Raw genomic sequence first — 51,049 nt, 5'->3', positions numbered from 1 at the left:
GGGACTATTTTACGGAGTGGTTCTGTCTGGGGAAGACGGTCTAAATTGATCGCTTACGATGATCTGAGTTCAGGACGGCTGGATGGCAGTTATCAAAAACAGCTTCTGGCCTTATCAAAGAAACAGCTGCTGGTAATCGATGACTGGGGAATGGAAAAGATGAGCCAGGAGCAAGCCGGTCATCTGCTGGAGTTACTGGAGGATCGTTATCAAACAGCCAGTACCATCATGGTAAGCCAGCTCCCGGTTAAAGAATGGTACAACATGATAGGCAACGCCACGGTGGCAGATGCCTTGCTGGACAGGCTGATCCACAACAGTCATCGGATTGAGTTGGGAGGAGAATCAATGAGAAAACTGGCGCAATCCGGACAGATAGGATAAAAATAGGGTTAGAGAAAAGCGAGGAAAACAGGCGTCCGGATTAAACCGGTGCCGGTGTCCGGATTAGCCGGAATATGCAATGAATGCATAGAAAACAATTGATTTTTAATAGAGTCGTTAACTTTCAATTGATGCAACTGGTCGCCTGTACATTATCGAAACAATAAAGTTGTTAATTTTAGAGGCCACTACCAGCGCTGACGCTTTCACCATCTTTTGCTTTAGAAATAATTCTTACCACCAACCTCTGTCACGCAGGTCAGTGAAGATAACTCCACGTTCCGAAGATGGCAAAGGTTCATTTTTGTGCTGAACTGAAGTGTAGTCGCATTTACAACAATCACCACTTCCATCAGTATAAACATCAACCGCTAACTGTTTGCAAACAGGGCAATACTGATTGGATATTCGTAGCTCTCGAATGCCTTTTTCCTTTGCAGATTTAGCTTTTCGTTTTTTTTCCTCCTCGGCTGCTCTTTCTTTAGCTATTCGAATTCGCTCCTCTTCAGCAGCTTTTTCTTTAGCCATTCGAATTCGCTCCTCTTCAGCAGCTTTTTCTTTAGCCATTCGAATTCGCTCCTCTTCGGCAGCCTTTTCTTTCGCTATGCGAATTCGCTCCTCTTCTACAACTCTTGCCCTATTAACAATAATCGCAACGCCAACCATCCCTAACACTAGTACAACTAAAAGCACAATTTCCATGTAACCCTTCTTTATTTAATTTCAAAATATTCAACTTTTAAGACGTTAAGTTTTAAACAGCACGAGAATCAACCTTTGTTTAGAATTGAGCGATTACTTCTTTCACTGCAGTTCTTCTGCGACTAAGCTTGCTGAATAAGTCCATTCAAAATTTGAAACCAGATGAAGATAGAGCTTTTGCATATCTGTGTGCCTATTCTGAAATGCCCGACTACTATCTGAAATCTCGCGTAATGCTAGGAAGATGCCCCCAACCAGCAAACTGCAAATTTATATTACTTAATGACGCGATACCATCAGCCCAATATATAGGCGCAGGCAACGATGAAGGTTGAAATGACAATTTAGATGAAAAACAAAGAGCGGTTAGTATTTCACCGATTTGTTCTAAACTATATCCAAGATCATTTATTTTTGGCCGAAACCTCGTGGTGGCGGTTAGCATATTTTTCTGAGATGCTTTTGCAGTAAATAGGAATGCTTCCGCACTATATTTCGGAATTGCAATAGTACCAGGATCAGGTTGAACCTTTCCGTCAATCATCACTGGATTATGTGTCTTAGTGTATTCAAGAAAAAGGGAGCGTCCTGGAGGGAGGATTTTTTTATAGTTATCGATAGTCTCATGATGAGGGCATCTGCCATCCCTTATAACTACAAACTTCAATCCCGGCTTGAATGAATCTGCTTGACCAACAATCCATGTGATTGCTTCCTGCAGAATCTCTTGATTCAATGTTTCGTCTAAATTTTTTACAGCTCTCCAGAAACACTTAAGGACACCATTACTATCAGTTAAGGATACAACTACACATTTACCTTTGTATTGAGAGCCGTAACCTAAATCCAAACCAATAAACCAGTGATCCTGATAGTCGGGAATGCTCAATGCATTAACCTGAAAATGAAATCCGCCAACTTTAGTCAGTAAATGCATCGCATTGCCGTGCCGAGTATATATTGGATTAACTTCCGGAGCTGCGCTGAACAATGAATAGGGTATTTTCGCTTCTTCCATCGACCGCATCCATTCGATTGCGGCCTGTGGAGGCCTTTCACCTTTCTTTGTATCTAGTGCGAAAAACCCCACCCTTGCGCCGTTTTCAGAATTAATCCAAGCCTCAAAGTCATCTTTTGTACTGATTCTTTTTTTAGAGATTGAGCAATGCCAATCATTAACCAATACCTGGCTAGTTTTGGAAGCTACTTCAGTAGCTTTCTGTTTATTGTTTGTGAAAGCATCGATTAACACCATTTCAAAAGATATTGGATGCAGAGCGTGTTGTTTTCTAACTAAAGCTAAAATTGAACTTGCATATTGTTGTTCAGACAAATTATAGACATTCGTAGATTCTCTCGAAGCATCAATTGCTACATTCGGCGACACGCACTTCCAATCAATATCTTGCAAGGGTCTAAATAAGACTTCCAATTCATTTATTTTGATAATGAGCTTATCTAATAAAGCAAAGAGAGGTAATTGTCTCAATACAGCGGGAAATTCGTAATTCTTAAACAGTTCCTTCGCAGATTGATAAGCAGGGTGACTTTCTTTATCACAAAAATATAGTCTTGAAAAATTGAAACCTATAACGGGTCTTTCGTATTGCTTTGGCATTGAAACTTTGAAGATTTCAACCCCGTCTCGATACCCTACATCTGATCTAGCGGTTTTCTTCATTGCAACTCTGGAATCCCAAATTCGCAATCTGTTACCTATTCGCTCGTAGTCAAAACCAATAGCGTCTAACCGCTTTTCCAACATTTCTTTCCACATTCCAACATCTTCTGTGGCTTGCTCTGACAAGAATTCAAATAAGTAGATTGACGAATTCATTCGAAATCCTCTACCGGTTCTGCAGCCACAGCGCTCCATACTTGTGCTAGCCCCATTAAGTAGCTGATTGCCCTATTTTTCAATTCTGATTCCGGCATACCTCTGGAGTGAACTATCTGGTTACGATGTCCATTTAACATGAATAAAATTGCAGGAACATTTTTTTCCCTAGTATTTTCAACTAACCGATTGTCTTTAACGTAGTGGACATATTTTGAAAATGCAGATTCGGTTGGATCTCTATCCCCTGCTATTTCTGCTAATGCATGCAGTAAATGCTCATGCGTTCTCATGACAAATCGCTCAGGTTTACTCAAAGGGTTGTACTTTTGGAGATGTATCTTTAAGGATTCATCTTGCCCTGAAGATTCAAATGCGATTTGGTTTAATACTGACTCTAATTGCTCATCTAAGTTTAAAACTTCCTTTGAATTCTCAGCTGTTCCGTGCGAATTCAGATTGTCTTCAAGATTTTTAGCCAAGATCATACGTTCTACCGACGCAGTCGAATCCTCAAGGCTTTGCACTGTTTTCACGAGAAAATCAATTTTTCCCGCGACATCTGAAAAATTGGAATGAATATTAGATGTATTTTCAGAAAGTTCTTTCCACTCTCTTTCAAAGTCCTGGTCAGGCTCTTCATTTACATTAATTAGTTTCGCTTCAGGAACTGGTTTTCTTTTTGGCTTACGAATTTCAAAACTATCAGCATCTCTTTGAAATTCGTTCTTCAACGCCTCATAACTTTGCAGTGTTTTTGGATACACCCAAGCAACCTGTGAAGCATCCCAACGTCTGCCAGCGATACGACTAGCTCTTAATTTTTGACTTGCGGGAATTTCGACCAAAAAATGCTCGTCATTCTCATATACACGAATTGGTTTTAGCCCAGCATTATTTGGAAACATAGCTCACTCCTTAATCCTTTTTTCAACTACTGCGTATGTGACTGCTCAGGGTAATAGGGCGACGGCAATTTCGGGTAGGCACGATAAATATGCATAAAGACTCTATCAGTGATCTCAGCTATTTCTTCTTCTTCGTATTTCTCTACAGGTAGACCAGTTCGCTCATCGTATAAAAAATCAAAAATTTGCTGTTTTACGGCATCACGAGTTGATTCTTTCTGTTGCCAATTTGCTATTTTTAAACGCTCTGCTTTTAGCTCCGTAAGCAAACTAGATGCAACCTTTTTTATCTTCACAATTTCATTTTTCTGCAAGTCAGGCTTACTAAGCAGATCAAATAAAACGAGTGACTCTTCATCTAACCCTTCTCGAATGGCTCTCTTTTCTTCTTGGGAAAGCTCTTCGTTAAACTTTAAGAGAGCCTCAAAAGTTTTCTCTATTACAACTCTGTCTTTTTCTTGGTTGTATTCTTTGACAAGCTGCTCATAGTGCTGCTGATAATCCGTTCGTAATGGATTTTGCATCATTAGTCGGGCAAGCTTTTTTTCTACGGCATGTTTAAGGGATTGAACAGTTGTATTTTTACTTTCTGAGCGTGCAAATTCTTGGCGAAGTCGTTCAAAGTCAATTTTACTGATGTCGTAGATTCGGTCGCGGTCTTTTTTTGATTCATTAACCTTGCGAGAAGTGTCGATTGATGAGTCCACAATACTATAAAGTTGTTTCATGATATCTGAGATATCGGCTTTCTCCTTATCTGATTGTAAGCTCTTATAAACTACGTTTATCGCATCACGAAGGTCTCGAAATTGGTTGATGCCAGGCACATTAATACAAGCCTTAAACTTATTGAAAACCTCTCGGGACATGACTTCAAAGCGTTTCCGAGTTTCATCATTCTGATTAATAATTTCTTTGGCTTGCGCGATTGCTGCATTTTTAGCAAAACCGGTTTCGGTTACAATTAGTGAAAGGTTAAATTTATGCTTTTGCAAAAATTCAGTAATAAAACTTATAGACTCATTCAAGCTTTCAAGAAGTTCTTCATTGGGCTTGGCTGGCTCATTCTCACCACCCTCACCACCGTGCCCTTCATCACCTGCACCAGCGAATGTCGCTAACGCCTTACGTAAATTCTTCAGGATCCCACAATAGTCAACTATCAAACCATTATTTTTCCCTTCTGCCACTCGGTTTGCCCGAGCAATGGCTTGCATCAAAGTATGCGCTTTCAGAGGTTTGTCTAAATATAGGGTAGAAAGTGTGGGAACATCAAAACCTGTCAACCACATGGCGCAAACTACAGCCACTCTAAATGGGTGTTCATTATCTTTAAACGCCTCTTCCATATCCAGCCGAGAGCCATCAGCAAGCAAAAATCCCGTCTTGATTAGCTGTCGATGCGGTTTAATATCCAAATCCCACTTCTCAAACTTTGCAACTTCACCTTGTTCTTCACTGACTACAACCGCCATCAGCGTGTCTTTCATCCATGCTAACTGTCTTTCGCGCCAAGCTAGATCTTGTTCATCTGTTGCAGAGGAGAGTTCTTTTTCTTTGCTTTTAATCTCTTCCTTCCAATAAAAGTCGATAAGTTTATGCATACGGACACAAGTAATCTTATCAATACACACAAACATTGCTTTGCCAGTTTCCCATCCATTTGAATAGTGGCTCACAAAGTCACGGGCTATCTGATCTAATCTGCTGGTTGCGGTGATAATGTGATAATCACGTTTTAACTCTCGCTCCAACCTTTGTTGTACATCGACATCATCTATTTCTAATTCATCGAGCTTTTCTGCAATCCTTTCATTAATGCCTTTGGGATCCGCAACAGTATGCTCATTGCCATCGTCATCAGTAAATACAAGCTCTTCACCTCGAGCATCATAGTAAAGCGGCACCGTTGCGTTATCTTCTACAGCTCGCTGAAAGTCGTATGTGGAAATGTAATCACCAAAAACCTTTTTAGTGATTTCATCATCTTTGAACAAGGGAGTCCCGGTGAAGCCAATAAAATTGGCTTTTGGGAGTGCGTTTCGCATATTGAGTGAAAACGTTCCATATTGCGTGCGATGCGCTTCATCCGTGATAACTATGATGTCATCACGCTCCGAATATGGATTTTCGGGATCCACCTTTTCGTTAAATTTTTGAATTAAAGTAAAAACATACGCTTTCTGCGCACCAATCAGAGTTTTAAGATCTTTCCCACTTTCAGCTCGGCATGGGTCTTTATCGTTATCTACCAAGCCACAACCGGCGAAAGTTTTGTATATTTGAGTATCCAAATCTTCCCTGTCAGTCAGCACCACAAAGGTATAATTCCCTCCTAATTTGCGGTGAACCATTTGAGCAAAGAAAACAATTGAATAAGACTTACCTGAGCCTTGTGTATGCCAGAAAACCCCAAGTTTTCCCATTCGGGCATTTCGATTTATCACGGCGTCTATAGCACGATTTACCCCGAGGTATTGATGGTTACGGGCAACAATCTTTACTAATTTTCCTGAACTCTCGTCAAATAATGTAAAGTTTTCGAAGATATCCATGAGATTAGACTTTGAACAGGTCCCTTTTAACAAGGTTTCCATATCCACTACACCAGACTCATTTTCTTTCAGTCGCTTCCAGTCATTGAAATGTTCAAACTTACTAGAAATTGAACCTATCTTGGCGTCGATTCCATTTCCTAGAATAATAAACGCATTGTGATGAAACAGATGGGGGACGGTATCTTTGTAGTCAGCAAGGTTTTGTTCATAAGCAGCTCGAATATCTTTGTGGACGTTTTTGACCTCCATAAACACGAGTGGGATTCCATTTACAAATCCAACAAGATCAGCTCTGCGCCGATAGATATCCCCTTTTATCCAAAACTCTCGAACGAGTAAAAAGTGGTTATTCTCATAGTTTTCAAAATCAAATAGGCGAAGATGTTTCTCTACACGCTCGCCTTTTTCATTTTTAAAGGTAACCTTTACGCCTTTTTTATGGTCCGAATATTTATCTCTATTCGCCGACACTAAGTTAGAAGATGGCGATACTTCACAAACAATACGCAGTGCTTCTCTGTAGGCGATATCAGGTAAGCCCGGATTTAGCTCTATAAGTTTTTCACCCAAATAACGTGAAAGCACAGTTTCGCGCTCTGATAACCTGCCTAGATCTCCTTCCCTTCCAAGTTTTTCATGCATACCATAAACAGATTCGTCCCAGTGCAGTTTATTAAGCAAGTAGTCTGCGGTGACTTCCTGAACTAACGTTTCTTCTGTCATGGCCATGAATAAATCCCTCTAGTTTTTGGTCTCTACTTTAAAGCGTACTGGTCGGCTAAGCTTTTTCACAATTCCTTCGTTTTCAGCACGCTTCAACCAATCGGTCAATTGCGATTTATGTAGTTGAGTTTGTTCCATTAACTCTTCCATCGTAACAGGTTTTTGAGCCAACCTCTGAAGTTCCGAGATGAATAATTCATAAAAATCAACAGGAAAAGTTATTACAGCTGCACTACCATCAACCGACTCTTTGGGGAGATTATCTTGCTTTACTGGCATTTCATTATCTGAAATATCATCAACAGAGTGTTGAATTTTCTCTTTTACAGTCTTAACTTCAGGCTCTTCAATCAACTCATTTTGTACCGGCATAGAAAAAAGGTCAGCCTGTTCGATAGAAGCTTGCTCTACATGTGCTTTTGTAGTGTTAAATAAATCTGAAATAGTAAAGTCACTTGTATCTTCAGGTAACCAATGTCCACCTTTCACAACCAAATCAGTATTTGCCGCATCTTTGTCATTGGTTGTTTTTACCCATAGTGGTACCCATGCCTTTTTGAGATTCTCTTCCGCACCGTTAAGTGTGCCGCCTTTTTTACCTGAGTGTATAACCAGGGAGCTATCAGCCAAGCAATAGATATATTTGTTTCTTGCCATTGCATTGCCAGCACTAAATCCTGCTTCAGGGTAAAAGGGTGATACCAAAACAGCATGACCATCCATTAAACCTTTTCGCCATTTGCTGCTTGTAGCTGCTTTTAGAAGACTATCAGCCATAACACCTATTACAGCGCCGCCAGTTCGAATTGCGCCTAACATAGCGGTTTCGTCTACACCACGAGCTCCACCCGATACAATAGCAATATTTTCAATAGCTGCTTTTGCACCTATTTCATCGGTGAAGGCTAAGTCACTGTCACTCGCATTACGCGAACCGATAACGGCCAAACCACCCGTATTTAGTAAATCTTTATTACCGCACCCAAATAGGACTGGGGGAGAATCAGTCTTCAAGCGTTGCTTAAGTCGTCTTGGATACTCCGGATCAGAACGTGTAACGACCCACAAACCTGCACGCTGCCATTTTTCCATTGCAAGAGCCAAGCTGTGGCCACGATTTAACAGCTCAATTATGCGGTCTGCACTAATTCGAGAGTCAAACCAACCTTGTAACAACGGCGCAGGTTCTTGCACCAACAGATCAGCCGGGGTAATGGACTTTTCTTTCAACCATAAAGCAAATCGACCCCACTCAGCATTTGTTAGCGGTTTAGTTTTTTCACTGCTCGCTTTCGAGAAGTAGCTGGTCAATAACAGTGTTGCTTGCGCTGTTGATGACAACTTTGTGGGAATACTCATGAATCTTTTACCGATGAAGAAGCTAAAGCAATCGGATATACCAAACCACTGCCAGCTTGTTGTAATAATGCAGCTATCACTGTTAACGTCCAACCTGAGTCAACGATGTCATCCACTAACAACACAGGTTGACCTTGATAAAGTTGTGTCACTTGGAACGCACCATCTAAGTTACGGCATTGGTGGAACCGGTTTTGCTGCCCTTTTTGTTGTTGGTTGTCTTTAACTTTGCTAACCGCATCTACAAAAGGTAAACCTAATCTTGCGGCTAGTCGTTGAGCAAAGTCTGGTACCAATTCAGGATGGTTCCTAGAAGGTACGCAGCATACCCATTGAGGTGCAGGGTTAGGTTGCCAGCGTTGTTGTATCATTTCAGCCGTTGCTTCAACCAAATCATCGCAGAATCGACCATCATGCTTGTTATCTGCAACCGTTCGCCCCCATCCAGCATCTCCCCATCGTGATAGCACACGCCCTTCTTGTGCTCTAATTTGCTGTGGAAGGTTCCCTCTGAACCCATATTCTTCAAACGCATTTGCCGCCACCTGAACGTTTGGTTTAATGACCATTTCAGCATGTTCTAAAAATGTACCAGCTCGATGCACTAGAGCTGGCTCAACAGCAACATCGATAACAGCTTGTTCAAGACAAGTAGCACACTTACCGCAAGGAGTAGGGTCATGATCATCCAGTGCACGGCGTAAAAATGTCATCTTACAACCAGCATCTTGAATATACGATTGAACTTCTTGCCACTCTTGAACTCTTTGTCCTGTTAAATGAGCAATTCTGGCATGATCCATTTGGTAGTGCTCCGCAGTTCTTCTCCACTGGCTACCAATCTTTATAACAGGAGCCGGGTTTTCCACGCTCAGCAGTTTCAGTACTTTTTCAATCTGGCCATGGCGCAAATTAGTTTGCTCTTCAATATTACGAAGTGAAAGTCCATCACTCTGTTCAAGTACGTTTAATATTTCGTCAACCTGTTGGCCTGTAGGGAAGGCTGAATCTCTAAAGAATGCATGAATATCTTGGTCTTCAACTCCCGACATAAGCACGCCTAACGCGTGTTCTATACCACGACCAGCACGCCCAACTTGTTGATAATAAGCAACAATGGAGCCCGGTGCTTGATAATGAATAACAAAGCTTAAATCTGGCTTATCATAACCCATACCCAAAGCCGTCGTTGCAACAAGCACTTTTAGATCGTTATGTAAGAGTAACTCCTCAAGGTGCTGCCGGTACAAGTTACTATTTTCAAACCCTTCCGCTTCCACACTGCCATGGTAGGCTTTTGCATCTATACCATTCTCACATAGCCAATTAGCAACTTGCTCTGCGTCTCGCACCGTTAGGGTATAAACAATACCAGTCCCAGGTAAGGTAGGAATCACTTGTGCAAGCCATGCTAAACGAGATGCTTGATCAGGAAGTGTCATTGCTTGCAATGCTAGACTTTCTCGTATTAACGGTCCTCGGTGAATTTGAATATCACCAAGCTGCGTTTGTATATCTTCAACGACTCTATCATTTGCTGTAGCCGTAGTACCTAACACAGGGGTGTTGGCCGGTAGCTGGCGTAAAATATTAACAATACGCCTATAATCTGGGCGGAAATCGTGACCCCAATCCGATATACAGTGGGCTTCATCAATCACCATCAAGGCGATACGGTCAGCAATAGGCTGTAAGACAGTTTCAATGAAGTTATCGTTGGCTAATCGCTCGGGAGAAATCAGCAAGCAATCTATTTGATTATTAAGAATACGTTGAGTGACAGATCTCCACTCATCTGTATTAGTGGAGTTCATGGTTTCAGCGACAATACCCAATCGCTGCGCGGACTCTATCTGGTTACGCATTAAAGCCAGTAAGGGCGAGACAATAATCGTTGGCCCCATACCGCGATCACGAAAAATTTTGGTGCTGATAAAATAAACCGAGCTTTTACCCCAACCGGTTCGCTGGACGACTAAGAGTTTCTGACGATGGTTAACGAGTGCATCAATGGCTTCCCATTGTCCATCACGAAATTCTGCCGTTGGATTTGCTAACGCTGTTTTTAGTAATTGCTGTGCTTGTACTCGGTTCATTATCATTCCTTGATTTAAATAGTTAATTCGCCACTCATTAATTTAGGCAGTAGTAAGTCTCTCGCTTGGGCTAGTTTTTCGTTAAATTCTTTAAGTTTATCAATTTGCTTAAATATTCCCTCTACTTGAACTTCAAATTCACTCATTAATTTCGCATCAGGGCAAAGCACATCAACCTTATGAACATCATTACGATTTAAGGTAGGTACGGCAGCCCCACCGTTATAACCTTCAAGTTTCATTGCTCTAAGTAAGAATGTTGAAAAAATAGGTGACGACTTTTTAAACTCTTTAATCCAAAGCGTGGTGTTTAATGGCCAAAAGTCCTTAGCGACATACATCACTGTACCTAAGGAACCAGACCTTCCCGTCACAACTCCAGGACCTTTCACTTTTGCAGTAACATGAAAGCCATTAATACCTGTTGATGCATAAATGGGAACTTTTCCTTCTACTCGTTTTGAGATAGGTAAGTCAAAACCACGCTGTAGGACTAGTAAATTTTCTAATGGCTCTTTTGACCACCCCTCCGGTACACCATCGGTAACCTTTACTTGCTCATGGCCAGGGAAGCGCAGATGAACAAACCATTCCTGATACAGCAGACGAGCAGATTCTTCAAGCAACTGAATACGGCGGCGGTTGTTTTCGATGAGGTCGTCGTAGGTCGCGATAACATCCGCTATTCTTGTCTGCTCTGTTACATCATCTGGCACTAAGAATTTCAATGCGAGTAATTTTGCCTGACTAAGATTATCCTGTGCGGCACCTTGCGTGAATTGGCGATACTGCAACTTCAATACAGCATCAAAAAGGTATTTTACGAAACGGGCATCTGCTTTTTCTGGATCAGGGATAAACCCTATTACGCTATCAGGGAAACATGCATCAATAGCAAGAATTGATGTATCCGCTATATTTGCTGCAATAGTTATACATAGAGTTCCAGCCGGCCATAGTTTACTTTGAGCAAGGCCTTCTTCACTGTAAGTTTGTGAGTAATCTGTTAAATACAAACCAGCGTGCTTCACGTCGCCTGTTTGCACAAATGGATACGGTCCACCATATAAATGAGCAGCATCTCTAGGCCTGTGCCGTGACTTCCCTCTCGATACAAACCCAAGCTGATCTAATGATTTTTCAGACCAACTCATACCCCCAACTCCTCAAAGTTACGGGTTATCTTTTCGGCTAACTCTGCGGCTTCAGTATTTAAGCCTTGCAGCTCAATATGAATATCGCGTAAAGCTTCTTCAAAGTCGAACTCTTCATCCACTTCTTCTGGTGCCACACCGACATAACGGCCAGGCGTTAAGCTCCAATCTGCGGCTTCAATATCTTTTTTATCTACCAGTTTAACCAAGCCCTCAACATCGCGAAGTTTACCTTCAGGGAAGCGGCTTAATAACCAGTGCGCTTGCTTATAGAAATAACGTACTTGTTTGAGTTGCTCCACAGCTAGCTTGCGAGCTTCATCAGCGGTCTTCTTCAGATTAGTGCGACTACGGCCATTGAGTAATGCGTTATCCCAAAGTTCGCTTTCTTTCGCTTCATTGGCTTCCGCTAGCTCGATAACACGAGTTGCCAATTTATACGCTAAATCGACTTCTTTAATTAAGTTACGGCTTTGATCCGCCAGCTCTTTTAAGCAGGAGTCTTTGTCCGTAAAACTCAATAAGCTTGCAGCATCGTTGAACTCATTGCTTCCCCATGAGGTCTGTAATTCCTTCGTTAAAGTTTGGAATGCATTCCAGCCATGCTCTACAGAGTCTTTTGCATTAAGGAAGTCTTGATAAGGTTCGGTGTTTACCTTGTCTTGTTGCAGCTTTTCCATAAACGGTTTAAAGGCATCGTTTAGCTTACCTAATTGTTCAGTGAAATCTGGAAGTGGTTTACATTTTGGCTCTTCCACAATCTCACATTGAGCAGCCTCAAGTAGCGACCTTTTAATGTATTGTTGAACCAGTTCGATAAATCTTTGGCCTTCACCACGATAAAGCCAGATTATCGCGGTTAAGTTTTGCTGCTGCTCAGGGCTGAAGTCATAAATTTTTCGAGTGACTTTACGGTACACATTACGCGCGTCCAACATCAACACTTTGTCGTTTAAATGCTCTGGCTTATTTTTATTTAGAAACCAAAGCTGACAAGGCACCGTTCGGGTATAGAAAAAGTTACCGCGAATATCAACCATGATATCTACATGGCCGGTTTTCACTAGTTGCTCGCGTACCTTAGCTTCATCTCTCCCAGCACTGGATGCCTGAGAAGACATTACAAACCCTGCTTTGCCTGTAGCGTTTAAATAGCTGTAAAAATACTGGATCCAAAGATAGTTACCATTGCTGACTTTTTTGTTTTTATTTACACCAGGCAAGCCAAAAGGTAAGCGACGTTTATCGCCTTTGATCTTGTCGGCATCAACTTCGTCGACGTTAAATGGCGGGTTGGCCATCACATAATCGACGGTACCAAATAATCCTTCATGTGGGTCGTTGTAATAAGTAATTGCTGATTCGCCACCTTCTACATTCCCCTCTAACCCGTGTACCGCTAGATTCATTTTGGCCAGGCGTGTTGTCACACGGTTTTTTTCATGCCCAAAGAAGGTCAGTTCATGAGGATCTTGCGCATGGCGTTCCATAAAATGTGCACTTTGAACAAACATGCCGCCAGAGCCACAGGCAGGGTCGAATATCTTACCGTGATCAGGCTCAAGTGCGTTTACCAATAATTGAACTAATGAAACAGGAGTGAAGAACTCGCCTCCATCATGAGCCCCTTGATCAGCAAACTGGGTAAGGAAGTATTCATAAATACGACCAAAAATATCACCTGTCGCCTTTTTTAATTCTTCAGGGTTTAACGTACGCAAAAGCATGCCCAAAACATCATTTGGAATATTGTTATATTCCTGTTTGGGAAGCTGATTACGCAGATTGGAGTAGTCAGCTTCGATAGACTCCATGGCATGAATAATAGCTTCGGCGCGATTATCGGCATCCTTCAAAGCGATCAGGTAATCAAACTGTGCTTCTGTTTTAAGGTAAATCGCACTTTTTTTAGAAAAGTCTTCTTTCGTTAGAGCACGGGTTTTGCCGCCACGACTAGGCAAGGTTGCGACAATGTCATCTTTAACTGATAAATAACGGCTGTACGCGTGGCGTAAAAAAATCAGTCCCATTACTGGTAAAAAGTATTCGTTACTGGCCAACTCAGAGTTGGCGCGCAGGGTATCAGCCGATTTCCACAGGCGTTTTTCTATTGCTTCAATGTTTTCCAGTTGTGCCATGGATTCTGATTCCTAATTATTTTTTGATTTATTTGGGTCTTGTTCATTGGCTCGATTGTGTTGTTCGGCAATATATTGCTCTAACTCACTTTGCTTAAACCGCCAAGAGTTACCTACTTTAAAACCTGGTAGCTCACCGCTTGCAGCTAGCCGGTAAATGGTGCGCTCATTAACTTTTAGATAGTCAGCGACGTCTTTAATAGTCAGAATAGGGTCACTCATGACGAGAAATCTCACCAATGTCGAAAAAGTACAATTGAGTTCAGTTTACTCTTTTACGTATGTAGATCAATAAGTGAGGAGTTGAATGGGTAATTAGAGGTCGGGGAAGAACTTTTTTAAATCACGGTGCAAATTAGCGGGACAGTCACCAATAGCTCGCCAGTATTCAACAATACCTTTAATCTTTTTTAAATCAGCATGGTTACTGTCATGCATGATTTTTAGTAACTCTAATGTCGGCATAACTGGAACTTCAAATTCTTTTGCAAGCTCTGTCATATCTTGGTCGTCGGTGACAACAGGAACGCCTAGCTCTAAAGCGTAAGCTATATATAAAGCATCTACTCTCGATGGACCTGGTAGCTCGGTTTGAACAAAATCCCAAATAAAATCAAAGTTAGTGAGAATAGCTCTTTTTTGCTTACGGCCGACAGTTGGAAAGCTTTTGCGATTTTCTGAATATTCAGCTTCGTCAACCCAAGGGAATTTAGAGTTTAATCGTCTATTAGCTAGCTCATCATTCAATTCAGGCAGGATATATAAGCAATATTCATTGTCGCCGAAAGACACAAACAATAGTGGTCGTATTGTTTGTGCTAATCTTAGGTAAGAGTTGGTATCTACAAGTATCTTTGATTGAGGCATTAAGTTAACTCAGAGTGTATGCTCCGAGCATCGAGCAATGGCATGTCCATAACCACTTGTACATATCCAGGGCCCTTGTTTTGCTCTTTTAGGTATTTTCTAAGTAACTCGAAGAAAGGTGTCTCAAACGCGTTCTCTGTTTTATTTATAAAATTTCGTGCATCGAGCTTCTGAATATCACCTAATAACGCATCACTTAAGTTATGAAAGCGCTTGTTAAAATTAGTGACCGCACCAAAGAACGCCTTACTTAACTCAATTTCTGGTAAACCTTTATAAGCCGCGTATTTATTGGTTTGCCCTAAAACGGTATAAGGCGATATGGTTTGATCGTCAGCCAACTCAATTACTTTCTGTATTTTTGCAGCGCTAGTTCTTTGCTGGTTTAACTCTGTATATGCTTTTTCAGCAAGAGCAGATGGAAATAACAAAGCGCCAGCAAAATCATCCGCAAAATCTTCTGCATCATCACCAGACAGAGAAGGAGACAAACAGTGGCCAAGTTCATGTGCCATCCAAAACTTAAAATCATGGATGTTTGTGTCTAAATTTAGATAAACCCAAGTTGTTTGAGAGTCAGGTAAGTGGATATGTATAGCATTCTCATGTCGCTGCTTTGTACCCCACAAAGCTGGAACCACTACTGCTTGGAGCTCAGTAAATCGTCGAATTAAATGGACGAAATCGACAGTTTCAATTTCACCTAAATTAATGTCAGCACGAACTTTAGACGTTACTTGACGTAAATATTCATAATCACGGTTTGGTGATTTTAGCACTGGTGGCATTTCCAGTGTTTGAAAAGGTAGGTAAGGTACTAGGTGACGTAAAAAGCGACCTATTTCTTGCGCTTTTTCTATATGATGATCTTTAGTCTTAGTGCCTGCTTTTTTGCGAAAAGCAATCAATGGAGCGTTCGGCTCATCGTTTATTACAAGCTCTCCAAAACTTAATTGTAAGAGCTTTGCAAGCTTCAACAGTTTATTAGGTCTTGGGAAAGATTTGGCATTTAGCCATTGTGAAACTGCTTCTTTTGTTACGCCCAAAGACTCAGCGACTGCGGTTTGATTCAACCCAGCTTGTTCCATTGCATCTTGTGCGCTTTTGATATTAAGTCTCTTTTGCATGGCGAGCAGTATATGGTGAAGTCAAGTTTTGTCAAGTTTAAAGTAAGTATACATTGTGAACAAAAAACGGCCACATCCCGTGACCGTTTTTGTTTCGTACTTTGTATCAGTAGCGAACTTATAAGTTGCGTACTTTCAAATTAGTTGCGCACATTAAATACTGTTGCGATCATTATTTAACGTGCACAACATAAAGCAAGTCTATCGGTTACTCAACAGTAACCGATTTAGCCAGGTTCCTTGGTTGGTCTACGTCTGTGCCTTTTATCAGTGCCACGTAATACGAAAGCAACTGCAGCGGGATGGTGTAGATAATTGGAGCGATCGGGCCGTCGCAGTGTGGAACATTGATAACCCGCATGGTTTCGTCACTGGCGAATGACGCGTCTTTATCGGCAAACACGTACATGATTCCGCCACGGGCACGCACTTCCTCAACGTTAGATTTGAGCTTTTCCAGTAGCTCGTTGTTTGGCGCAACCACAATAACCGGCATTTCTTCATCGATCAGTGCCAGTGGGCCATGCTTCAGCTCACCTGATGCATAGGCTTCGGCGTGTATATAAGAAATCTCTTTGAGCTTTAACGCGCCTTCCATTGCAATGGGGTACTGGTCGCCGCGGCCAAGGAATAAGGAGTGATTCTTATCGGCAAATTCCTCAGCTAAATCTTCAATGCCCTGGGTTATAGCCAAAGTTTCTTCCAGCTTGGCTGGCAGACTGTGCAGCCCCTGCACAATGGCTTGTTTATCGGCTGCGGCCATGCCGTTGTGCTCACCTAAGGCAAGGGTCAGAATTAAAAACGCCGTAAGCTGGGTGGTAAAGGCTTTGGTGGAAGCCACGCCAATTTCGGCGCCAGCGCGGGTCATAAACGCCATGTCAGACTCGCGTACCAAGGATGAGCCCGGCACGTTACAAATGGTCAGGCTGGCGGTATAACCCAGCTCTTTGGCTAACCGCAGTGCAGCGAGGGTATCGGCGGTTTCGCCTGACTGAGAAATCGTCACCAGCAGGCTGTTTTCCTGCACCACTGATTTGCGATAGCGGAATTCGGACGCAATTTCCACGTTACAGGACACATTGGCAAACTGTTCCAGCCAGTAACGTGCGGTCATGCCCGCATGGTAGCTGGTACCACAGGCCACAATTTGAACATGTTTAATCTTAGCGAGCAGCTCATCGGCTCCCTTGCCAAAGATATCCGGCAGCAATCCCTCGTCGCTCACACGTTCTTTTAAAGTGTTACGCACAACCACTGGCTGTTCGTGGATTTCTTTGAGCATGTAATGGCGATAACCGCCTTTATCGCCAGCATCATGTTCGATATTCGATTCGATAATCTCGCGTTTAACCGGCTTACCGTCTTTATCGAACACCAATACACTGCGACGGGTGATCTCGGCTACATCGCCTTCTTCAAGAAACATAAAACGGCGGGTTACAGGTAGCAGCGCCATCTGATCAGAGGCAATGAAGTTTTCGCCCAGACCAAGACCAATCACCAGCGGACTGCCCGAGCGGGCAACCACCACTTTAGACGGGTCGGTGCGATCCATAATAACAGTGCCGTAAGCGCCGTGGAATTGTCTTACTGAAGCCTGCACGGCAGCCAGTAAAGAATCAGTATTCTTTAATTCTTCATTCACCGTGTGGGCAATGGTTTCGGTGTCTGTATCGCTGGTAAAGGTGTAACCTTTGCTGGTGAGTTGCTCACGCAGAGACTGATAGTTCTCAATGATACCGTTGTGCACTACGGCAATTCGATCGTCGGAAAAATGCGGATGCGCATTGGCTTCTGTTACACCGCCATGAGTCGCCCAGCGCGTATGTGCAATACCAGTAGAACCAAGCGCTTCCTGATCGCTTAGCGCATCCACCAGTTCCTGTACCTTACCGGTACGGCGTACGCGGCTAAGAATGCCATTGGGTTGTAACAACGCTACCCCGGCCGAATCATACCCCCGGTACTCAAGCCGCTTGAGGCCCTCAAGCAATATCTCAACCACATTTCGCTCTGCAACCGCACCGACGATCCCACACATAGCTATTCTCCATTGAGTGAGGCTTTCATTACCTTCACACCTTGTTGATTTAATTGTTGTTCTGCACTGAATGGTAAACCGTCATCGGTTACCAGCACTGCTACCTGTTGCCAGGCCAATTCGATATTCGGCATTTTATGCCTGAGTTTGGTTGATTCCGCTAATACCACCACGTTGCCGGCTACCCGGGCCATTTCCTGGCTCAGCAGGGTCAGTTCATTATAGGTGGTGGTGCCGCGCTCCACATCCAGTCCGGCTGCGCCCACAAAGGCCAGATCAAAACTATAGGACTGTAGCATCTTACCCGCCATGTTGCCCTGAAACGACTGCGACTGTTTATCCCAGGTACCGCCAGTCATCAGCACGGTAGGTTCATTATCAAAGGTCACTAACTGGTTGGCGACATTCAGCGAATTAGTCATTACCACCAGTTGCGAAGGCTGTTTAAGGTGCTCCACCATAGTGGCGGTGGTACTGCCGCTGTCGATAACGATTTTGTGGCTGTCATTTACCAACGAGGCAGCGAGCTGCCCAATCGCCTGTTTAAGCGATAACTGCGTATTGGTAGCAGGTTGTGGCTTGTTAAGAGGCGCCGCACCGCCATGCTGGCGGATCAGACGGCCTTGCTCGGCGAGCAGGGTCAGATCTTTACGAATAGTGACTTCAGAAGTCGAAAACTCACGGGCGAGTGTTTCCACCGGGGTTTGTCCGTGCTGAACAACCCAGTTAACAATACTTTCATGACGCGCGTGGAGGTTTCTTTTTTGTTTCATTCGAAAGTTATATATTTCATTTGAAAACAAATATAGCACTAAACTTTCAAATGTTACGAATTAATTTTTATACATAGGTAAATGTAACTGCTCGAGCAAGTCGATAAGAAACACTATCTTAGCATTCGAAAGTTGGCGGTAATCAAAGTAGGGGCACACCACAATGTTGCGTTGCTTATTTATCGCAAATTCAGGTGTTTCCCAGTACAGGGAGGAAGCCACAGTAAGGGAGTTTGCGTAGGTCTTACCGGTAATAATGTGCAACACGTCGGGCGAAAACTCTTCGGGTTCGTTGAAATACAACGCGGTGCCAGAGCCTGCTTGCAATAAGCGGCTATCACGAAAGTCCTGCCAGCGGGATGTGGTGTCTCTGAATCCCAGAGTGGATGGCAGGGCAAAGATCAGCTTGGCATAAACATTAAACACTTTTCGCCAACCGTTCCCGCAAGCCTGGCCGATATTGAATATATCCTGAGCCATCAGCGGGGATACGCCGGGCTGGGCGTGCTCAATCAGCGTATTGGGGCGATTGCCAATATACACACGAATTCGCGCGTTACTATCGCCCAGCGCGTTAATATCCGGATCGGTTAAATGCATTCCACGCTTAATGTTTGCTGTTGCTCACTGGCAAGCCTGGCCAGTTCGATCAACCGGATTACCGCCACTACGCTCTGCCCGCTTGCAGGTAACGCCTCAGCGTTGTTGGTGATTAAAGCCGTTGCCAACTGCCGGTAAAAGGTGGTGTAGCCGCCGTTGATCGTCGCCACCAATTTACTTTCATCTTCAAGGTAGAGTGTACCGTGCTGCGGCGCGGGTGCTACAGACCACTCGGGATCGTTAAAGGACATGCCGGCTTTGAGCTGGTCTTCCTGCGGATCGAGGTGGTACTTGCGGTAACTGCCTTTGGTGCCCTGCAGCGCATATCGTAGTGTAGGGCCTGCTTCGAATGGCGAACTGCCCACCTTCACGGTGATAGCAGCGTAATGCAGCGTTACCTCAAAGGCGTCGTCGGATTCACCGCCGTCTCGCAGAATGCGGATATCGGCCGATACCTGCTGCGGCATCCCGAATAACTGCACAACCTGGTCGATGAGGTGAGGGCCGAGATCCCAGAATATGCCGCTGCCCGGCCCGGCATTTTCCCGCCAGCGCTTGCGCGGCGTGGGTCTGAACCGGTCAAAACGACTTTCTAGCCGCTTTATATCGCCCACCGCCTGCTCAGCGATTAGCTGTTTAAGGGTAAGGAAATCGCCGTCGAAGCGACGATTATGAAACACGCAAAGCTGTTTATTAAGCTGAGCAGCGAGCGCTACCAGTTGCTCTGCCCGCTCACTACTGAGAGTAAAAGGTTTCTCCACCAGCACATGACACCCGGCACGCAGCACTGCTTCGGCCTGTTCGGCATGCAGATGATTAGGTGTGGTGATCACTACCAAATCAAAGTTATCGTCAGCGATTGCCTGCTCAAAACTGTTATACACGCTAACGCCCGGCAGCACTCCTTGCACCTTGGCCGGAACTGATGACACCACGCCAGCAATGCTATAGGCATCCATCGCCTGTAAAAACGGTACGTGAAAGGTTTTGGCGGCGTAGCCAAAACCCATAACCAATACTGAAAGGGCCATTATTTTTTCTTAGGACGCTGCCAGCCAGCAATGTTGCGCTGCTTGCTGCGTGCCACGGCCAGTGCGTCGTCCGGCACTTTAGCGGTAATAATAGAGCCTGCTGCCACCGTTGCCCCTGCGCCTATCTCTACCGGAGCAACCAGCGCAGAATTAGAGCCAATAAACGCATTTTCTCCAATTAGGGTCTTAGACTTATTTACACCGTCATAGTTACAGGTAATGGTACCTGCGCCAATATTACTGCCGGCGCCGATGTCGGCGTCACCCAGGTAGGTAAGGTGATTGGCTTTGGCGCCTTCGCCTAAACGGGCTTTTTTCATTTCGACGAAGTTGCCCACTTTGGCACCGCGTTCCATTACTGCGCCCGGGCGTAACCGTCCGTAAGGACCTACGGTACAGGATTCACCAACGCTGGCTTGTTCCACAATACTGTTTGCTTCGATTACGGCATTATCTGCCACTTCGCAATCAATCAGCACGCAGTTGGGGCCGATCACCACGTTATTACCCAGCGTTACTTTGCCTTTAAATACCGTATTGATGTCAATAAACACATCCTGTCCGGTAGTTAACTCACCACGCACATCCACACGCAGCGGGTCAGCCAGAGTGGCACCGTTGGTCATCAGTTCTTCTGCCTGCCATAGCTGCAGGGTTCGCTCCAGGCGGGCCAGCTGAATGCGGTTATTAACACCTTCAACCTCCAGCGGCGAGTCTGGCTGGGCAGCTTTGATCACTTTGCCTTCGTTGGCGGCCATGGCAATAACGTCGGTAAGATAATACTCGCCCTGGGCGTTGTCGTTATTCAGCTCGCTGAGCCAGCGCTTTAAGTCTTTACCGGGCATCATCATCATGCCGGTATTAATTTCGGTAATAGCACGCTGCGCCTCGGTAGCATCTTTATGTTCTACAATGGCCACAATGTTATCGTCGTTACGAATAATGCGCCCCATGCCAGTTGGGTCGTCGAGGTTTACGGTGAGAAGCGCTAAGTCGCAACTGGCTTTTACATCGATGAGTCGCTGCAGGGTATCGGCTTTAATCAGCGGCGCGTCCCCTACCAGGATCATCACGTCTTCTTCGTCGCTGATATGTTCAACCGTTTGCATTACGGCATGGCCGGTGCCTAATTGCTCGGCTTGCAGGCACCAGTTAATTTGTTGCCCGCTAACATTGGCCTGTAGCTGGTCGGCACCATGGCCATAAACCAGATGCACGGCCGTGGCCGTTAAGGATTCTGCGGTATTGATAATCCGTTGAACCATCGCCACACCGCCAACCGGGTGCAACACTTTGGGTAACGCCGACTTCATTCTGGTGCCCTTACCGGCTGCCAGAACCACTACAGAAAACGCCATAACTCATCCTTTTAACTGATATTTGGCCAATAGTGTAACCAAGCCGGCACAACAAGTCAGCGCTCATTTTCAGGCAACGGATTATTTAGGTGTGTGAGGTTATACGTCAGTGTTTGGCGACAGTAGCATGCAAAGCGTTCTGTCTGTATTATACTCAGTTTCGGGCCAAAACACCGCTTACAGGGAGAAACAGAAAGCAAGTGAATGCGTTCAGGACATTACATCGAAGTATATTACTGCTGTTTGCAGTAGTAGTGATTGCCATTGTCACTCTGGTACACTTCAGCATCTCAAAAATCGTCGCCGAGCAAAGCCGGGCTCAACAACAGTCGTTGTCGCCAGCGGTCTCGCTTATTGTGTCGCAAATATTAAAACCGCTGCATGTTTCTGAAGCCCTTGGGAAATCCCGGGAGCTGGTAGAATTAATGGAGCATGAAAATATCAACGAACCCGAGGTATTTTCTGCCCTGGACCGGCTGGAACAGGAGTTTGGGTTAACCTTCTTTATTGCCAGCGATCTGGCCCGCATGCAATACAATTCTGATGGTAGCAAGCTCGCGCTGATTGAAGGCGAGGTATCGTGGTATTTTAAATATCGTGACAGAGAAGCCGATGCAGTAGCCGATATTGGTAAATGGGAAAACCCACATTTTTATATCGATATAAAGATTTATGACGATGCCGGTAAGTTTTTAGGCTTTTTTGGCGTAGGAAAAAGCTTAAAAAGCTTCGTTTCGGTTTTCGAAACCTACAAACGCCAGTATGGCTACGACTTTTTGTTCGTGGATGGTGCTGGTGACATTATGCTGTCATCGGATCAAACGCTGGTCGCCACCTATTCTGAGTTTACCAACTTATCTGAATTACCCTGGTACGCCAGCTTGCCGGAGCCTATCCGCGCCAAAAACGCCCTTAACAATCAACTGATCACCATTGATGGTAAAGACCACCTCATTGCTGAAGTGAGCCTGCCTCAGTTTGGCTGGACGGTTTACCTGTTGAGCCCGCTGGACGCCAGACAAGCAGAAATTTCTCAGGGCTTTATTTTCAGTGTGGTTACCATACTGGTGATTATTTTTGCGCTGTTCCTGCTTATCTATAATTTGCTGTATTACTTCCGCCGCGATATGCAGCCGGAGTTGATTATTCGTAATACTCACCGCCTGCCGGATCGCAATCAGTTGGAAGAAACCTACCAGTCGCTTACAGAACAAAACGCGTCACTGAGTATCATTATGGTCGACATCGATCACTTTATGGATATCAACGACCAGTTTGGCCGCAATGCCGGTGATGACGTGCTCGACAAGGTCTCTGGTTTTATTTCCAGTCACCTGCGGGAACAGGACGTACTGGGGCGTTGGAGCAGCGAGGAGTTTATTATTCTGCTCCCCGAAATGGGGCCTCGTGAAGCGCAGGAGCTGGCGCAGACTCTGCGCCACGGCATTGCTATTCTGCCGCCGCCAAGCGACTATCCGGAAATGCACTTAACCGCCAGCTTTGGTGTGTCGTTTACTGCCTCTAAGCGTAACCTCAATGAGCTGACCGCCCACGCTGAGGATGCTTTATATCAGGCTCGCCGGGACGGCCGGAATTTGGTGCGTGTGCAGTTAATTGACGACTAACCGCTGTTTTGCCCAGTGCGCAATGCGCTGGGCAAAACCTGTAGTAAAACTTATCCCCAGCAATATCAGTAGTCCGCCACAGAAGTCCCACACACTTAACATCTCATTAAGAAAAATAACGCCCCACGCAATGCCAAATAACGGCACCAGATAACCCACCATCACCGCTTTGGCCGGGCCGGCAGCAGCTATCAGATAGAAATACAGCAAATAAGCCAGACCTGTGCCTACCAGAGCCAGCGCCAGAGCGTTCATCCACGCCAGCGACGAAGGCCAGGCCTGGGGCAGCTGCATTAATGCAAATGGAGTAATTAACAGCGACGCCCAGAACTGACTGCCCGCAGCCACCGCCACTGGTTTTACCCCCGCCAGCGATTTTTTCATCATACAAGCGCCCCAACCGTAACAACCGGCAGCACCTAACACAGCCAGTACCGGCACAATACTGAGCTGACTGCCCAGAGTTTTATCAAGGCTAATCACCACTACGCCAACAAACCCGCACATCAGGCCGACGATAGCGAGCTTACTGAGGCGTTCCCGCAACCAGATAAAGGCAAACATGGCAGCAAACATCGGCGCGGTAGCATTTAGAATAGCCAGTACCCCGCTTTGTAATTGCAGGCTGGCAAAGTTGAATAACGCAAAAGGCACCGCGGTATTTATTGCCCCTAGCAGACACATTGGCTTCCACAGTTTAACCATCTGCCGGCCACCGCCGGTGAGAAATAAAAAGGGTAGAAACACCAGGGTTGCCAGTGACGTTCTAAGGACCACCAGCGGCACTATGCCAAATTCAGGCGCTGCCACGCGCATAAAAATAAACGAGGCTCCCCAAATAGCGCCAAGGAGTAATAATGCGCCCAGTTCTCGCGGTGTCACCTAAATTGCTCCTTCTAATGCCAATAAAAACTGCTTTCTGGTTAACCCGCCCGCATAACCGGTTAATTTGCCATTGCTGCCAATCACCCGATGGCACGGCACAATTATGGTTAACGGGTTTTTGCCGTTTGCCATGCCCACTGCGCGCGAGGCCGTAGGCTTACCAATGCCATCGGCAATATCGCCGTAACTTACTGTGTGGCCATAGGGTATTGTCTGCAACTGGCGCCATACCTGCTGCTGAAACGCCGTGCCAGATGGATTTAGCGGCACGCTAAAAGTGGTCAGACGGCCTTCGAAGTAAGCTTCGAGCTGCTCGCAACATGCCTGAGTAAGGTCGGAGGGGCTTGCCTCAGCAGTCGACTCTGACACAAACCGAATGCTGGTGATGCCCTCTTCATCCGCGCTGATTGCCATAAGTCCGCAAGGGCTTTGCCAGTAACTGAGTGCCATTAGGTTTCTCCGGTGTGTTGATTGGCCAGTAGCCATAGCTGGATGGTGAGGTAACTGCGCCATGGTGCCCCCAGCGATGCCTTAATGGCAAAGCGTTGTGCCTGACGGGCAACGATAAGATCTTTTTCCAGATAGATATCCGGCTCACTGCTGCCTCGCAGTTTAATATATTGTAAGGTCCAGGGGCCAATCCCTTTGATGGCCAGAATGTCACTGTCGCTGATTTCCTGCCCCGGATTTGCTGCCACCAATGCGGCAAAATCGCGAATAGCCTGCTTTCTGGCTCCCGGCATTTTTAGCATATCCAGCGACGACGATGCCACTCGCTGGGGAGTGGGAAAAGTATGGCCATACGGCTGTTTTTCACCCAGTTCATCGCTCAAACGCTGCAACTGCGTAATTGCCGCTTTGATACTGATTTGCTGGCCTATAATTGCCCGGCAGCCGGCTTCAAATACACTCCACACACCGGGTAAACGTACGCCGGTGGTCTGCAGTTCAGGCGTTACGCCTGCATTGCTTAATGCCTGCGCAACACTATGTGGATCAGTATCCATATCCAGTACCCGGCGCAATGTGCTAAGCAACGGCTGCAAGTGTTGCGGTCGGGTAAGCTGAGCTTTTATCTGGAAGCCACCTTGTTGCTCATCAAACGTAGCGCAAACAAAACCCGGCTCATTATCAATGTTAAAGGCGCGGCTATAACTATGCTCATCCACACTCTCGATATCCGCCAGCGCTCTTAATTGCAGAAAGTCCCGGATCTGTGGCCAGTTATAGGGTAAACGTACGGGCATAAAAAGCGTCAGTTCCGATGCCATGGCCTGCCGCCCATCAGCCTTGCGTATATCACCGGCGGTTAAGGCAAAATCCTTTTTTAAGTGGCTTTGCAGGCTGCGGCTCGATTGAAACCCGCTGGCCAGTGCCACATCTTCAACAGGCATAGACGTTTGCTGCAGCAGGCGTTTTGCCAGCAATAACCGACTGTGGAGCTGAAACCGTTTGGGTGACATGCCTACCTCCCGGTTGATCAACTGCCCAAGGTAACGCTCGCTGATCCCTAACCGCTCTGCGATAGCCTGCACCGTTTGATCAAGCGCTTCACTCAATAAACGCATGGCACGCTGGGTGGTGGTACTTACGCCGCGCCAGGCAAATGATCCCGGAACGCTGTCTGGCCGACACCGCAAACAAGGGCGATAGCCTTCTTCAATAGCCTGCTGCGCATAATGATAGTAATCGACGTTTTGTTCATCTGGCAGGCGGGCAGGACAAACCGGTCGGCAGAAAATACCGGTGGTCTTCACTGCCACAAAAAACCGCCCGTCAAACCGGCGATCCCTGGATTTTCGGGCCTCAGAGTACTGTTGTTGCAGAGCAGGGTCGAGCATCGGAGTCTCGCGGTTGATTCACATATGGCCATTGTAGCCTGCTTTGCTAAACAGGTTGCGAAGAAATCGGAACTGACAGTCAGCGCTCGATTAATCAGCTGTTACTTTCAATAAGTTGATCACTGTGCGGCCACCCCGCATAATAGCGACGATTATTTGACACAACATGATTCACCCCTCACTCCGGAGTTTTTGTTTGCTTTATTTGGACTTGCTGCGTCGGTACTGTTTTATCGCGCTGTGTGTGATGCCTGGATGCATTGTTAGTAACACCACGATCGCCGCCGACCAGTGGTTTGAAGACTATGCTGCCCAGGTAAAGCGCGACGCACGCAAATACAATGTGCCCGGTTACGCCATGGTGTTTTATCAGCAGGGCAAGTCGCCGGTTATCAAAGTTTATGGCAGAACTCACAGTGGCGGGAAGCCTGTCGACGAGAATACGGTGTTCCGCCTGGCATCGGTATCGAAAACCTTTACCGCTGTGCTGATGGCCAAGCTGGTGCGTCAGAATCAACTCGACTGGACTACCCCGGTAACCGAAATGAGCCCTACGCTGGGCGCCGCAGGCACATTGAATCCGGGGATGACACTGGGCCATATTGTTGGCCAGTCCAGTGGCTTTATGCCTAACGCCTACGACAATCTTATTGAAGCAAATTACCCGTTAAAGCGGGTGCTCAACCAACTCGCCGGACTCGAACCCTTATGCCAGCCAGGCGAGTGTTACACCTATCAAAACGCGCTGTTTGGCGTGATCCAGGAATACTTTGTCAGTCGCAATACCTCTTATCAGCGCCAGTTGCAGGAACAACTACTCACGCCGCTGGGGATGGATACTGCCAGTGCCGGCAAAGGCGGCTTGCTGGCTTCCGGGCAGTGGGCCCGCCCGCATATAGCTATTGCGCGAAATCGCTGGCGCGAAGGCCAGGTGGAAAGTAATTACTACCGGTTTACGCCCGCGGCCGGTGTGAATGCCAGCATCAACGACATGACCCGCTGGCTGCAGGCGATGTTATTAGAGTTTCCCACTGTTGTGCCGGAAGATGTTGTGGCCGCAGTAACCACCCCGCGGGTACGCACCACCCGTGAAGTTTACCGCCGCGGCTGGCGTGACGATCTTAGCGATGCCCATTATGGTCTTGGCTGGCGAATTTATGATTATGCCGGCGAAGTGCTTAACTATCATGGCGGCTGGGTAAAGGGCTATCGTGCTGATGTGTCGTTTTCGCCGAAATACAAAGCCGGCTATGTGATGCTGATGAACGCTGAGTCTAATCTCATAAACACCACCACGGCGGAATTCTGGGAAGCTTATTTTGAGCAGGCAAAGCGTCGCTCGCCCAAGTAGTTTCCCGCCCACAGAATTGCGGGCGGGGCTGGTGTTATTTGCCGGTTTTTAAATAGGTATAACCGCTCAGACAGGCCTCATAAAAGTCTGTCCAACGCACACCCTCGCGGGGTTTGATATTGCCCGCCGACACCTGCTTGTCGATTAACCGTTTAACATCGTAAGCCATGGCTTTAGGGTTGTACTGCATAATGCTCAGTACATCTTCTACCGATGATCCTTTCACCACTTCTTCGATGTAGAAATCTTCCGGATCGTCGTCGTAACTAAAGATATGCACTTCGTTCAGACGACCAAACAGATTATGCATATCACCCATTACGTCCTGATAAGCGCCGGTCAGGAACAGCCCGATATAGTATGGCTCGTTAGGCTGAAGTTTATGCATGGGTAACACATCGGTGATCTCACGACCAACAGTGAACTGGTCGATTTTTCCGTCGCTGTCGCAGGTAATATCTACCAGCGAGCAGTTTACGTCCGGCCGCTCGTTCATCCGCGAGATAGGCACAACCGGCAACAGCTGGTCGATGGCCCAGGTATCAGCAGCCGACTGAAACACTGAGAAATTACACAGATACTGTGATGACAAGCTGTAATCAAGCTCCTGCAGCTCTTCGGGTACGTAGTCAGCGTGGGCGTAGTACTCCTGCAAACGCTCCATGATCTCCCAGTACAGGGTTTCGATTTTTGCCAGTTCTTCCAGAGAAAGAACGCGCAGCTTGAACGCATCCAGCGCCTGCTCCTTGTATTGAGAGGCGTCGTTATACAATTCCTGCATATTGGTCTGCTGGTCGAAGGTGCTGGCCATTTCACGCATGTTCTTTACGAAATAATGCTCACCTTCTGCTTCGCTGGTGTCGACGCCTGCGCTGTTGGAACGGATTTCGCCCATAATCTGAGTGATTACGCAGCTGTGGTGGGCGGTAATCGCCCGGCCACTTTCGCTCACCAGATTAGGATGCGGCACGCCTTCCAGATCACACACTTCTTTCATACCATAAACCACGTCGGCCACGTACTCCTGCATGGAGTAGTTCCGCGAGGACTCACTGGTTGAAGCAGTACCATCGTAGTCAATACCCAGTCCACCACCTACATCAACGTAGTCGAGCGGGAAACCCATTTTATGCATTTCGGCATAAATGCGACCGCCTTCAGAAATCGCCTCTTTTACCGAGCGGATGTCGGTAAGCTGGCTGCCAATATGAAAATGCAGTAGCTTCAGGCAGTGAGCCATTCCCTGTTCTTTGAGGTAACGGGCGGTATTGATGATTTCGGCAAAACTCAAACCAAATTTGGCACGTTCGCCACCGGAGCTTTCCCATTTGCCACGGCCCTTCACTGTCATTTTGGCGCGTACACCAATTAACGGTTCAATGCCCAGTTCTTTGGAGATTTTAACCAGTAACAGTAGCTCTGAGTATTTCTCAACGACCACAACCATGCGCCGACCGAGTTTGCGACCGAGCAACGCCAGGCGCATAAACTCTTCGTCTTTATAGCCATTAAGAATGGTTAAGGAGTCTTCATTGGTGTTAAGCGCTAACACGGTAATCAGCTCGGCCTTAGAACCGGCCTCAAGACCATAGTTGTAGTGTTCGCCCACATCAACGATCTCTTCCACCACTTCACGCATCTGGTTAACTTTTACCGGATACACACCCTGATATTCGCCGCTGTATTCAGCCTCAGCAATGGTATTGCGGAAGATAGTATTAAGATTAGCAACCTGAGAACGCAAAATATCATGAAACCGCACTACAACTGGCAGTTGCACGCCTTCCTGATGAATTTCATCAATGACCGCTTTGAAATCGATTTGAATTGATGGATCTGAAGGGTTGGGGGTAACCTTAATATTGCCGTTTTCACCAATGTGAAAATAGCCACCGCCCCAGCGGGAAACGCCGTATACGCGTTCCGCCTCTTCAACAGACCACTCCTGAGAAGTTCCATCCATCGCTAACACCTTAAATATTTTGCGTGCTGGTAAAAATGATTTGCAGCTGACATACACATGGCGCGTATTATAACGGTCTTTACAGTCAGCGCTATGACAATTTACGCATCTAAAACTGACCCGGATTACTGCTTTTTTACGTATTAAGTCAATATGATAGAAATTTGTTGGCTATTTTTTACCCACCACAGTACTATAAAGTAGTACAAATTCATGACGTTAACATATTATCTGTGAGCATTTCATGGTGCCGGGATAAGTCCACGGAAAGGAGTATGAGGGAATGCAACGCGTATTAGGAGAATTTGCCGTTGAGTTAACCCCACAGCAGGACGAGCTGGACATGGGCAGAATGCTATTCACAAAATCCTTTACCGGCGAGCTTGCCGGCACTTCCAGTGGCCAGATGCTCAGTAAACACAGCACAGTACAGGGGTCGGCAGGTTACGTAGCCATCGAATCCTTTGCAGGCGAACTACAGGGCAAAAAAGGCAGTTTCTCCCTGCAACACCTGGGCATCATGAGCCGGGGCGAGCAACAACTAACCATCGTAGTGGTACCAGACTCAGCCACAGAAGGCCTCGAAGGCTTATACGGAAATATGCAAATTCAGATAGTCGATGGTAAACACTACTACGACTTTGAGTTTGATTTTACCTGAATACACCCTGTAATAAGCCACATCACAGCTGATTCATCATGGCAGGAATAGTTCCTGCATAGATCTCCCGTAAAGTTTAAAACACCCTCTATTTTACCGTGCTGAGCTGCAGTTATTGCAGGTTGGTTGCGCTGGGTGTGAATAATTTTCATTGTGGAGGACGTTATGAGTAAAACAGCCAGGCTATATCGCATGGTGACATCACAACATATCTGCCCTTTTGGCCTGCGTTTTAAGGATTTACTGGAGCGGAAAGGGTTTGAGGTGGAGGATCATCAGTTATCTTCACGCGAAGAAACCGATGCGTTTAAACAGCAATACGATGTAGAAACCACCCCGCAAACCTTCATTGATGGCAAGCGGGTTGGCGGTTACGATGACCTGCGCGAGTATTTTGGTAAAGACGAGGCGGGCCAGACAGGTACTACCTACACGCCGGTCATTACCATTTTTTCGGTAGCAGCATTAATGACCGTCGGTTGGCAGTTTGCCATGGGCAGCAGCCTGCTGAGTTTATCGTCATTACTACTGTTTATTGCTGTCAGCATGTGTTTTCTTGCAGTGCAAAAACTGCAGGATTTATACAGCTTTACCCAATCTTTTATTACCTATGATCTGCTTGCCATGCGCTGGCTGCGCTATGGTTACTGTTACCCATTTCTGGAGGCCTACGCAGGCATCGGCATGATAGCTGGTTTGCCGGCCCTGTGGGTTGCTCCGGTGTCGCTGTTTATCGGTACCGTTGGTGCCCTATCAGTATTTAAAGCGGTATATATAGACAAGCGAGAACTCAAATGCGCCTGCGTCGGCGGCGACAGCAATGTGCCGCTGGGCTTTGTTTCGCTGTCGGAAAACCTGTTTATGATTGGCGGTGGTTTGCTGATGCTGGGCATGACCTAGAATCATAACTCGGCGGATAATTGAGGCCACCAGTGTAGGCAGCCTGACTTATCGTTAGCGGGATGTAACCCTCCTTTTTGTTTTCGGCGTACACAGCCACAGCGACTGGCTAAATCGTGCAATACCTTTACACTAAGCAAAGAAAGTTGCCTAACCTATAAGAATATTATGAACCGTCACGCTACTTCTTCTGCCTACCTGGCCATTGACCAGGGAACCACTTCTTCCAGGGCCATTTTATTTAACCACCAGTTTGAAATTCTCTACACCGCGCAGCGGGAGTTTCCACAGTATTACCCCAAAAACGGCTGGGTAGAGCAGGATCCGGAGGAACTCTGGCTGTCGGTACTGAATGTGGCCCGTGAAGCGCTGACCGTTGCCAGCGATCTCAAGCTTTCCGTTAAACATGTGGGGATCACCAACCAACGGGAAACCACTCTGGTCTGGAACAAAGAATCCGGCCTGCCTGTGTATAACGCTATCGTCTGGCAGGACCGGCGCACCAGCGGCTATTGCAGCAGCTTGTCTGTGCATGAAAACCTGGTACAACAAAAAACCGGCCTTAAACTGGACCCGTATTTTTCGGCCAGCAAGATTCGCTGGATCCTCGACAATGTGCAAAGCGCGGCTGAGCTGGCAGCAAATAACAAGCTGCTTTTCGGGACTGTTGATACGTTCTTAATCTGGCGTTTAACCAACGGTAATGTGCACGCCACCGATGTGACCAATGCCAGTCGCACCAGTTTGTTTAATATTCACAGCCAGCAATGGGATGAGGAACTCCTAGCGCTGTTTGATATTCCAGCCGGCCTGCTGCCAGAGGTTAAAGATTGCGCCGCCGACTTTGGCCGAACACAGCCAGGCTTATTGCCGTTAGTGCTAAACATCAGCGGTGTTGCCGGCGACCAGCAGGCTGCTATGGTTGGCCAGGGCTGTGTTACTCAGGGCAGCGTTAAAGCCACTTATGGCACGGGCTGCTTTGCTCTGGTCAATACCGGCAGCCAGTGTGACATCAACCAAACGGGCCTGCTTACCACCATTGCGTATCGACTCAATGGCATAACCCATTATGCGGTAGAAGGTTCCATTTTTGTTGCCGGAGCGGCCGTTCAGTGGCTGCGCGACGGGCTGGGTTTAATTGAAAAAGCCGCCGATTCCGAAGCCATTGCCGGACAGGTGGGTAACGAACACGGCCTTGTGGTAGTGCCTGCTTTTACCGGCCTTGGCGCGCCGCACTGGGACCCCGATGCTCGCGGGGCAGTCTTTGGCATTACCCGCGCCACCACAGCCAATGACATTGTGCGCGCTACGCTCGAATCGATTTGTTTTCAAACCCACGATTTAGTCACCGCCATGAGCAGCGGCGGTAATCCGCCAACTATTTTAAAGGTGGATGGCGGCATGGTGGCTAATGAATGGTTTTGCCAGTATCTGGCCGATACGCTGGATGTGCCGGTAGTAAGGCCAAAAGTGATGGAAACCACTGCACTGGGCGCGGCATTGCTGGCCGCTTTTCAGGCCACAGATATCACCGAATTAAACCAACTGGCCGAAGCGAATCCCTGCCAACGTGAATTTGAAGCCAATGCTACCGATAGCGACCGCGAGCAGCGGTTAACCCAGTGGCATAAAGCAGTTCAGGCCACTTTGCATATGGCAAAGTAGCCTGACTGAACAGCCCTGCTCAGGCTTAGCAGTGCTAAGCCTACAGGTTGTCTGCAAAGAAGCCGTCGATCTTATCGAAAGGGATTTTATCAAGCTGATCGTATAAATCGACATGCACCATGCCGTCGAGAATGACCTTATCTTTAGGCTCCGCAGCGGCGTTATACACATCATCGGTAAAGTATTTTGAGTGCGCGTTTTCACCGGCTATCAGCAAAATAGGCCGCGGTGCAATTTCGTCGATGTAAGTCAGCAGTGGCATATTCATAAACGACAACGCAGTCGTAGCTGTCCACTGGCCGTTCGAGTTGATCGAACGAGGGTGGAAACCGCGGGGCGTTTTGTAGAAATCGAAGTAATTGGCGACAAATTCTGGCTCGTCACCGTTCAGCTCACTGGGTAATCCCTGCGGTGCCAGCGTTGGCTCACCTTTAGCTGCATCTTCCCAACGTTGCTCACCCATTTGCGCTAACGCACCGGAGCGTTCTTCGGCGGTCATAGAATCAAAGTAGCCCTTGGCCATTACCCGCGACATATCATACTTGCTGGTTATAACTACGGCTTTGATACGCTTATCGGCCTGCTGCGGCCTTTATGATCCAGAACAAACATTTGTGTGATTACCTTGCCGGTGTATTGCGCCCCACTTTTTAGTGCCGTAAGGTAAAATAAACACCGCATGGTTTGTGCCGTCGTCTTATGCAATCCCAACCAGCCATGTCATAACAAAGTAAAACGTAACCTTTACATTCAATCACTCAGGCCATCTTTCCCTGCCCGCAGGGAACCCGACTTTCAGGGAGAAAGTGCTGTGTTGTTCAAGAACCCGCTATCCAGCCCCCGCGGCCCCGCTGTAATGGACATGCTGCAAAGTGTCAGCGGACTCATTCTGGCCCTGTTCATGTGGGCGCACATGTTTATGGTGTCGAGCATTCTGCTGGGCAATGATGCCATGTACTGGGTGACCAAGATGTTTGAGGGCGAGCCAATCTTTGGTAAGGGCTACCCCATTCTGGTGAGCCTGTTTGCGCTGTTTATTCTGTCGTTAGTTGTGCTTCACGCGTTTCTGGCGATGCGTAAGTTTCCGGCCACTCACCGCCAGTACCGTACCCTGCACAATCATCTTGGCGGTATACGCCATACCGACAGTTACCTGTGGTATGTGCAGGTGATCACCGGTTTCGCCTTATTCTTTCTGGCCTCTGTTCATTTATACCAGTTAATCATGCATCCAGCGGATATCGGCCCGTACGCCTCATCCGACAGAGTATGGACTGGGCGCATGTGGCCGCTGTATTTAATGCTGCTGTTTGTGGTTGAGCTCCACGGCGGCATTGGCCTGTACCGGGTGCTCGTCAAGTGGGGCTGGTTTATGGGCAAGGATCCAAAAGTTGGCCGCAAACGCCTGACCATAGCCAAATGGGTACTCACTTTATTCTTTCTGGTACTGGGATCACTGACGCTCGCCGCCTATATGAAAGTAGGCTACGAGCATCAGGACCGCGCCGGAGAGCGTTATCATCCCGCCGAATATTCGCAGCTGCACAGCGCCTCGCAAGGAGAGAATGACTAATGCAAACGATTGTAACCGATGCGCTGATTATTGGTGGTGGTCTGGCCGGTTTACGAGCCGCTATTGGGGTTAAGCGCCGTGGCTTTACGCCACTTATTTTAAGCCTTGTGCCGCCCAAACGCTCGCACAGTGCGGCAGCACAAGGGGGTATGCAGGCCAGTTTAGGCAACAGTGCCAAGGGCTGGGGCGATAACGAAGACGTGCATTTTGCCGACACTATTCGCGGCAGTGACTGGGGCGCCGATCAGGTAGTTGCCCGCATGTTTGTGCATACCGCCCCGAAAGCGGTGCGCGAACTGGCTGCCTGGGGTGTCCCCTGGAACCGGGTACAAAAAGGCGATCATAAAAGTGTGATCAACGGCGAAGAAGTAACGATTACAGAAAGGGATGAGTCACACGGCCTGATTACCGCACGCAACTTTGGTGGCACGGCCAAATGGCGCACTAACTATGTGGCCGACGGCACCGGCCACTCCATGCTGTATACCATGAGTAATCAGGCCATTGCCGAGGGCATTGAAGTCCACGAGCGCATGGAGGCCATTGCTCTGCTCCATGATAACGGCCGCTGTCAGGGTGCGATTGTACGAAACCTCATTACCGGTGAACTCATGGTTTACCTGGCTAAAGTCACCTGTATTGCTACCGGCGGCTTCGGCCGTATTTACCGGGTATCCACCAACGCCGTAATTAATCAGGGCATTGGTACTGCTATCGCACTTGAAACCGGCATTGCCAAACTGGGCAATATGGAAGCGGTGCAGTTTCATCCCACCGGAATTTTCCCGGCGGGTATACTGGTTACTGAGGGCTGTCGCGGCGATGGCGGCCTGTTGCTGGATGCAAAAGAGCACCGCTTTATGCCGGATTATGAACCCGAGAAGCGCGAGCTTGCCTCCCGCGATGTGGTGTCGCGCTGGATGGAAACGCACATTCGTAACGGCCACGGCGTACAGTCCCGTTTTGGTGAACATTTGTGGCTGGATATCCGTTTGCTGGGCAAAAAGCATATCAACAGCAAACTGCGCGAGGTGAAGGAAATCTGCCAGTATTTCTTAGGTGTCGATCCTACCGAGTCGCTTATTCCGGTGCGCCCGGCTCAGCATTATTCTATGGGTGGTATCCGTACCGATTACCGCGGCGAATCACCAACGCTAAAAGGCTTATTTGCAGCCGGCGAGGCAGCCTGCTGGGATATGCACGGTTTTAATCGCCTTGGCGGTAACTCGGTGGCTGAAACCGTGGTAGCCGGCATGATTGTAGGCGAGTTTATGGCCGACAGCCTGACCACAGAGGCTACCCTGGCAATCAGTTCTACGGCCATTGATAGCCAGGTGAATGAGGTTCGTGATGAACTGGCGTCGTTCCAGCGCAGCGAGAATAACGAAAACGCCTGGCAAATTATTGAAGCCATGCAATCAGTGATGACCGACAAAGTGGGGATTTTCCGCCACGGTGAGCAGTTGGCTGAGGCGGTTACTGAATTGCAATCTCTGTATGAGCGTGCCGGACGAATAAAAGTCAGCGACACCAGCCGTGGTGTAAACCCGGAACTCTGCGCGGCTTATCGCGCCAAAAAGATGCTTAAACTCAGCCTGTGTGTGGCCAGTGGTGCCCTGGCCCGGGAAGAAAGCCGCGGCGCTCATTCCCGCGAGGACTTTCCGCTTCGCGATGATAAACACTGGCTTAAGCGCACGCTATCCAGCTGGCCAACTGATGCTTCCTCGCCGTCAATTGACTATGAACCACTGGATGTAAAAGCCATGGAATTACCTCCGGGCTGGCGGGGCTACGGCGGCAAAGAACGCATTGATCACCCTGACACACCGGCGCGTCAGGCCGAAGTTGATAATGTCCAGGCCTCAGCGGAGGACCGTTTCGCCAAGCAACAGCAATTAATGCCATTTACCGAGTGTTTACCGGCGCCTTTCAGAGGCCGCAATGGTCGTTTATCAGAGGAACTTGAATCATGAATGCCGCTAACCAACAAAGCATCCCGGTAAAAGTAAGTACGGCGCGCACCATCGAGTTTGCCATTTTTCGGCACAATCCTTATGACGACACCAGCGAGCCGCATTTTGAACACTATGAGCTGGAAGAAGCCGACAGCATGACACTGTTTATTGCTCTCAATGAAATACGCGCTAAGCAAGCGCCTTCACTGCAGTTTGATTTTGTCTGCCGCGCCGGTATTTGTGGCAGCTGCGCCATGCTTATAAACGGTCGCCCGGGCCTCGCCTGCCGAACACTGGTTAGCCAGCTTCCGGCTAAAGTGACCTTAATGCCACTGCCCGGTTTTGAGCTTATTGGCGACTTATCGGTGAATACCGGCAAGTGGATGCACGGCATGAGTGAGCGCTTGCAAACCTGGATCCACAGCAGTGAAGATACCAATATTGATGCCATTGAAGCGAAGATGGCACCCGAGAAAGCCGAGCAGATTTACGAACTGGAGCGCTGTATTGAATGCGGATGCTGTATTGCCGGCTGCGGTACAGCGCAGATGCGTCCGGAATTTGTTGGCGCAGTAGGCCTTAATCAACTGGCGCGCTTTAAAATAGACCCTCGCGATAATCGTACTGATGCGCAGTTTTATGAAGTGGTAGGCAACGAAGACGGTGTTTTTGGCTGTATGACCATGCTGGGATGCGAGGACTTCTGCCCCAAAGAGCTGCCGCTGGCACAACAAATTGCGTATATGCGCCGCGCTATGGCAGTTGCCGGGGTAAACTAACAGGCTTATTGCTGAGCCGATTGATAACAAACCGTTAGCGGCTGATTAAAGCCACTAACGGTTAATGCTGGTTAGTCGTCGTCACTTTCGCTGTTATCGTCGGACGTTTCGATTTCAGCTTCCCTGGCCAGAAGTACACCTACTTCGTTGAGCGAACCTTCTACCTCAACAATAGTGCCTACACTGATGGCCGCCATAAACTCAGCCGCGCTTACCCGGCGTTCGTTAAGTTCAAGTTCTGACGCGGCACTTATATCTACTTCGTAGCCATTCACCGTAAAGCGGTTGTCTGCACTCACAGCACTAATCCGTCCTTCAATCTCCACATAAGTATCGGTGGTGGTGTCGTGGTTATCCTGGCCGTCGTCGTTATCGTCCGAACCATCGTCTGAATTATCATCATCGCCATCTTCTGAGTCGCCGCCTTGCCGTTCCAGTTCAAACTTATTAGCGATAAAGCTGCCATTGGCATCATAGTTTCCACGTACCTCAAGTTTTACACCGTTAACCAGGGCGGCAATGAACTCTGCCAACGTGACACGGCGATCGTCAAGCAGATAAACTGCGTCGACACTCATCGCTATAGTCAGGCCAGAGAGCGTTACAGAGTTCTCTGTAAAAGCTGCAAGATATCCTTCAACCTCAGACTCCTCGTAATACTCGTTGTCATCCTCACGCTCGAGTCGCAATACGATGTTTTGCCCTGCCTCCACCTGATAAACCACTTCCACTAAATCATTCAGTTGTAGTGAATTCAGTGCAATGTATTGGTCATTATCGTCTTCAAAGCGGGTTTGTGTATTAACGTAAAATACCGTGTTGTTAACGGTAAATGAGCCTGCTTCGTTGTCCAGAGCAGTAATCATTCCCTTTAGCTTGCCGTCGGTAACGGATAGTTGTTTAAACTCAATTTTGGTAACGGTTTGCTCGCCGTTATTAAAGGCCAGGTTCAGTTCAACCACTACACCCGGCGCTAAATTTTCAGCTGCGCCATATTCAAACTGAGTGGCATTATTATAAGCGTAAGTTTGACCATAAATTTCCAGCGTCTGAGCAGCAGCATCTACCGCCGTAATCACCCCTTCCACTTCAGCTTCTGCAATGTCATCCTGCTCTTCAAAGCGGCTGTTGCGTACTTCAAGCTCAGAAGCCACAAAGACATTGTTAGTTATTACTCCCTCAAGTTTAACCTGCAGCGCGTTGGCCAGCTCACCCTCTGGCACCGCCTGGCTGTAATCCACCTGCATGCTGCCAATGAAAAAAGTTTGCGCAGTCGTTTCCAGCTCGCTAATCACTCCGGTGATGTGCTGTGGCTCACTTTCTGGCAGATCATTTTCCAGTTCTACGTATGTGGCATAAAATGAGCCATCAGCCATTGCGTAGCCGCTTGCCTCGATGCGATCTCCCACGTTTAATGTGGTAACAGAGGTACCGATAAAATGGGTTAAATCGTCGTACACCATCGTTACACCGGCAATTTGAATTTGCCCGGCAGAGCGATCAATCGACTGAATAATCCCACCCACATCTGAGTCGTAAGTAATACTCGTTGCGCTGGCGTCATTGCTATTTTCATCGTCGTCATCATCACTGGTGAGCTGAATTTTCATGCCCACTTTTAATGCGTCGATAGCCGCGCCGGCGTTGCCGTTAACAGTAATTGTGGTGGTATTGGTGGTATAGCGTTTACCATCGATGTAGACACTACCAAACCCGGTGATCACACCGCTTTTTACTACAGTAGTTGGATTGGAAGTTGGCGGCTCAGTGCCTGATGGCAGGGTTTCTACAGCAGAATCAGAAGATCCACCACCACAACCGGTTAGCAAACCGGCCAAAATAGATAAACTTAACAGTGAACGTCGCATTACGACTCCTCAGTGATTGCAAATTCTGTGAAGAGTATAGTCGTTAATCGCTATTGTTACCTTAGAACATTAGTTTGAAATACATAGGGCATTTAGCCTATAAGCGGGGCATATAGCTGATTTAATAGAATAAAAATCAACTCATTTCCTCAAAGAAAAACGCGGCGAGTTCGTGGCGGCCGGTACAGTCTGACTTTTTGTAGACTGCCGAGGCCTGGTGGCGAATGGTTTTCTCTGAGGTCTGGCGCAGCTCGGCAATTTCATTAAGGCTGAGGCCCTTTAATAAAAACAAGCCCACCTCTTTTTCGCTGGGGGTGAGTTGCCAGCGCTCAAACTGTTCCTGAACTGCGGCAAAAAAATCCCGCTTGGAGCGTTTGAGTTCTTCAGACATCTGACTGACTTTGGAGTTAGATAATTCTAAATCGGCTCTGAGTGCCTTAAGCGCTGTTGAGCGTTGGCGAATATCGATAATCAGAAACAAAAATAGACCAGATGATATCAGGATCAGTACAGACTCCTGAATAATGTGGATGAGCTCCAGATCTTCCGAAAAGTCGATATAAAGATCCATGCACTTGAGTGCAATAATGCACACCAGCGCGACAGACAGGACTTTATCTTTCACCACTTACTCCAACAATTTATCCGGTGGAAGGGGATCATATCAGCAGCCAACAAAAATGGCCTGCACAATTCACTTATGCAGGCCATTTTTACGATAATTGACTAAGCGTAACGATTAATCGTCACCAAACTCGCGAACGATATTATTAATGGTGTCTTTGGCATCACCCAGTACCATGCGAGTGTTGTCTTTAAAGAACAGCGGGTTGTCAACCCCGGCAAAACCAGCATTGGCAGAACGCTTAAGCACAAATACGGTTTTGGCGCGGTATACCTCAATTACCGGCATGCCGTAAATCGGGCTGCCTTTCATCTCTTTGGCCGCCGGGTTAACCACGTCGTTAGCACCGATAACAATGACCACGTCGTAGTTTTCCATGCGCGGATTCACATCGTCCATTTCGCACAGCAGATCATAAGGTACATCGGCTTCTGCCAGCAGTACGTTCATGTGGCCAGGCATACGTCCAGCTACCGGGTGAATAGCATATTCCACTGTACAGTTGTTTTCTTCCAGTAACGACTGCATCTCGCGAACCGCGTGTTGAGCCTGTGCTACCGCCATACCGTAACCCGGCACTACCAGTACAGACTGCGCGGCTTCCAGTACGTAAAACGCATCCTGGGCAGACATGATTTTCACTTCGCCTTCGATGGCCTCGCCCATTTCTACCGGCTTGGCAAACCCGGAAAGCAGTACATTCATGAGCGAGCGGTTCATGGCTTTACACATGATGTTAGTCAGAATAAGACCCGACGCGCCTACCAGCAGACCGGTAACAATTAGAATGGTGTTAGCAACCGCCAGACCCGCCGCACAGGCTGCAACACCTGAGTACGAGTTAAGCAGTGCGATAACCACCGGCATGTCGGCACCGCCAATGGAGATAGTGGCCCAGATACCAAAGCTTAACGCCAGTGCAATCGACACATACAACCACAGCGGGTTGCCCGGGTCGGTAGCAAACAAATAGCCCACCACAAAAAACGCTACCAGATGCAGAATGCTCAGTTCACGCAGACCGGTAAAAATAAACGCCTTGGAGGACATCTTGCCCGACAATTTACCCCAGGCAATCACTGAGCCTGAGAAGGTAATACCACCAATTAAAATGGTCAGGAACACGGTTAAGAAAATCAGCGAATCCGTGGTCGCCAGAGCAATGGGACCCATACCGGATACCGTAGCCCAGCCAAGCAGCAAGGAAGCTGCGCCACCAAAACCGTTAAACAGCGATACCATCTCTGGCATTTGTGTCATTTCAACGGTTTTTGCTTTCCATGCACCGTAGGCACCGCCAATCACAAAGCCCAGCAGGATCCAGTGATAGCTGATAATCTGCTGGTCGATTAAGGTTACGACCACGGCGATAAACATACCAACCGCCGACACCAGGTTGCCCTTTTTGGCCGATGACGGATGACTCAGTAATTTAAGGCCAACAATGAATAACGTGGTTGCCAGTACGTAGGCAAGATTAATGATCAATGCATTATCAGTCACAGCATAATCTCCTTACTTGCCTTGTTTTTTCTTGAACATGCTCAGCATACGGTCGGTAACCATATACCCGCCCACAACGTTGATACTCGCCAGCGCTACCGCGGCGGTACCTAAAATTGTGGTAAGCGTGTCGTTGTCAGAGCCAGAAGCGACCAACGCACCCACCAGGGTGATCCCCGAAATGGCGTTAGAGCCGGACATTAACGGCGTGTGCAGTGTTGCCGGTACCTTACGGATAAGTTCGAATCCTAAAAAGGCGGCCAGCAGAACAATAAAGATCAGGTAAATAGTTTCCATGTGTTAGCCCCCTTTGTATGCGTTTTTGAGCATGTCATTGGTTATCTCGCCAGCGTGGGTAATCACGCTGCTTGCGAGAATTTCGTCTTCCAGATCCAGCGTAAACTGCTTGGATTCCTTATCGAAAAACTCATCAATGAGATTGATCAGGTTATTGGCATACATATCGGTAGCATCGCGAGCCACGCGCTGGCTCCAGTGGCCGTCACCAATTACAGTAACGCCCTCAACTACAGCTGTTTTGCCAGGCACAGAGCCTTCAACGTTACCGCCCGATAGCGCAGCCATGTCCACCACAACACTGCCCGGCTTCATTAGCGCCAGGGTTTGTTTGGAAATCAGCACCGGGGGTTTACGTCCGAACAGCTGGGCAGTGGTGATAACGATGTCAGAGTCGGCAATCGCATCTCGCTGCGCTTCCTGCTGCTTGGCTTTTTGCTCGTCGGTAAGCTCTTTGGCATAACCGTCTTTGGTCTGACCGGTTTCACCAATATCAATTTTGAGGAACTTGCCGCCTAAGGATTCAACCTGCTCGGCCACAACCGGGCGGGTATCATAAGCCAGCACGTTAGCACCTAAACGCTTGGCGGTTGCAATGGCCTGTAAGCCAGCTACACCAGCACCAATGATAAATACCTTGGCCGGTTTAATGGTACCGGAGGGCGTCATCATCATGGGCAGAATGCTTGGCAGGGCATTTGCGGCCTGCATCATCATCACGTAACCAGCCAGACTCGCCTGAGAGCTCAGGGCATCCATCTTCTGGGCACGGGAGGAGCGCGGGATCATCTCAACCGACAGCGTCGACAAGCCTTTGCCGGCCATGCTCTCTACCAGTTCCTGCTGGAAGAACGGATCGATATGGCCAATCACCAGCGCATTGGCTTTTAGCTGTGCCAGCTGGCTGCTTAGGGGGCGGTTAACGTAGAGCACAATATCGGCATCACCAAGCACGTCGGCATTGGCTTCTACGATAGTGGCACCTTGTTCGGTGTAGGCGGCATCGGGATAGCCTGATAACGCACCAGCGTCTTGTTCAAGCATGACGGTAAAGCCCATTCGGGTAAACCGCATCACTGTGGCAGGCGTTACAGCGCAGCGCTGTTCGACAAAACTATCATCAATAGCGTGCCTTGCTTCGTTTAGAACTAAGAGTTTCAAGAGTATCCTCCTTTCCTCCGGGCAAAATTAACCTAACCGCTGTTTTTAAGGAGCGATTAAGCGGTATCTGTTTGTTGCCACAAGGTGCTTTTGATCCATTTACTACAAAATTGTAAAGCTCTTGCTTTATAAAACTGGTTTATATCTACAATTTTGTAATCTTCCATTTTTATTGGAGTTTTAGGAAAGGATTACAGCGAGAAGCCAATAATGCATAAATAAAATCGAAATTGAAAGAGAAAATTTAGCCTTAAACACGTAAATACCACTTATGAAACATTTAAGCCTTATAACTCTTACTTATAATACAATTCAAAGAAGTAGGTAAATAGTGCGGGTGGGGAATTGAGTAATTAGCGCAGATATGCAAGGCGCTGTAGATTGGTTTTCACAGCTCCGTTATCAGATATTTGCCTCAACAACGTTTTAAAAGGTTTCTGCTGAAGAGCATTGTCAACAGGGTTTGAGTTGCTCAGGGTGCTAATGGCTGTTTTCCAACAGCGATAAAATCAGCTGGACGTACAGTTATTCACGATGCCAGTTCGCTGGCATATCGCCCACATAATCTGGCTCTAGCTCTTTGACCTTTTTAATAAACTCATCCGGTAACTGCTTTATCTCTTCGTTAGCACGGAGGATATTGGCATAAGCGTGCAGGTAAGCAGCAATATCCTGCTGAACAGTGGCTAAAAATTCGTCAACATCAAAGCCGTCGAGGCCCAGTCGTTGCACTAAATGCTTCCTGAGCGCTTCTGCGTGCAGCACTGACAGAGCACTACCATGAGCTGCACTCTTATGCCCTTTAACCACAAAAAGAGACGGTAAGACCTTCAGTGTTGCGAAGAAATTGACATTTTTACAACGGGCTTCTAATAATGGCCCGAACAGATAATCAGAGTTGCTCTGGCGCTGAAGCACGGTTATGCGAGCCGGAATGTCGCCCAGCAATTCCATTACATGCAGCGCTGCCCCTTCGGCTAGTACGATCTCTCTGGCACTCTTGTAATAACCTAACTGCTCACGCAATGCGTACTCTTCTGGCCTGAAAATTGTGTAGCCCTGGCGGGCAAAGAATTGCTCAACATACCGCTCGCCCGCAAAGCTACCCCGCAATAAAAACGGCGTGCGACTCACATAAATTTTAGCCGGTAGCTGTTTATCGGGCACGATGCCGGCACGGCGCTCGCATTGCAGCAGAAACTGACGATAATCCGCTGAAATCTGACTACGGGTACGAAACAGGCTTTGCTGTGGCGCGACCCAGAGGTTTTCTACACGCTGCGGCTTATCGACTAACACTACCTGCGACTTATCGACACCAAGATATTCCAGAATATCATAAAAGTTTGGTGGCAGTAACGGCTTAGTCAGTTTACGTAAACGGCGGCGTAGCTGGGGTAAAATAAGCACCTTGCTGATATTGGCCTGCTGTTTAGCACCGGGCAGAGCTGCTAACCGATGGATTGATTCAGCAATGAAATGCCCGAAATTACTGAACGCTGGCCCGCCATAATAGTAGTGCCCCTTATTTAAACGGTTAATTTCTGGCTGCTCTGCCAGCACATCGGTTTCGGTAACACACACTGGCGGCGTTTGCTGTAGGGTAATTTGTTGATGACGAAACTGATGGGCATACTCAGGCAGTTGCTGTGCCCGCACACCACCACGAACTCTGGCCGGGGTCGAGCCGGACAATTGTGGAATAATGTCAGCATTGCTGACCTTTACGGCATTGTTAAGCGACTCAGGGGGTTGAAGCTGCAAATTGTGCACGGAGACATTTAGTTTTTGTCTGATTTCGCCCAGCATGCGCTTAGCAAATATTGGTAACGCTACTAACCAACGCGCACCGCGGCCCAGCTTAAACAAGCTCTTTAGCGACACGTTATAATCCGGCTGCTCCGCTGATTCGACTATGACACTGAGCGCCCTGAAAAGCATGGGCTTATCCTGTCGTAACTGACAGACTAAACCGGCCATATCCGACTCATGCACACCCTGCTGATAATAGGGCAATGCAGCAACGTTATTGAGGGCTTCAGTCACCAGTTGCCAGTCCTGTTCAGGCAATAACCGCTGAAACTTAGCAGTAACATTGGCTAGCTGCTGTTTATAAGCTGCCAGAGTTTCATCGTCCAGCAGCCGATAACGGCCTGCGCCGGCACTGGCCGCCTGTAAATAAGCATCCAGTTCTCCCTGTAAGGCGCTAATTGGGAACTGGTTGAGCCAACGTTTGAGTTCGAGTGCGGCGAAACTGTACGAGACGTTCACCGAACTATCACTCACTGAAAGTTGATCCTGTAGCCCTAACACCCCAACAACATCGGTAATGACATTGCCTTTTTCACCGAGGTTTTTATAAGCGAAGCAATGAAGCTGATGAGCGTCAAGCTGGTTGGCTGTTTTTAAGATGCTCTCCCATTGGCCAAGATTGAGGCGCTTACCCGGAGTAAAAGGCTTTTGATTACCATGACGCTTAACCGACTGATTATAAATCGACAGCTGAAACTCCACCGGATTTCGCAAAAAGCAGATAATCTCAGCATTAGGTACGGCCTTGATAATGTCATCAATAATTCTGAAAAACGACTCGGAGCTGAACAGCAGTATGTGAGCTTGTGGATTTTTCTCAAAGGCGTTGAGAACATTGGTTAGCTTTTTATGATCCAGTATCAGACGGCCCTCTGGATCCGGAGCGCAAATTTCTCTGGCATTACCCGAGCTAATGCCGTTTTCATCCACCGAATGCGCGGGATATAGAACTCCCGACGCCAATAGAGGCTGGCGATGCTGATGAAGAAACTGTTGGATCGCCGAACTGCCGGTTTTTGGCGGACCCACATGAAAGATAACACGCTTATTCAAACTACTGCTCTGTCCCTGGAAAACGGCGCCATATTAGCACACAAAGCGGCCGCCTCGCATAACGGAAATCAGATTTTGTACCTTCGCTCTTAACTGACGAATATTTGTCCGGTTTGTAAATATCATTCTGAAAAAACGAATATCTGTGGGGTTTTAATCTGATGGATGTGCTTATCAGGCTCCATTATCATTACCATAATGATTAAATTAGCAAGGGGCAAATTATGAAAATTGTAGCTTATGGAGCAAGTACCAGTTCAACCTCAATCAACAAGGCATTGGCCACTTATACTGCTGGCCTGGTTGAAGGCGCAGAAGTTAAAGTGTTGGACATCAATGATTATGATGTTCCTATGTTCAGCGAAGATCTGGAAAAAGAAATTGGCCAGGCTGACGGCGCTAAAGAATTCTTAAACGACCTGGCCGACGCTGATGCGTTTGTTATCTCGTATGCTGAGCACAACGGCCATTACCCGGCGGCATATAAAAACCTGTTCGACTGGGCAACACGAATCGACCGTGAATTGTTTAAGCAAAAACCGGCGGTTTATCTGGCTACCTCTCCTGGCCCAAGTGGCGCGAAATCAGTGTTAGCAGCGGCCGAAGCGTCTGCACCATTCTATGCAGCGAATGTGAAGGCTACGGTTTCAGTACCAGGCTTCTACGATAAGTTCGATGCGGAGGCGGGTAAAGCCACAGACGAAGCGCTTATCACCGAACTAAAAGCCGCAGTAGCCAAATTAGCTGGCTAGTATCCACTCTTATTAAGAGCGTGAGTTTTCCGGCGCGTACCTGTCTGACAGGTATTGCGCTGGTGACATCCCCAACATATCCTTAAAATCTCTGATCAGGTGCGACTGATCTGCATATTCAAGCTGAGTAGCCAGCTCAACCATTGTCAGTGTGTTTGCTTCAAGCTCGTCAAGTGCGTCATGCAAGCGGTATTTACGCAACAGCCATTTTGGCGACAGTCCAATATATTGATTGAATAATCGCTGTAACGTCCTCACCGAAAGGTCAGCGCGCTGCGCCAGTTGCGCAACGGTATAAATCTCACCGCTATTTTTAATGCAGTCCAATAACACTGCCACCTGTGTTTGTTTTGCCGTTACAGGCTCTACAAAGCGGACCAGGAACTTGTTTAATGCCGATACAATCATTTCGTCGGTCATGCCGTCAGCACGTGTTTCAAAAATGTCAATCACGCCTGACCCGAAATACTTGCTGGCAGAGAGTTCCTTATCGACATAATCGCTTGCTGGACCGTCCAACAGCACGTTGAGTGCACCAGCATTAAATTTAACACCAATTACAAAGCCACTGGCAGCCATCGGATACTGATACACTTTGCTCACCGGCCCGATAAGTTTTACCCCCAGGCCATCGAAGGTTAAGTGAAAGTTAGGATCAGGCAAATTCCTTTGAACATGCTCCTGGCCGTTTTTTAGCTGCCAGTTTACTAACCAGTACTGTTCAATAAGGTTCGCCAATGGCGTATCAGGCACATAACGGCGCAAGCGGTAGTGTTTTTTACTGTCATTGTGGTGCATGACGCCTGATACGCGATGATGACTGTATTGCAAATCGATGGCTCTCACAAAAGCTGGGGTGACGTGTTTTTACAATACCAAAGGCGGCAGTAATGGTAACCTGCAAACTCAAACAGGATATATCATAAAGAGGTTTACATGACACTAGAGGGCATGTTTTCGATAACCGACTGGCAGGAAACTACTGAAAAAACCTTTGAGCAGGGCAGTAAACTCAATACTGCCAAAGTTTCACAGCACTATAGCGGCGAGTTAACAGGCACCAGCGAGGTGTTTTATCACATGCATTATAGTGCTGCCGGTGATGCTACCTTCAGTGGCTTTGAATACATTAACGGCGTTATTGATAATCAGGCTTGTCGATTGGTGATAAGCCACACTGGCACATTTCAGCAAGGTGTTGCATCCAGCCACTTTACCATTATTGAGTGCGACACGATTAAGGCCCTGGAGGGACAAACTGGGTATTTTACCTCTGCCGAAGGCGGCAAAGCTGACTATGTTATTGGTGAGTAGTTGATAGCCTGAAGGTTCGGAACTAAAACGGAACAGAAATAAAAAAGGCACTCCGAAGAATGCCTTTCTTTATAAGCGTTAGCTTATGGGTGGCTTACATCATGCCGCCCATGCCGCCCATTCCGCCCATGCCGCCCATATCAGGCATTGCAGGTGCGTCGTCTTTAGGCAGTTCAGCAATCATGGCTTCAGTAGTAATCATCAGTGAAGCGATTGATGAAGCAAACTGCAGCGCAGAACGAGTCACTTTAGTTGGATCAAGGATACCCATTTCCAGCATATCGCCGTAAGTGTCGTTACCTGCGTTGTAACCGTAGTTACCAGAGCCGTTCTTAATCTCGTTAACAACCACTGAGGCTTCTGCACCAGAGTTGATAGAGATTTGACGCAGTGGCGCTTCCATTGCACGCAGAGCCAGCTTGATACCGTGAGTCTGGTCTTCGTTGTCACCAGTCAGGTCGGCCAGTTTAGCAGCCGCGCGAACCAGTGCTACACCACCACCAGGTACCACACCTTCTTCAACCGCAGCGCGAGTTGCATGCAGAGCATCTTCTACACGGTCTTTCTTCTCTTTCATTTCTACTTCAGTGGCTGCGCCAACTTTGATTACTGCTACACCGCCAGACAGTTTTGCCAGACGCTCTTGCAGTTTTTCTTTGTCGTAGTCTGAAGTTGAATCAGCGATTTGACCACGGATTTGCTCGCAACGAGCTTCGATAGCTGCTTCTTCACCTGCACCGTCAACAACGGTAGTGTTGTCTTTGTTGATAACAACACGCTTAGCAGTACCTAAGTCTTCCAGCTGAACTTTTTCCAGCTCCAGACCGATCTCTTCAGAGATTACCGTACCACCAGTCAGGATAGCGATGTCTTGCAGCATAGCTTTACGACGGTCACCGAAACCTGGTGCTTTAACCGCTGCAACTTTAACGATACCGCGCATATTGTTAACAACCAGAGTTGCCAGCGCTTCGCCTTCTACGTCTTCAGCGATGATAAGCAGAGGCTTGCCGCCTTTTGCTACCGCTTCCAGCGTAGGCAGTAATTCGCGGATGTTAGAGATTTTCTTATCAACTAACAGAATGTACGGGCTGTCCAGTTCTACTGCACCGCTTTCCTGGTTGTTGATAAAGTATGGAGACAGGTAACCACGGTCGAACTGCATACCTTCAACCACGTCCAGCTCGTTTTGCAGTGCCTGACCTTCTTCAACAGTGATTACGCCTTCTTTACCTACTTTTTCCATTGCCTGAGCAATGATGTCACCTACTTCGGCGTCAGAGTTTGCAGAGATAGTACCTACCTGAGCAATCGCTTTGCTGTCTGCACAGTCAGTAGACAGGGCTTTCAGTTCTTCAACTGCTGCCAGTACCGCTTTGTCGATACCGCGCTTCAGATCCATTGGGTTCATGCCCGCTGCAACTGATTTTAAGCCTTCAGTAACGATTGATTGAGCCAGAACGGTTGCAGTAGTAGTACCGTCACCCGCTTCGTCGTTTGCTTTAGACGCTACTTCTTTTACCATCTGTGCGCCCATGTTTTCGAACTTGTCTTCCAGCTCGATTTCTTTGGCTACAGATACACCATCTTTAGTGATGGTAGGCGCGCCGAACGACTTGTCTAAAACAACGTTACGGCCTTTAGGACCTAAGGTAACTTTAACTGCGTTAGCCAGGATGTTTACGCCTTTCAGCATTTTTGTGCGGGCGTCATCACCAAAACGTACTTCTTTAGCTGCCATGATTAATTCCTCTTAATTCGGTTAAACGGGTTCTTATTCTACGATTGCCAGAATGTCGCTTTCGCTCATGATCAGTACTTCCTGATCGTCCAGCTTCTCGGTTTTTACGCCGTAACCGTCGTTGAAAATAACGGTGTCGCCGACTTTTACGTCTAATGCTTTCACTTCGCCATTCTCCAGAATGCGACCGTTGCCCACAGCGATTACTTCACCGCGAGTCGATTTTTCTGCCGCAGAACCGGTCAATACGATACCGCCAGCAGATTTGCTTTCTTGCTCTGCGCGCTTGACGATAACGCGATCGTGTAAAGGACGAATTGCCATTTTCAAATCTCCTGAATAATTCAACTATTCAATTTAAGTGTTGTTGGGATGCATGAGCATTCATGCAGCCTTTACGTGGTTTTGGCCTGTAAGGGCCGTAAAATCTTGTCTGCGTGGATAAATGGGGTAGTACCCGGATAAACTCAAGGGCTATGTTAAAAAAAAAGTGAAATTTTTTTCAGATACTACAAATTGGCAGGGGGAAGGGCGATTGCCAGCCTGGCAATCGCTATTTAACAAGGGCCTGATAACAGGGCGAGAGCATGAATGCTTAAATATCGCTCAACGCCCGCTATCCGGATGGCAAAACCTACAACACCCATTTAAATGTGGTGGGCGCTTCCAAGGTAGCACAGTTTTTCATTCGCGATTTGCGTGCCCGTAACCACCCGTTAGCGAAATACGTTTACCGCGACTCGCTATAAATTCACTTTCTATGGCAAAACAGTTGCAACGCTGGCTTGTTATTCCTGTTTACGGATTCAACTCAAACTCGTTAGCCCGGATAAACAGCACATCTCCGGGTGTAAATTCACCGTTGATTACCTGCATCACGTAGCCGGTGAGTTGTTCGCAGGTCATCATATTATTGTTTGGTAAATCAAAGTAATCGCGGAATTTGGTATCAATAGCGCCGGGGCATAAACAAATTGAGTTGTAACCATCGGCAGCGAGACTTTTCGATAAGGTGATCACGCCGGCTTTTGACGCACAGTACGACGACCAGTCCTTGTAGGCATTAAACCCAGCCGTTGATGAGATCTGAATTAGCTGAGTAGATTCAGAATCAGTAAGCGCATACTTACATACATAATACGTACCCACCAGATTCACCTGAATATCATTAACCCACAACGCACTGTCAGACTCCAGAATACGCTTAGGATGGATAGAGCCGGCATTGTTGATCACAATATCGTAGGGAGCAGAAAGTCCGGCAAAATAGGCTTTAACAGAGTCTTCGCTGGTGACATCCAGCTCACTGCGCCCTGGCGTATCAATGTGGAATTGATTACCGTATTGCTGCTTAAAACTCTGCGCCCAATCGCCGCTGCCCCCGGTGATTAATACTCGCTTCATGATTTTTTAATCTCCGGGTTTTCGTGCTTATCGGCGGTGCTTTTCAACTTGTTGTATTGTTCGGTGATTTGCTGTTTTAATCTGGTGGAACTCACCCCTTCACCATAAGGGAAGTAGTAAACTTCCACGCCTAAGTCGCGCAGGTAATCATATTTTCCGCGCCAGTCATCCCCTACCACGAACACGTCGATATTGAGATCTTTTACCCGGTCGGTATGATCCAACGAGCGCTGAGGGATAACCATATTGGGGTATTTTAAAGCAGAAATAATCGCCGCACGCTCTTCATAAGGCACTGCAGGGGGATTCTTATAGGTACAGACAAGTTCATCCGTACTCACGCCCACAATTAAAGTACCACCAAAGCCAGCGCCATATTCAATCATCTTAAGATGGTTACTGTGAAATAAATCAAAGGTGCCGGATACATATACTATTGGTTTCATTTTTATTCTTCCTGCGTAGCTATGTAATCAGGATAACATTGTTTAAGCGGGGTTACAGTGATAACCGTTGCCTGAATGCCTGAGCCTGGCGGCGTGAGGGCACCAGAATACGCCCGTTTTGCATACGTACCTGCCACTGGCCGTTAAGCGGCACTTCAATATCGTCGATAAAGGCCAGGTTGATAATTTCTGAACGGTTGATGCGAAAAAATTCGGCTT

The 51,049-nt window shown here is 47.3% G+C and carries 44 protein-coding genes (1 of these 44 only partly in view); 11 read left to right on the top strand and 33 right to left on the bottom strand.

Translation table 11 applies throughout. From position 1 onward, the window contains the following. A partial coding sequence (locus D9T21_RS05815; protein WP_164464585.1) for an ATP-binding protein occupies window positions 1-384 on the top strand: 384 nt, incomplete at its 5' end. A gap of 234 nt (window positions 385-618) precedes the next feature. Here D9T21_RS05815 and D9T21_RS05810 read toward each other — a convergent pair. From D9T21_RS05810 to glmU, 16 genes are all read right to left on the bottom strand, one after another. Further along, entirely contained in the window at window positions 619-1,086 is a 468-nt protein-coding gene (locus tag D9T21_RS05810; protein ID WP_123324135.1) for a hypothetical protein, read from the bottom strand. Between the two features lie 214 nt (window positions 1,087-1,300). Continuing rightward, window positions 1,301-2,923, bottom strand: coding sequence for an argonaute/piwi family protein (locus D9T21_RS05805; RefSeq protein WP_123324134.1), 1,623 nt, complete (start codon window positions 2,921-2,923; stop codon window positions 1,301-1,303). Continuing rightward, window positions 2,920-3,831: a hypothetical protein gene (locus D9T21_RS05800; RefSeq protein WP_123324133.1), complete on the bottom strand. Its 912-nt coding sequence runs from the start codon at window positions 3,829-3,831 to the stop codon at window positions 2,920-2,922. The genes D9T21_RS05805 and D9T21_RS05800 overlap by 4 nt, the downstream gene beginning before the upstream one ends. Before the next feature lie 26 nt (window positions 3,832-3,857). After that, complete coding sequence (locus D9T21_RS05795) at window positions 3,858-7,118, bottom strand: type I restriction endonuclease subunit R (protein WP_123324132.1); 3,261 nt, start codon at window positions 7,116-7,118, stop codon at window positions 3,858-3,860. A gap of 12 nt (window positions 7,119-7,130) precedes the next feature. Continuing rightward, window positions 7,131-8,471, bottom strand: coding sequence for a DNA-processing protein DprA (locus D9T21_RS05790; RefSeq protein ID WP_123324131.1), 1,341 nt, complete (start codon window positions 8,469-8,471; stop codon window positions 7,131-7,133). After that, on the bottom strand, window positions 8,468-10,567 hold the full coding sequence (locus tag D9T21_RS05785; RefSeq protein ID WP_123324130.1) for a RecQ family ATP-dependent DNA helicase: 2,100 nt from the start codon (window positions 10,565-10,567) through the stop codon (window positions 8,468-8,470). The genes D9T21_RS05790 and D9T21_RS05785 overlap by 4 nt, the downstream gene beginning before the upstream one ends. 14 nt (window positions 10,568-10,581) lie before the next feature. Continuing rightward, complete coding sequence (locus tag D9T21_RS05780; RefSeq protein WP_123324129.1) at window positions 10,582-11,721, bottom strand: restriction endonuclease subunit S; 1,140 nt, start codon at window positions 11,719-11,721, stop codon at window positions 10,582-10,584. Next, on the bottom strand, window positions 11,718-13,859 hold the full coding sequence (locus tag D9T21_RS05775) for a class I SAM-dependent DNA methyltransferase (protein ID WP_123324128.1): 2,142 nt from the start codon (window positions 13,857-13,859) through the stop codon (window positions 11,718-11,720). The genes D9T21_RS05780 and D9T21_RS05775 overlap by 4 nt, the downstream gene beginning before the upstream one ends. 12 nt (window positions 13,860-13,871) lie before the next feature. Beyond that, complete coding sequence (locus D9T21_RS05770) at window positions 13,872-14,081, bottom strand: helix-turn-helix domain-containing protein (RefSeq protein WP_123324127.1); 210 nt, start codon at window positions 14,079-14,081, stop codon at window positions 13,872-13,874. Between the two features lie 93 nt (window positions 14,082-14,174). After that, entirely contained in the window at window positions 14,175-14,726 is a 552-nt protein-coding gene (locus D9T21_RS05765; protein WP_123324126.1) for a PIN domain-containing protein, read from the bottom strand. After that, the gene (locus D9T21_RS05760; RefSeq protein ID WP_123324125.1) at window positions 14,726-15,853 is read right to left on the bottom strand and encodes a helix-turn-helix domain-containing protein; all 1,128 of its coding nucleotides are present in this window, start codon (window positions 15,851-15,853) and stop codon (window positions 14,726-14,728) included. Before D9T21_RS05760 ends, D9T21_RS05765 begins: the two co-directional genes overlap by 1 nt. Window positions 15,854-16,061: 208 nt before the next feature. Next, on the bottom strand, window positions 16,062-17,894 hold the full coding sequence (gene glmS, locus D9T21_RS05755; protein WP_123324124.1) for a glutamine--fructose-6-phosphate transaminase (isomerizing): 1,833 nt from the start codon (window positions 17,892-17,894) through the stop codon (window positions 16,062-16,064). A gap of 2 nt (window positions 17,895-17,896) precedes the next feature. Continuing rightward, entirely contained in the window at window positions 17,897-18,667 is a 771-nt protein-coding gene (locus D9T21_RS05750) for a DeoR/GlpR family DNA-binding transcription regulator (protein WP_123324123.1), read from the bottom strand. A 60-nt stretch (window positions 18,668-18,727) separates the two neighbouring features. Further along, window positions 18,728-19,267: a DUF6942 family protein gene (locus D9T21_RS05745; RefSeq protein WP_123324122.1), complete on the bottom strand. Its 540-nt coding sequence runs from the start codon at window positions 19,265-19,267 to the stop codon at window positions 18,728-18,730. Continuing rightward, window positions 19,258-20,298, bottom strand: a complete 1,041-nt coding sequence (locus D9T21_RS05740) for a Gfo/Idh/MocA family oxidoreductase (protein ID WP_123324121.1) — start codon at window positions 20,296-20,298, stop codon at window positions 19,258-19,260. Before D9T21_RS05740 ends, D9T21_RS05745 begins: the two co-directional genes overlap by 10 nt. Next, on the bottom strand, window positions 20,298-21,656 hold the full coding sequence (gene glmU / locus D9T21_RS05735) for a bifunctional UDP-N-acetylglucosamine diphosphorylase/glucosamine-1-phosphate N-acetyltransferase GlmU (protein ID WP_123324120.1): 1,359 nt from the start codon (window positions 21,654-21,656) through the stop codon (window positions 20,298-20,300). Before glmU ends, D9T21_RS05740 begins: the two co-directional genes overlap by 1 nt. 200 nt (window positions 21,657-21,856) lie before the next feature. Here glmU and D9T21_RS05730 point away from each other — a divergent pair, with 200 nt between their 5' ends. After that, window positions 21,857-23,281, top strand: a complete 1,425-nt coding sequence (locus D9T21_RS05730; RefSeq protein ID WP_123324119.1) for a sensor domain-containing diguanylate cyclase — start codon at window positions 21,857-21,859, stop codon at window positions 23,279-23,281. Here the strand turns inward: D9T21_RS05730 and D9T21_RS05725 are convergent. From D9T21_RS05725 to D9T21_RS05715, 3 genes are read right to left on the bottom strand one after another with little or no spacing between them, the layout of a single operon-like run. Next, a complete protein-coding gene (locus D9T21_RS05725; protein WP_123324118.1) occupies window positions 23,267-24,163 on the bottom strand; it encodes a DMT family transporter in 897 nt (298 codons plus the stop codon). The genes D9T21_RS05730 and D9T21_RS05725 overlap by 15 nt on opposite strands. Then, window positions 24,164-24,616: a methylated-DNA--[protein]-cysteine S-methyltransferase gene (locus tag D9T21_RS05720; protein WP_123324117.1), complete on the bottom strand. Its 453-nt coding sequence runs from the start codon at window positions 24,614-24,616 to the stop codon at window positions 24,164-24,166. After that, complete coding sequence (locus D9T21_RS05715) at window positions 24,616-26,007, bottom strand: DNA-3-methyladenine glycosylase 2 family protein (RefSeq protein WP_123324116.1); 1,392 nt, start codon at window positions 26,005-26,007, stop codon at window positions 24,616-24,618. The genes D9T21_RS05720 and D9T21_RS05715 overlap by 1 nt, the downstream gene beginning before the upstream one ends. 247 nt (window positions 26,008-26,254) lie before the next feature. On the opposite strand from D9T21_RS05715, the gene D9T21_RS05710 reads away from it, so the two are divergent. Continuing rightward, a complete protein-coding gene (locus tag D9T21_RS05710) occupies window positions 26,255-27,358 on the top strand; it encodes a serine hydrolase domain-containing protein (RefSeq protein WP_123324140.1) in 1,104 nt (367 codons plus the stop codon). Between the two features lie 34 nt (window positions 27,359-27,392). On the opposite strand, the gene speA is transcribed toward D9T21_RS05710, so the two are convergent. Next, the gene (speA, locus tag D9T21_RS05705; RefSeq protein WP_123324115.1) at window positions 27,393-29,321 is read right to left on the bottom strand and encodes a biosynthetic arginine decarboxylase; all 1,929 of its coding nucleotides are present in this window, start codon (window positions 29,319-29,321) and stop codon (window positions 27,393-27,395) included. A gap of 283 nt (window positions 29,322-29,604) precedes the next feature. On the opposite strand from speA, the gene D9T21_RS05700 reads away from it, so the two are divergent. The 3 genes from D9T21_RS05700 (at window position 29,605) to glpK (ending at window position 32,547) form a co-directional block, all read left to right on the top strand. Further along, window positions 29,605-29,982, top strand: coding sequence for a DUF3224 domain-containing protein (locus D9T21_RS05700; protein ID WP_123324114.1), 378 nt, complete (start codon window positions 29,605-29,607; stop codon window positions 29,980-29,982). Window positions 29,983-30,147: 165 nt separating this feature from the next. Next, the gene (locus D9T21_RS05695; RefSeq protein WP_123324113.1) at window positions 30,148-30,882 is read left to right on the top strand and encodes a MauE/DoxX family redox-associated membrane protein; all 735 of its coding nucleotides are present in this window, start codon (window positions 30,148-30,150) and stop codon (window positions 30,880-30,882) included. A 168-nt stretch (window positions 30,883-31,050) separates the two neighbouring features. After that, window positions 31,051-32,547: a glycerol kinase GlpK gene (gene glpK, locus D9T21_RS05690; RefSeq protein ID WP_123324112.1), complete on the top strand. Its 1,497-nt coding sequence runs from the start codon at window positions 31,051-31,053 to the stop codon at window positions 32,545-32,547. 40 nt (window positions 32,548-32,587) lie between these two features. Here the strand turns inward: glpK and D9T21_RS05685 are convergent, their stop codons facing one another. After that, a complete protein-coding gene (locus D9T21_RS05685) occupies window positions 32,588-33,082 on the bottom strand; it encodes an alpha/beta hydrolase (RefSeq protein WP_123324111.1) in 495 nt (164 codons plus the stop codon). Between the two features lie 276 nt (window positions 33,083-33,358). On the opposite strand from D9T21_RS05685, the gene D9T21_RS05680 reads away from it, so the two are divergent. Genes D9T21_RS05680 through D9T21_RS05670 form a run of 3 tightly spaced genes read left to right on the top strand, consistent with a single transcriptional unit; the run spans window position 33,359 to window position 36,854 of the window. Beyond that, window positions 33,359-34,120, top strand: coding sequence for a fumarate reductase cytochrome b subunit (locus D9T21_RS05680; protein WP_206427237.1), 762 nt, complete (start codon window positions 33,359-33,361; stop codon window positions 34,118-34,120). Then, window positions 34,120-36,093 (top strand): fumarate reductase flavoprotein subunit, encoded by a 1,974-nt coding sequence (locus D9T21_RS05675; protein WP_123324109.1) that lies wholly within the window; start codon window positions 34,120-34,122, stop codon window positions 36,091-36,093. Before D9T21_RS05680 ends, D9T21_RS05675 begins: the two co-directional genes overlap by 1 nt. Beyond that, the gene (locus tag D9T21_RS05670) at window positions 36,090-36,854 is read left to right on the top strand and encodes a fumarate reductase iron-sulfur subunit (protein WP_123324108.1); all 765 of its coding nucleotides are present in this window, start codon (window positions 36,090-36,092) and stop codon (window positions 36,852-36,854) included. Before D9T21_RS05675 ends, D9T21_RS05670 begins: the two co-directional genes overlap by 4 nt. 71 nt (window positions 36,855-36,925) lie before the next feature. On the opposite strand, the gene D9T21_RS05665 is transcribed toward D9T21_RS05670, so the two are convergent. The 6 genes from D9T21_RS05665 to D9T21_RS05640 form a co-directional block, all read right to left on the bottom strand. Continuing rightward, window positions 36,926-38,722 (bottom strand): DUF5666 domain-containing protein, encoded by a 1,797-nt coding sequence (locus D9T21_RS05665; protein WP_123324107.1) that lies wholly within the window; start codon window positions 38,720-38,722, stop codon window positions 36,926-36,928. Between the two features lie 136 nt (window positions 38,723-38,858). After that, window positions 38,859-39,347 (bottom strand): helix-turn-helix transcriptional regulator, encoded by a 489-nt coding sequence (locus D9T21_RS05660; RefSeq protein WP_241155634.1) that lies wholly within the window; start codon window positions 39,345-39,347, stop codon window positions 38,859-38,861. A gap of 114 nt (window positions 39,348-39,461) precedes the next feature. Further along, a complete protein-coding gene (locus tag D9T21_RS05655) occupies window positions 39,462-40,850 on the bottom strand; it encodes an NAD(P)(+) transhydrogenase (Re/Si-specific) subunit beta (protein WP_123324105.1) in 1,389 nt (462 codons plus the stop codon). Window positions 40,851-40,862: 12 nt separating this feature from the next. Beyond that, on the bottom strand, window positions 40,863-41,147 hold the full coding sequence (locus D9T21_RS05650) for an NAD(P) transhydrogenase subunit alpha part 2 (RefSeq protein WP_105933132.1): 285 nt from the start codon (window positions 41,145-41,147) through the stop codon (window positions 40,863-40,865). Between the two features lie 3 nt (window positions 41,148-41,150). Then, the gene (locus D9T21_RS05645) at window positions 41,151-42,308 is read right to left on the bottom strand and encodes an NAD(P) transhydrogenase subunit alpha (RefSeq protein WP_123324104.1); all 1,158 of its coding nucleotides are present in this window, start codon (window positions 42,306-42,308) and stop codon (window positions 41,151-41,153) included. A 525-nt stretch (window positions 42,309-42,833) separates the two neighbouring features. Then, complete coding sequence (locus tag D9T21_RS05640) at window positions 42,834-45,173, bottom strand: sulfotransferase (protein ID WP_123324103.1); 2,340 nt, start codon at window positions 45,171-45,173, stop codon at window positions 42,834-42,836. 224 nt (window positions 45,174-45,397) lie between these two features. Here D9T21_RS05640 and D9T21_RS05635 point away from each other — a divergent pair, with 224 nt between their 5' ends. Next, entirely contained in the window at window positions 45,398-45,925 is a 528-nt protein-coding gene (locus D9T21_RS05635; protein WP_123324102.1) for an NADPH-dependent FMN reductase, read from the top strand. Between the two features lie 12 nt (window positions 45,926-45,937). Here the strand turns inward: D9T21_RS05635 and D9T21_RS05630 are convergent, their stop codons facing one another. After that, window positions 45,938-46,756 (bottom strand): helix-turn-helix domain-containing protein, encoded by an 819-nt coding sequence (locus D9T21_RS05630; RefSeq protein WP_164464584.1) that lies wholly within the window; start codon window positions 46,754-46,756, stop codon window positions 45,938-45,940. 105 nt (window positions 46,757-46,861) lie between these two features. Between D9T21_RS05630 and D9T21_RS05625 the strand changes: the two genes are divergently transcribed. Beyond that, on the top strand, window positions 46,862-47,239 hold the full coding sequence (locus D9T21_RS05625; protein WP_105933127.1) for a DUF3224 domain-containing protein: 378 nt from the start codon (window positions 46,862-46,864) through the stop codon (window positions 47,237-47,239). Window positions 47,240-47,333: 94 nt separating this feature from the next. On the opposite strand, the gene groL is transcribed toward D9T21_RS05625, so the two are convergent. The 5 genes from groL to D9T21_RS05595 all read right to left on the bottom strand — a co-directional run. Continuing rightward, complete coding sequence (groL, locus tag D9T21_RS05620; RefSeq protein ID WP_123324100.1) at window positions 47,334-48,980, bottom strand: chaperonin GroEL; 1,647 nt, start codon at window positions 48,978-48,980, stop codon at window positions 47,334-47,336. 33 nt (window positions 48,981-49,013) lie between these two features. Next, window positions 49,014-49,304 (bottom strand): co-chaperone GroES, encoded by a 291-nt coding sequence (locus tag D9T21_RS05615; RefSeq protein ID WP_070175315.1) that lies wholly within the window; start codon window positions 49,302-49,304, stop codon window positions 49,014-49,016. 474 nt (window positions 49,305-49,778) lie between these two features. After that, entirely contained in the window at window positions 49,779-50,384 is a 606-nt protein-coding gene (locus D9T21_RS05605) for an SDR family oxidoreductase (protein ID WP_105933123.1), read from the bottom strand. Next, entirely contained in the window at window positions 50,381-50,830 is a 450-nt protein-coding gene (locus D9T21_RS05600) for an FAD synthase family protein (RefSeq protein WP_105933122.1), read from the bottom strand. Before D9T21_RS05600 ends, D9T21_RS05605 begins: the two co-directional genes overlap by 4 nt. Window positions 50,831-50,882: 52 nt before the next feature. Next, on the bottom strand, window positions 50,883-51,049 hold the final stretch of the coding sequence (locus D9T21_RS05595) for a LytR/AlgR family response regulator transcription factor (RefSeq protein WP_123324099.1). 550 nt of this gene lie beyond the right edge of the window; the window shows 167 of its 717 coding nt (coding positions 551-717); the start codon falls outside the window, past its right edge; its stop codon occupies window positions 50,883-50,885.

It is taken from the genome of Marisediminitalea oceani, assembly GCF_003731635.1.
GTDB lineage: Bacteria > Pseudomonadota > Gammaproteobacteria > Enterobacterales > Alteromonadaceae > Alteromonas > Alteromonas oceani.
Note: the sequence above shows the minus strand (reverse complement) of the source record. Positions and strands in the feature narration are given on the sequence as shown.

What these genes read in the sequence shown, in the direction of transcription:
- D9T21_RS05810 (WP_123324135.1), bottom strand. Translation starts at nt 1,086, where the DNA reads ATGGAAATTGTGCTTTTAGTTGTACTAGTGTTAGGGATGGTTGGCGTT.
- D9T21_RS05805 (WP_123324134.1), bottom strand. Translation starts at nt 2,923, where the DNA reads ATGAATTCGTCAATCTACTTATTTGAATTCTTGTCAGAGCAAGCCACA.
- D9T21_RS05800 (WP_123324133.1), bottom strand. Translation starts at nt 3,831, where the DNA reads ATGTTTCCAAATAATGCTGGGCTAAAACCAATTCGTGTATATGAGAAT.
- D9T21_RS05795 (WP_123324132.1), bottom strand. Translation starts at nt 7,118, where the DNA reads ATGGCCATGACAGAAGAAACGTTAGTTCAGGAAGTCACCGCAGACTAC.
- D9T21_RS05790 (WP_123324131.1), bottom strand. Translation starts at nt 8,471, where the DNA reads ATGAGTATTCCCACAAAGTTGTCATCAACAGCGCAAGCAACACTGTTA.
- D9T21_RS05785 (WP_123324130.1), bottom strand. Translation starts at nt 10,567, where the DNA reads ATGAACCGAGTACAAGCACAGCAATTACTAAAAACAGCGTTAGCAAAT.
- D9T21_RS05780 (WP_123324129.1), bottom strand. Translation starts at nt 11,721, where the DNA reads ATGAGTTGGTCTGAAAAATCATTAGATCAGCTTGGGTTTGTATCGAGA.
- D9T21_RS05775 (WP_123324128.1), bottom strand. Translation starts at nt 13,859, where the DNA reads ATGGCACAACTGGAAAACATTGAAGCAATAGAAAAACGCCTGTGGAAA.
- D9T21_RS05770 (WP_123324127.1), bottom strand. Translation starts at nt 14,081, where the DNA reads ATGAGTGACCCTATTCTGACTATTAAAGACGTCGCTGACTATCTAAAA.
- D9T21_RS05765 (WP_123324126.1), bottom strand. Translation starts at nt 14,726, where the DNA reads ATGCCTCAATCAAAGATACTTGTAGATACCAACTCTTACCTAAGATTA.
- D9T21_RS05760 (WP_123324125.1), bottom strand. Translation starts at nt 15,853, where the DNA reads ATGCAAAAGAGACTTAATATCAAAAGCGCACAAGATGCAATGGAACAA.
- glmS (WP_123324124.1), bottom strand. Translation starts at nt 17,894, where the DNA reads ATGTGTGGGATCGTCGGTGCGGTTGCAGAGCGAAATGTGGTTGAGATA.
- D9T21_RS05750 (WP_123324123.1), bottom strand. Translation starts at nt 18,667, where the DNA reads ATGAAACAAAAAAGAAACCTCCACGCGCGTCATGAAAGTATTGTTAAC.
- D9T21_RS05745 (WP_123324122.1), bottom strand. Translation starts at nt 19,267, where the DNA reads ATGCATTTAACCGATCCGGATATTAACGCGCTGGGCGATAGTAACGCG.
- D9T21_RS05740 (WP_123324121.1), bottom strand. Translation starts at nt 20,298, where the DNA reads ATGGCCCTTTCAGTATTGGTTATGGGTTTTGGCTACGCCGCCAAAACC.
- glmU (WP_123324120.1), bottom strand. Translation starts at nt 21,656, where the DNA reads ATGGCGTTTTCTGTAGTGGTTCTGGCAGCCGGTAAGGGCACCAGAATG.
- D9T21_RS05720 (WP_123324117.1), bottom strand. Translation starts at nt 24,616, where the DNA reads ATGGCACTCAGTTACTGGCAAAGCCCTTGCGGACTTATGGCAATCAGC.
- D9T21_RS05715 (WP_123324116.1), bottom strand. Translation starts at nt 26,007, where the DNA reads ATGCTCGACCCTGCTCTGCAACAACAGTACTCTGAGGCCCGAAAATCC.
- D9T21_RS05710 (WP_123324140.1), top strand. Translation starts at nt 26,255, where the DNA reads ATGCCTGGATGCATTGTTAGTAACACCACGATCGCCGCCGACCAGTGG.
- speA (WP_123324115.1), bottom strand. Translation starts at nt 29,321, where the DNA reads ATGGATGGAACTTCTCAGGAGTGGTCTGTTGAAGAGGCGGAACGCGTA.
- D9T21_RS05700 (WP_123324114.1), top strand. Translation starts at nt 29,605, where the DNA reads ATGCAACGCGTATTAGGAGAATTTGCCGTTGAGTTAACCCCACAGCAG.
- D9T21_RS05695 (WP_123324113.1), top strand. Translation starts at nt 30,148, where the DNA reads ATGAGTAAAACAGCCAGGCTATATCGCATGGTGACATCACAACATATC.
- glpK (WP_123324112.1), top strand. Translation starts at nt 31,051, where the DNA reads ATGAACCGTCACGCTACTTCTTCTGCCTACCTGGCCATTGACCAGGGA.
- D9T21_RS05685 (WP_123324111.1), bottom strand. Translation starts at nt 33,082, where the DNA reads ATGTCGCGGGTAATGGCCAAGGGCTACTTTGATTCTATGACCGCCGAA.
- D9T21_RS05675 (WP_123324109.1), top strand. Translation starts at nt 34,120, where the DNA reads ATGCAAACGATTGTAACCGATGCGCTGATTATTGGTGGTGGTCTGGCC.
- D9T21_RS05670 (WP_123324108.1), top strand. Translation starts at nt 36,090, where the DNA reads ATGAATGCCGCTAACCAACAAAGCATCCCGGTAAAAGTAAGTACGGCG.
- D9T21_RS05665 (WP_123324107.1), bottom strand. Translation starts at nt 38,722, where the DNA reads ATGCGACGTTCACTGTTAAGTTTATCTATTTTGGCCGGTTTGCTAACC.
- D9T21_RS05650 (WP_105933132.1), bottom strand. Translation starts at nt 41,147, where the DNA reads ATGGAAACTATTTACCTGATCTTTATTGTTCTGCTGGCCGCCTTTTTA.
- D9T21_RS05635 (WP_123324102.1), top strand. Translation starts at nt 45,398, where the DNA reads ATGAAAATTGTAGCTTATGGAGCAAGTACCAGTTCAACCTCAATCAAC.
- D9T21_RS05625 (WP_105933127.1), top strand. Translation starts at nt 46,862, where the DNA reads ATGACACTAGAGGGCATGTTTTCGATAACCGACTGGCAGGAAACTACT.
- groL (WP_123324100.1), bottom strand. Translation starts at nt 48,980, where the DNA reads ATGGCAGCTAAAGAAGTACGTTTTGGTGATGACGCCCGCACAAAAATG.
- D9T21_RS05615 (WP_070175315.1), bottom strand. Translation starts at nt 49,304, where the DNA reads ATGGCAATTCGTCCTTTACACGATCGCGTTATCGTCAAGCGCGCAGAG.
- D9T21_RS05605 (WP_105933123.1), bottom strand. Translation starts at nt 50,384, where the DNA reads ATGAAGCGAGTATTAATCACCGGGGGCAGCGGCGATTGGGCGCAGAGT.
- D9T21_RS05600 (WP_105933122.1), bottom strand. Translation starts at nt 50,830, where the DNA reads ATGAAACCAATAGTATATGTATCCGGCACCTTTGATTTATTTCACAGT.